This window comes from Paracoccus sp. PAR01 (assembly GCF_014851995.1).
In the GTDB taxonomy this organism is placed as follows: domain Bacteria; phylum Pseudomonadota; class Alphaproteobacteria; order Rhodobacterales; family Rhodobacteraceae; genus Paracoccus; species Paracoccus litorisediminis.
Genome location: NZ_JACVAW010000025.1, coordinates 1 through 40,986, shown reverse-complemented (window position 1 = coordinate 40,986; position 40,986 = coordinate 1). Strand labels below are relative to the sequence as shown.

Here is a 40,986-nt window from a genome sequence, read left to right as displayed (position 1 = left end):
GCCTACCTTAAGGCCACGCTCACCGCCATCGCCAACGGTCATCCGCAAAGCCGCCTCGACGACCTGCTGCCATGGAGCTTCAAGCCGTCAAGCTAAGACGACCGTGATGACCTGCGAACGCTTACGGGGGAGATCAGTTTTGGAGATACTTGCCGCGAGAAGCTCGTCCCGTTTCTTCCAGCAGAGTGTAAACTCCGTCACGGGCAAGCAGGCGTAGCGCATGGCCCATGAGCTTGTCCTGATGGGCGTTCTTGACGCGCGACCCCATTTCCTTGCTATCGGTCAACGCCCGGTGACGCCGTTCGATACGCTCCAACTCGTCGCGGATCACCCGTTCCAGCCACACGCGCGACGCATTCCGTTAAATTCTATTCGTTTGAAAATCTCTTCACGCGCATGCGTCACGATGCCCGCAAGCCTGCGGGCTGTCGAGGGGCATGACGTGCCCAGACTGACCTGAAGATGCACGGCATCGCATTGGATCCGCGCCGGGATCCGGCGTCGCCAAGTGTAGATCGCGCCGCGACGGAAGACGAAGTTGACGATGCCCATAGGCTGGCCCCTTCACGGTTGGGGCGTCATCACGAGATGGATAGTCATGGAGGACATAGCCTGCCACTTCTGGCCCAAAACAGTCAAACTTCGTCGGATCAACTGCTTATGCTGAGTTGGCTGGGGCGGTAGGATTCGAACCTACGGTACACGGTACCAAAAACCGTTGCCTTACCACTTGGCCACGCCCCAACTCTGTGAGCGGGTATCTAGAGAAGCGCCTGCGGAGTTGCAAGACAGAAAACGACATCAAATGCCGTTTCTGACAGCGGAATCAAACACGCGCGTCAGGGCCAGCAATTGCTGGCCTCCGGGCCTTAGCGGGGCTCGCTCCGATGGGTTGCGGCGGTCGAAAGTGCGTTCTGGCGGGCCTTTTTCTGGGCGAGGAACGAACAGATCAGCAGTTGAATCATGTGATACATCATCACCGGCAGCACGGTCGCGCCGACTGTGGCCGCTGGGAAGATCGCCGAGGCGATGGGCAGGCCGCTGGCAAGGCTTTTTGTCGAGCCGCAGAAGAACAGCACCGATTGATCGGGGTCGGGCAGGCGGAAGGTGCGGCCTGCCGCCGTCATCACGCCCATTGCCAGCGCCATGAACAGCAGCACGACCAGCAGGCTGACGACCATGGCGCTGGCCGGGATCGTGGTCCATAGCCCGGCCCGCGTTCCGGCGCTGAAGGCGGAATAGACGATCAGCAGGATCGAGCCTCGGTCGACGATCATCGTCAGCAGACGGTGGCGGGCGACGAAGCCTCCGATCAGCGGGCGCAGAAGCTGTCCGACGACGAAAGGCAGCAGGATCTGCACGCCGATCTTCTGGATGGCATCCAGGCTGACCCCGCCTCCGTCCATGTGCAGGAGTTTCGCGACCAGAAAGGGTGTCAGCACCACGCCAATGATGTTTGACAGCGAGGCCGCGCAGATTGCGGCGGGGATATTGCCTCCAGCGATTGAGGTGAAGGCGATCGAGGACTGTACCGTCGAGGGCAGCACGGCCAGAAACAGCAGGCCCAGCGTCAGTTCCGGCCCCAGGGCCGAGCCAAAGGCCCAGGCCAGCGCCACGCCCAGGATCGGGAAAAGCGCGTAGGTCGCAAGGAAGGTCAGCGTCTGCAGACGGATGTTCAGCAGCCCGGCGCGGACTGCGCGAGGATCCAGCTTGGCCCCATAAAGGAAGAACAGCAGCGACACCGCCCAGAAGGTCAACTGGCCAAGAATGTCGGCAGCAAGCCCACGGGCGGGCAGGGCGATCCCGACAAGCACCATCAGCAACAGCAAGATCATGTATCCGTCGATCCCGACGCGCTTGAGATACTTCATGACTTGCCCATTCCCTGCCTGACTGCCCACGGGTTTCTTGAACAGATTGGCGGTGGGTGCAAGGTTTGCGCCCGGCAGGACGGGCAGGGCATGGCCGATGTGACGCCCGAATGCCACGCGACCAAGCGGCCCTCCTGCGTTCGTGCCGCTCAGATCGGGGGCTGGGCACCATCCTCGACGGCGGTTTCGGCTGCAGTCTGGGTCGCGGTGGTCGCGCCGCTGGTTGCCGTTCCGCCGGCGTTCCTTTCGCGGGTTCCCTCTTTGCGGCAGGCCTGATTGGCAGCCTCATCCGTCATGCCTGCGGGCCGGGTCACGGCGCGGTCCCACAGGACCATGTCGCGACGGTAAAGCTGGCAGGTGACTTCGCCCTGCGGGGTGGTCAGGCTTACCTGATCGGTCTCGTAATCGGTCGGGTCATTCGAGCAGGCCGAAATCGAGATCAGGCCGATCGCCAAGAATCCGTATTTCATCACGGTGATTCCCTGTCTGAGTGGTGGAAGGGACAGGGTTGCAAATTGTCCAATTTGCGCAAGGAAAAATCCGCAGTTCCGATAGGTTCCCCGAAATTGCGGCCCCTGCGGCATCCTGCGGGAAAAATAAGCGGTGTTGTCAGGTGTGATGTGTATCTGATTGATTCAATTAAAAAGGACGCGCCTGCGACGACGCGTCCTTCTGGTCGATGCTCAGTTCAGGGCTGCAAGAATGCGTGCCCAGCTACGCGCCCCTTTGGCAAAGCTGGTCAGATCGTATTTCTCGTTCGGCGAGTGAATGCGGTCGTCATCGCGGCCAAAGCCGATCAGCATGGAATCCATGCCCAGCAGCTCCTTGAAATCGCCCGCGATCGGGATCGACCCACCAGCACCGATGAAGGCCGCTTCGCGGTTCCACTCATCAGACAGGGCAGATTTGGCGGCGGCGAAAGCCGGGTCTGAAATATCCATGCGGCTGGCGGGGCTGGCACCGTGGCCGTGGAATTCGACCGTGCAGTCCGCTGGCAGCGCGGCGCGGATATGGGCGCGGAATGTCTCGCGGATCGCTTCGGGGTCTTGCACGCCGGTCAGGCGGAAGCTGACCTTGGCGCTGGCCTCGGCGGGCAGGACAGTCTTGAAGCCTTCGCCGGTATAGCCGCCGGTGATGCCGTTGATCTCGAACGTGGGCTGGTTCCAAACCATTTCCAGCCCGGTGCGGCCCTGTTCGCCAATCGGGTGCTTCAATCCGACGCGCGACAGGAACTCGGCCGGGTCAAAGCCCAGATCCTCCCAATCCGAGCGCAGCTCGTTCGAAAGCTCTTCGACGCCGTCATAGAAGCCGGGCAGGGTAATGCGGCCATTGCTGTCCTTCACCGCGGACAGGGCGTTGACGAGGATCTGAATCGGATTGGCGGCCAGACCGCCGAAGCTGCCGGAATGCAAGTCGCGGTCGGCGGCGCGGACGGTGATTTCTTCACCATAAAGGCCGCGCAGTTGGGTGGTGATGGCGGGGCGGCCATCGGCATACATGCTGGTATCGCAGATCATGGCGATTCCGGCCCGCAGCTCTGCGGCATTTTCGCGCAGGAAGGGACGCAGGCTGGGCGAGCCGGATTCCTCCTCTCCCTCGAACAGCAGGACCAGATCGGTGGGCAGGCTGCCATGCACTTCCTTCCACGCGCGGAAGGCCTCGACAAAGGTCATCAGCTGCCCCTTGTCATCGGCGGCGCCACGCGCCCGGATCACCTTGCCGGTGGGCGTGTCCTGGATCTCGGGCTCAAAGGGCGGACGGTCCCACAGGGTCAACGGATCGACCGGCTGGACATCGTAATGACCATAGAAAAACAGGGCGCGGCGGTCGCCCTTGGGCGAATGCGCCACCACCATCGGGTGGCCGGGCGTGTCGCGAACCGAGGCGTCGAAGCCCAGCGAGGTCAGCTCGGCGCACAGCCATTCCGCTGCCCGCCGCACATCGCCCTTATGCGCCGGATCGGTCGAGATCGAGGGAATGCGCAGGAACTCCATCAGCCGGTCCAGAGCCTGCGGCAGCCCCTTGTCCAGCGTTGAAAGTACTTCTTCGATTCTTGCGTTGTCCTGCATGATGCGCCTTTCTTGATTGATTTTCTCAGCGGAAATCACTGGTCCGATTGTCGTAATGCGACATTTTGGCCCTATATTTCCTGTAACTTGACACGTATCAAGTTATCACCCGCGGGATCATGCATGATCCCCCAAGCGAGCAAGTTCAAGCAAGGCAAGGGACCACGATGGACTATTCGGCCGCCCTCGATCAGGCAATCGACAAGCTGCATGAAGAAGGACGGTACCGGACTTTCATCGATATCGAGCGTCGCAACGGCGCGTTCCCCCGTGCGATCTGGACCCGTCCTGACGGCTCGCAAAGCGAAATCACCGTGTGGTGCGGCAATGACTATCTGGGCATGGGTCAGCACCCTGTCGTCCTGTCCGCCATGCATGAGGCGCTGGACGCCACCGGCGCAGGTTCGGGCGGCACGCGCAACATTTCCGGCACCACGGTCTATCACAAGAAGCTTGAGGCCGAGCTTGCCGACCTGCATGGCAAGGAAGCCGCTCTGGTCTTCTCCAGCGCCTACATCGCCAATGATGCGACGCTGTCGACGCTGCGCAAGCTGTTCCCCGGCCTGATCATCTATTCCGACGCGCTGAACCATGCCTCGATGATCGAGGGCATCAAGCGTTTCGATGGCGCCAAGCGCATCTTCCGCCACAATGACGTGGCCCATCTGCGCGAGTTGCTGGCAGCGGACGATCCCGACGCGCCCAAGCTGATCGCCTTTGAATCGATCTACTCGATGGATGGCGATTTCGGCCCGATCGAGGCGATCTGCGATCTGGCCGACGAATTCAACGCCCTGACCTATCTGGATGAGGTCCATGCCGTCGGCATGTATGGCCCCCGCGGTGGCGGCGTGGCCGAGCGTGACGGTCTGGCTCATCGTATCGACATGTTCAACGGCACGCTGGGCAAGGCCTTTGGCGTCTTTGGTGGCTATATCGCGGCCTCGGCCAAGATGGTCGACGCGATCCGCTCCTATGCGCCGGGCTTTATCTTCACCACCTCGCTGCCCCCGGCAGTGGCCGCAGGGGCTGCGGCCTCGATTGCGCTGCTCAAGACCGCCGAAGGGCAAGAGCTGCGCGACAAGCAGCAACTGTATGCTCGCATCCTGAAAATGCGCCTGCGCGGCCTTGGCATGCCGATCATGGATCACGGCAGTCATATCGTGCCCGTCCATGTCGGCCATCCGGTTCACTGCAAGGCACTGTCCGACATGCTGCTGGCCGATTTCGGCATCTATGTGCAGCCTATCAACTTCCCCACCGTGCCCCGCGGGACCGAGCGCCTGCGCTTCACGCCCTCGCCTGTGCATACGACGGGCGAAATTGACGCGCTGGTGCGGGCGATGGATGCCCTCTGGTCGCAATGTAAGTTGAACCGTTCGTCCAACGTCGCCTGAGGGTTGTAAGGGGGTGATAACCTCTCGCGCCCGTGATAACCTTGCATTAATGAAGCTGTGGCAACCTTCCGATTCGGAACGGTAGTTCACATATAATAATGGGGCAGGCGGAATGATCGGGCTGAGGGGGGGTTCCCCAATGCAGCATGATGAACAGGCGGATGTTCCGCCGGGCACTGACGGGATCGAGGTGCGACTTGGCGACCTGATGCGGGGCGAACGCGCCACGTTGGGCAAGTCGCTTCTGGATGTTCAGCGCGAGTTGCGCATCCGTGCGTCCTACGTTGCCGCGATTGAGAATTGCGACATCTCGGCCTTTGATACGCCCAGCTTCATTGCCGGCTATGTGCGTTCTTATGCGCGCTATCTGGGTATGGACGCGGATTGGACCTTCCGCCGCTTCTGTCAGGAATCCGGCTTCAAGCCGACGCATGGCATGGCCGCTGCCGCTTCGGGGCCCAAGCCCCAGCGCCGCCCCTCGGACCCGGCCGAGGCGCTGGCCAATCCGCATCCGATTTTCCTGCCCAAGCCCGAAAGCATGTGGTCCTCGATCGAGCCGCGCGCGATTGGTTCGGTTCTGGTCATGGCGCTGCTGGCCTGTGGGCTGGGCTATGGCGGCTGGTCGGTCCTGCAGGAAGTGCAAAAGGTCAACCTGACCCCGGGCGAGCAATCGCCGGGCGTGATCGCGACGCTTGATCCGGTTCAGGATGCCGCCGAACCCGAAACCGTCGACTCGGCGCAGGTCAACCTGCCGCGGCCCGAAGGGATCGACCGCACCTACCGTCCGCAGGCGCTTGAGGTTCCGGTGCTGATCGCCCGCGACGGGCCGATCTCGGCCATTGATCCGGGGCTGAAATCCCCGGCGATGCAGCCCGAAACCCGCGTTGCCGCTGCCGAAACCGCGCCGCAACCCGGTATTGAGCTGCCGTACGGCCCCGAAATGCCTGCGGCAATGGCCGCCGTTCGCACCGTGGCTCCTGACGTTCCGACGGTCGAATTGCTTGCTGCGCGTCCGGCTTGGGTGCGCGTGACCTCGGCTGATGGCACCGTGCTTCTGGAAAAGACCATGGACGCGGGTGAGCGCTTCTCGCTGCCGAAACTGGAAGCACCGCCGATCCTGCGCACCGGGAATTCCGGCGCGGTCTATTTCGCGGTGAATGGCCAGACCTATGGCCCCGCAGCGCCCGGTCCCAAGATCGTCAAGAATGTCGAACTTTCCCCCGAGGCGCTGACCGCGAAATATGCGGTTGCCGACCCGACCAAAGATCCCGAACTGGCCTCGATGATCGCTGTAGCCTCGGCCGCGCCCGTCGCGCCTGCAACCGGGGTTCAGGAGTAAACCACAGGGCCGACAGGCTTGCAAAACCGACGCGCCGGGTTGTCCACCGGCGCGCATCGTCCTATGTCTGACGCAACCCGATTTCCGCGCTGCAGAAGGCTCCCGCCATGTCGCTCAATCCGATCCGTCCCTGGCGCAATATCGACCGGCGCAAGTCCCGCCAGATCATGGTGGGCCGCGTTCCGGTCGGAGGCGATGCCCCGATCAGCGTCCAGACGATGACGAATACCGATACCAGCGACGTGCGCGCGACGCTGGACCAGATCATCCGCTCGGCTGATGCCGGGGCTGACATCGTGCGCGTCTCGACCCCCGATCAGGCATCGACCCAAGCCCTACGCGAGATCTGCCGCGAAAGTCCGGTCCCGATCGTTGCCGACATCCATTTCCACTACAAGCGCGCCATCGAAGCAGCCGAGGCTGGCGCCGCCTGCCTGCGCATCAATCCGGGCAATATCGGCGATGCGGCGCGCGTGCGCGAGGTGATCAAGGCCGCCCGCGACCATGGCTGCTCAATCCGTATCGGCGTGAACGCCGGCAGCCTCGAAAAGCATCTGCTTGAGAAGTATGGCGAGCCTTGCCCGGACGCGATGGTGGAATCCGGCCTCGACCATATCAAGATCCTGCAGGACAACGATTTCCACGAGTTCAAGATCAGCGTGAAGGCCTCGGACGTCTTCCTTGCCGCCGCGGCCTACCAGCAGCTTGCGGATGCTACGGATGCCCCGATCCACCTTGGCATCACCGAGGCGGGCGGCTTTGTCGGCGGCACGGTCAAATCGGCTGTCGGCCTTGGCAACCTGCTGTGGTCGGGCATCGGCGACACGATCCGCGTCAGCCTGTCCGCCGATCCGGTCGAAGAGGTCAAAGTCGGGTTCGAGATCCTGAAATCTCTGGGCCTTCGCACCCGCGGCGTGCAGATCATCTCTTGCCCCAGCTGCGCCCGGCAGGGCTTTGATGTGATCAAGACCGTCGAGACCCTCGAAAAACGCCTGGAGCATATCAAGACGCCCATGAGCCTCTCGATCATCGGTTGCGTGGTGAACGGTCCGGGCGAGGCGCTGATGACCGATATCGGCTTCACCGGCGGCGGGGCCGGGGCTGGCATGGTCTATCTGGCTGGCAAGCAGGCCCACAAGATGACGAATGACCAGATGGTCAACCACATCGTCGAACTGGTGGAAAAGCGCGCCTCTGAAATCGACGCTGCGGAAAACGCCCAAGCCGCAGAATAACGCGAGACTGCGGTTTCACCGTTTCTCAAATACCCCAGCCGCGCCCGTCACAGGCGCGGCTGTTTCCTGTCTGGCGTCAGCCTTACGACTTTTCGGCGCGAGCACGGGCGATAGCGCCCTCCAGCCCATCGGCCGGGACGCCACGCAGCATCTCGCCTTCGATGATGAAGGTCGGCGTGCCCATGATCCGCATCTGTTCGGCCAATTGATGGTTCGAGCGCAGCACGGCCGACACTTCTTCGGTGTTCATCCGGTTCAGGACGGCGGTTCGGTCCACGCCCAGATCGTCGGCCAGCTTGCCCAGGCTCTCCAGATTGACCGGACCGCGCATTTCCATCAGCGTGTCATGCGCCTTTTTGTAGGGCTCGGCGCCGGCCTCTTGCTGGACGGCGACCGCGAAGCGCGCGGCAAGGTCGCTTTCCTGCGTCAGGATCGGGAATTCCTTCAGGATCCAGCGGATATTGCCATCGGCCGCGATCAGCTTCTCCAGCTCGGGATGGACCTTCTTGCAGACGCCGCAGCGATAATCGATGAACTCGACCAGCGTGATGTCGCCCTCGGGATTGCCGCCAATCCAGCTATAGCCGTCCTCAAAGATCGCGGCCTTGTTATTTTCGACCAGCAGTTGATCGTTCTTGGCCTCATCCGCGACGCGACGTTCTTCAAGGACGTTGATCGCCTCGACCAGGACATTCGGGTTCGCCATCAGGTAATCGCGCACCGCCTCGCCAAAAGCGGCTTTTTCGGCTTCGTTCATGCTGGCCGGGTCAAAGGCGAGGGCGGGCAGGGCAGTTGCGGCCAGCGCCGCCGCGGTCAGAATGGCTTTCATCCGGTGTCCTTTCATTTCGGCACGCAGCTTGGCCTCAAGCGGCAAGGGGCGCAAGGACCCATGCGCCACAGCCACCCGGCTTTCACGCGGGCTTGACCGCTTGCGCTTGACCGCGCCCGTCCAAGTTGTGATACCGCCCAAAACATCGAGGCCGTCATGAGAAATTCGCGCCGGGGGCAGGTCGATCCCTTTATCGTCATGGATGTGATGGAAGCTGCGCGCCGAGCCGAGGCCGCGGGCCGCCACATCATCCATATGGAGGTGGGCCAACCCTCAACTCCGGCCCCTTTGGGTGCACGCAAGGCGCTGGCGGCGGCGCTTGACCAGCCGTTGGGCTATACCGTCGCGCTTGGCCTGCCTGAGTTGCGCAAGGGGATCGCGGGGCTTTACCGTCGCTGGTATGGGCTCGACCTTGATCCGGCGCGGATCGTGGTGACGCCCGGCTCCAGCGGGGCCTTTATCCTTGCCTTTTCGGCGCTTTTCGATGCCGGTGACCGTGTTGTCTTGGGCGAGCCCGGCTATCCCAGCTATCGTCAGATCCTGCGCGCCATGTCGCTGGAGCCGGTCGGTATCCAGACCCGGATCGAGGACCGCTACCAGCCGCGCCCGCAGGATCTGCCCACGGACGCGCAGGGATTGATCCTTGCCTCGCCGGGCAATCCTTCGGGGACGGTGCTGCGCAAGGACGAACTGGCCGCGCTGACCGGGCGCGCGGCCGAGATTGGCATGGCGGTGATCTCGGATGAGATCTATCACGGGCTGGATTACGGCGCGGGCTTCCATTCCGCGCTTGAGGTCACGGATGATGTCTTTGTCATCAACAGCTTCTCGAAATATTTCAGCATGACCGGCTGGCGCGTCGGCTGGATGGTGGTTCCCGAAAGCCATATCCGGACGGTTGAGCGGCTGGCGCAGAACATGTTCATCTGCCCGCCTCATGCCAGCCAGTTCGCTGCGTTGGCCGCCCTCGATTGTGTCGAGGAAGCCGATGCAAACCTTGCTGTCTACGCGGAAAATCGTCGTTTGATGCTTGAACGCCTACCGCAGATCGGGTTTGCGCGGATCGCGCCGCCCGAGGGCGCTTTCTACATCTATGCGGACGTGTCCGACCTGACCGATGACAGCCTTGCCTTTGCCGCCGAGATTCTTGAGCGCGCCGGTGTTGCGGTGACGCCGGGGCTGGACTTCGACCCCCGTCGCGGCGCGCAGACCCTGCGTTTCAGCTATGCCGGATCCAGCGCCGACATCGCCGAAGGGCTGGACCGCCTTGCGGTCTTCATGGCGGCAAGATGAGATGGCTGGCCGCCATCCTGCTGATCTGTCTGGCGCTTCCACTTTGGGGGCAAGAGCAATCTGCGCTGGCGCGGATCGATCCTGACCGCTCGTCGCTGATTGCCGAGGGCAAGGATCGCGGCAAGCCGCGGCCGCTGGAGTTGCGGCTGGCGATCAGCCATCCGGTGCCTTACCGGGTCTATTTTCTTGACGCGCCGCCCCGACTGATCGTCGACTTCCGCGAGATCGATTTCTCCTCGACCGAGCCCGCTGCCCTTGCCGGGCATGATCTGGTTCCGGGCCTGCGCTGGGGTCGTTTTCGCCCCGGCTGGTCGCGGCTGGTGATGGAGCTTTCCGGGCCCTATGCGCTTGCGACCGCGATCCAGTCCTTGCGACAGGATGGGGCCGGGGGTGCGGACCTGACATTGCGCATCACCCCGGTCGAGCAGGCGGCATTCAAGCCGCGCGGCAACGCCATGTCGGCGCTGCGCGATCTGCCAACGCCGGCGCGGGTGGGGTCGGGGCGGACCGCCCGGGCTGCCGACCAGCCCTTGCGTATCGCCATTGATCCCGGTCATGGCGGCCATGATCCGGGGGCCGAGGTTGGCGTCATCCGCGAGGCAGCGGTGATGCTGGGCTTTGCCCGCGAACTGTCCGAAGTGCTGACGCGCGCGGGCTATGAGGTGATCCCGACCCGTCAGGACGACAGTTTCGTGCCGCTTGAACAGCGCATGACCGTGGCGCGCGGGGGGCAGGCCGACCTGCTGATCTCGCTGCATGCCGATGCCCTGCCTGCGGGCGCTGCGGCGGGCCTGTCGATCTATTTCTGGGATCAGGATTCGGATGACCGTGCCGCACGACAGCTGGCGCTGCACCACGACCGCTCGGATCTTGTGGCCGGGTTGGACCTGACCGGGACGGATGACTCGGTCGCGGATGCCCTTATGGACCTTGCCCGGCAGGAAACTCAGCCCCGATCCGAGGCTTTCGCAAGATTTCTGGTGTCGGCCCTGAACCGTTCGGGGGTGACCATGCACCGCCACCCGGTCAAGGGCGCGGCCTTCTCGGTCCTGAAGTCGCCGGATATCCCTTCTGTCTTGATAGAATTGGGTTTTCTGACCGATGAGAATGACCGGGCGAATCTTTTCGACCCCGAATGGCGACGCCATACCGCGCAGTCCATCGCCTCGGCCATTGGCGAATGGGCGAAGGACGAGGCCGTCCGCACGAGCCTTTCGCGACAGTAATGGCCGTGTTGCTTTGACGCGGCCGCCCCCCGAGATTAAGATGACAAGAAACTCCCCAGAGGCATATTCCCGTTGATCCGCTTCGTTCTCTCGTTTTTCGGTGCGATCTTCGCGTGGATCGTGACCGGGGTTCTGTTCCTCGCACTGACCATTGGCGGGGTGCTGTGGATGTATTCGCGCGATCTGCCCAGCCATGAGCAGCTGGCGCAGTACTCACCCAAGACCATCAGCCGCGTCTATTCCAGCGAAGGCATGCTGATCGACGAATTCGCCGAGGAACGCCGGATCTTCGTGCCGATCGACGAAATTCCCGATCTGGTGAAGCAGGCCTTCATCAGCGCCGAGGACAAGAACTTCTACCACCATCACGGCTTCGACCCGCGCGGCATGGCCGGGGCGATGGTGCAGGCGGTGAAGTCGCGCGGTGGCAGTGTGCGCGGTGCGTCGACCATCACCCAGCAGGTGATGAAGAACTTCCTGCTGAGTTCCGACCGCAGCATCGAGCGCAAGATCAAGGAACTGATCCTTGCCACCCGGCTTGAGCAGACCCTGTCCAAGGACCAGATCCTTGAGCTGTATCTGAACGAGATCTTCCTTGGGCAGAACAGCTTCGGTGTCGCCGCTGCCGCCCAGACCTATTTCAACAAATCGCTGGCCCACCTGACCCCAAGTGAGGCTGCGACGCTTGCCTCGATGCCGCAGGCTCCGGGCCGCTACCACCCGGTCCGGGCCAAGGAACGCGTGACCGAACGGCGCGACTATGTCCTGCGCGAGATGTGGCAGAACGGCTATATCGACGAGGCGACCTATAAATCGGAATCCGCGCTGCCGCTGAAATCGGTGCAGAACGGCGATTACCCCTCGTTCCAGAAGCAATTGCCGCCGCGCGGCTATTTCACCGACGAGATCCGCCGGCAATTGTCGCGCGAATTCGGTCAGGATGAGTTCTTTGGCGGCGGCCTTGCCATCCGCGCCACCATCGAACCGGACCTGCAAAAGATCGCCGCCCGTGCGCTGCAGCGCGCGTTGGAGCGTTTCGATCGCGGCCGTGGCGTCTGGCGCGGCACCCGCGTCACCATCCCGGCCGAGCAACTGGGCTCGGAGGAAAGCTGGCGCGAGGCGCTGGAGGCCGCGAAAGTACCCCGCGACATCGAGGACTGGTATCCCGCCGTCGTCCTGTCTCTGGGCCAAAGCGACGCCGAAATCGGCATCGAGGGCGAAGAGGGCACTGCCACCATTCCCGCCAAGGACGTGCAATGGGCGCGCAAGCGTCAGGCGAACGGTCGTCTTGGAGCCAAGGCCAAGGTCGCCTCGGACCTGCTGGACGTGGGCGACGTGGTGCTGGTCAGGCGCATGGTCGATGACAATAGCGGGGACTTCATCCGCTGGACCCTGCGCCAGATCCCCGAGATCGAAGGTGGTTTCATGGCGATGAACGTGAATAACGGCCGCGTCATGGCGATGCAGGGCGGGTTCTCGTATCAAAGCTCGGTTTTCAACCGCGCGACGCAGGCGCAGCGCCAGCCCGGCTCCAGCTTCAAGCCCTTTGTCTATGCGGCGGCGCTGGACAGCGGCTTTACCCCGGCGACGATCATCGTCGACGAACCGATCACGGTGAATACGCCCGAAGGGCTGTGGACGCCCAAGAACTCGACCGGGCGCTTTTACGGCCCGACGCCGATGCGGACCGGCATCGAGCAATCGCGAAACCTGATGACGATCCGGATCGCGCAGGATATCGGCATGAACACGGTCGCCAAATATGCCGAGAAATTCGGTGTTTATGACCGGTTGTCGCCGTTCCTTGCCAACAGCCTTGGCGCGCAGGAAACGACGCTGTTCAAGATGGTCGCGGCCTATGCGATGTTCGCCAATGGCGGCGAGCGGGTGGAGCCGACGCTGGTCGACCGGGTGCAGGACCGTCGTGGCCGCACCATCTATCGTCACGACCAGCGCGAATGCCTGACCTGCGCCCAGCCGAACCTGCCCGCCGGGGCCGCGCCCGCAATCGCGACCAACCGCGAGCGGGTGATGGACGCGATCACCGCCTATCAGTTGACCTCGATGATGGAAGGCGTGGTCAAGCGCGGCTCGGGCCGTGGCGTGGCGCTGCCGGTTCCGGTCGCCGGCAAGACCGGGACCACCAACGACGCCAAGGATGTCTGGTTCATCGGTTTCACCTCGAACATCGTGGCGGGCTGCTATCTGGGCTATGACCAGCCGCGTTCGATGGGCGACAGCGCCTATGGCGGCACGTTGTGCGTGCCGGTGTTCAACGAGTTCATGAAGGAAGTCATCAAGGAGTATGGCGGGACCGAGTTCCGCGTGCCGCCGGGTGGGCATTTCGTGAACATCGACCGCTTCTCGGGCGCGATCCTTGGCCCCGATGCCAAGGGCGACAATGTGATTGCGGAATATTTCCGCGACGGTCAGGACATCAGCGGTCTTGGCGCGGCAATCGTCGATGGCGGCTTCGAACGCGTCGATCCCAATACCCTGCCGCTATACCACGACAGCAAGTCGCGCGATCAGGGCAAGGCGGTCACCACCTCGACCGGCAAGAAGAAGGTCATTCCCAAGAAGGCCGATTTTGGCACCTTGTCCTCGGGCGGCCTATATTGACGACAGGTTTTGCGGGGGCGGGCGCTTGCGAGTGGCCCGCCCTCGCGTTATCTGTCTTGCCCGATCCGACCCTTCGAGACCCGAAAGAGAGTGCCCATGCGCGCCGAGACCCAAGCCACCATCGAAGCGATCCGCAAATCGCTGAAACTGCTCGGCCAGCGCCTGGACTGGGAAACCGCTCCGCATCGGCTTGAAGAGTTGAACGCCATGATCGAGGCGGGCGACATCTGGTCGGACCCGGCCCGTGCGCAAAAACTGATGCGCGACCGCCAGAAGCTGTCCGACGCGGTCGAGACCTATCGCCGCATCGAGACCGAGCTGACCGACAATATCGAGCTGATCGAACTGGGCGAGGCCGAGGGCGACACCGAGATCGTCACCGACGCCGAAACCGGGCTGAAAGCCCTGGCCGAGTTGGCCGCGCAGAAAGAACTGGAAGCGCTGCTGAACGGCGAGGCCGACGGCAACGACACCTTCCTTGAGATCAACGCGGGTGCGGGTGGCACGGAAAGCGCCGACTGGGCCAGCATGCTGGCGCGCATGTATGTCCGCTGGGCCGAGAAAAAGGGCTATACGGTCGAGTTGCTGTCCGAGACGCCCGGCGAGGAAGCGGGCATCCGTTCCGCCGCCTACAAGATTACTGGCCCCAATGCCTATGGCTGGCTGAAGTCGGAATCGGGCGTGCACCGGCTGGTGCGAATCTCGCCCTACGATTCGGCGGCGCGGCGGCACACGTCCTTCAGCTCGATCTGGGTTTATCCGGTGGTTGACGACAATATCGAGATCGTCATCCCGGACAACGAAATCCGCATCGATACCTATCGTTCGTCGGGTGCGGGCGGGCAGCACGTCAACACCACCGACTCGGCCGTGCGGATCACCCACTTGCCGACAAATATCGTGGTGACTTCGTCCGAGAAGTCGCAGCACCAGAACAGGGCCAACGCCATGGCCGCGCTGAAGGCGCGCCTGTACCAGATGGAACTGGACAAGCGTAACGCCGAGATCAACGCCCAGCACGCCGCCAAGGGCGATGCTGGCTGGGGCAACCAGATCCGTTCCTACGTCCTGCATCCCTACCAGATGGTGAAGGACCTGCGCACCTCGCACGAAACTTCGGACACGCAAGGCGTGCTGGATGGCGATCTGGACGCCTTCATGGCGGCGACACTGGCGCTGGACGTTGCCGGTAAGTCGCGGGCCGAAGCAAACGCCGAAGACTGAAACCTTGGCGCCCGTGGCGCGCCAAGCATGGGTATTTAAGAAACGAAGAAGCCGCTTTGTTGCGCGTTACCTGCGGGTTTCGCGCAGCATGTGCAGGGCAAGGCCCGCCAGTACCGTGCCCATCAGCCGACGCTGGACCATGCTCCAGCCCGGGTGATCGCCGAGGAAGCGGGCCGCGCGGCCCGCACTGAGGATGATCAGCGCATTCACCGTCAGGCTGATCGCGATCTGGGTTGTTCCCAAGGTCAGTGCCTGCGTCAGCACCGGGCCCTGCGCCGGGTTGATGAATTGCGGCAGCAGCGACAGGTAAAGCACCGCTGCCTTGGGGTTCAGCAGATTGGTTAGGAAGCCCATCACGAACAGCCTGCGCGGGCTGTCGGGCGGCAGTTCGCGGAACTGGAACACATTGCGGCCATTCGGGCGCAATGCCTGCCATGCGAGCCAGCCCAGATAGATCGCGCCCGCGATTCTGAGCGCGTCATAGGCATAGGGCACTGCCATGACGATCGCGGTGATCCCCAGCACCGCACAGAGCATGTAAACGACAAAACCCAGCGCGACGCCGCCCAGTGACACCAGCCCGGCACGGCTGCCTTGGCATAGCGTGCGCGAGATCAGGTAGATCATGTTCGGTCCCGGCGTCAGCACCATGCCAAGTGCCAAGGCGGAAAAGCCGATCATCGCGGTCAGTTCGGGCATCTGTCTCTCCTAATCACGCGCACATCATCCTTGTGCGAGTGCGGTCAGGCAAGGCTTTGATGCTGCGTTGCGGCAATGTATGTTGCACCTGCATAAGGCATGAGGTTTGCATGGAGCCCAAACGCATCAACCTGGCCCTTCAGGGTGGCGGCGCGCATGGCGCCTTTGCCTGGGGTGTGATCGAGCGGCTGCTGCAGGAGGAGCGGATCGAGATTGCCGGGATAAGCGGCACCTCGGCCGGGGCGCTGAATGGGGCTGCGCTGGCGGCAGGATTGGCCTGTGGTCCGGGCAAGATCGGGCGCGATGCGGCGCGCGAGAATCTGGACTATATCTGGTCCCAGATCGCGCAGGTCAGCGATAATCGCGTCGTGCGCTGGATGCATTCGCTGTTCCCGGTGCCCCGTGCGCTGCAGCGTCTGACCGAGATGATCTCGCCCTTTGCCTGGTTGGAGGGGTTCACCCGCATCTTCAGCCCCTATGATTGCGGGCCGTTCTACAGCAATCCCCTGGCCGCGATCCTGCGCGAGATGCCGCATCCCGACCTGACCCGAGGCCGGGGGCCGCGCCTGTTCGTCAGCGCGACGAATGTGCGGACGGGACGTATCCGGGTCTTTGGCGGGGCCGAGGTGACGGTGGACGCGATTCTTGCTTCGGCCTGCCTGCCGACGCTGTTTCGGGCCGTGGAAATTCCCGATCCGGCAACCGGGCGGCGCGAGGCCTATTGGGACGGGGGATTTTCGGGCAATCCGGCGCTGTTCCCGCTATTCGCGCCGGATCTGCCGCGCGATGTGGTGATCGTGACGATCAACCCGATGCTGCGCGACATGGTCCCGCATAGCCCGATGGAGATTCAGGACCGGATCAATGAGATCAGCTTCAACGCCTCGTTGCTGCGGGAATTGCGGGCGATCAACTTCGTCAAGCGCCTGCATGACGAGGACCGACTGACCGGTCGCCCGATGAAAAACGTGCTGATCCACATGGTCATGGATGATTTCATGATGGGTTCACTGAGCGCGACGACCAAGGTCGTGCCCAAGCCCGGCATGGTCGCCGAGCTGCGGGAAGCGGGCCGCGCGGCGGCCGAACGCTTCCTGCAGTATCACGGGCAGAACCTTGGCCAGCGCGATTCGGTGAACCTGCCCGCGCTGTTCGCTTAGGCCATCGCAGTGGCGATGCGCGCAGCAAGGCGCGCATTGTTCAGCACCAGCGCGATATTGGCGTCGAGCGAGCGGCCGTCCGTCAGCTCAAAAATCCGCTGCAGCAGGAAGGGCGTCACCGATTTCGCGGCAATGCCCTGTTCGGCGGCCTCGGCCAGCGCCTGTTCGACCACCGGAATCATGACGGAGCGCGGGATTTCGTCGGTTTCGGGGATTGGGTTCACGACCAGTTGGCCGCCATCCAGCCCCAGCGCTGCGCGCATCCGGGCCGAGGCCGCGATCTGGGCCGGATCGTCCATGCGCAAGGGCGCGGCAAGGCCCGATTCCCGCGACCAGAAGGCCGGAAGCTGGTCCTGACCGACGGCAATAACCGGAACGCCCAGCGTTTCCAGAACTTCCAGCGTCTTGGGCAGGTCGAGAATCGCCTTGGCGCCGGCAGCAACCACGGTGACCGGGGTGCGTGCCAGTTCGTGCAGATCGGCGGAGACGTCGAAGCTGAGTTCGGCCCCGCGATGCACGCCACCGATGCCGCCGGTGGCAAAGACATGGATGCCCGCCAGTTCGGCACAGATCATCGTTGCTGCAACCGTGGTGGCCCCTGTCCGACCAAGCGCAAGGCAGGCCGCCAGATCGGCGCGCGACAGCTTCATCACCTCGGACCCCGGCGTCGCCGCAAGGGATTCCAGCGTTTCGTCATCCAGCCCGATATGGATCTTGCCTGCGATGATGGCGATGGTGGCGGGAACCGCCCCGGCCTCGCGCACGGTGGTTTCGACTTTCCGCGCGACCTCAAGGTTTTGCGGATAAGGCATGCCGTGGGTGATGATCGTCGATTCCAGCGCGACGACGGGTGCGCCGGTGGCCAGTGCATTGGCGACTTCGGGGGCGAAGACCAGAAGATCCTTCATGCGTGATCCTTTCCTGTGACGGGATGCGCGGTGATATGGGCCGAAGCCGCAAGGATGGCGCGTTCCAGCGCGCCCGCCCGTGGCAGCCCCGCAAGTTCCGCGGCCAGATGGGCAGCAAGGAACGCATCCCCCGCGCCGGTGACATGCCGCGCCGTGACGGGCGGCGGTTCATGGGTGATGGTGCTAAGCCTCTGGGCGGCGTCGGCCGCAAGCCGGGGGCCGTCGGTCACGATGACGCGCGCCGCACCGATGGCGACGATCGCCTCGGCCGCGGATGCAGCGCAATTGTATTGCTGCCCGGAGATGGCCTCGGCCTCGGCGCGGTTGATGTGGAAAATGGCGTTGGGATGATCCAGCAGCGGGGTCAGACGCGTCGCCTTGTCCGGGCTGGCCGGGACGATGCGCAGGCTGGCGCGGGCAAGAAAGGGCGAGGCGGCGATCATAGCCAGTGTCTGCCGCGTCAGGTTGCCGTCAATGACCAGCGTGCCCTGCCAAGGCGCGTCATCGCTGCCAAGGCGTCCGTCCTGCATCGCGGCCAGAATATCGGTACCGGCGGCCTCCAGCCCGTGCGCATCGGCGATGGCGGCAAACAGGCCGTCGGGGGTCTCGACCGCCATATACAGATCGGTGGGAAGGGGACCGTCGCGCCACAGCCAATCGGTCGCGACGCCCAGCCGCTCGGTCTCGGCGATCAGCGCCTCGCCGGGGGCGTCACGGCCGACTGCCGACAGAATCGCGGGATGCAGGCCGTTGCGGGCCAGGGCCACGGCGACGTTCAGCGCCACGCCGCCGGGGCGTTGGTGGATGCGGCCTGCGACATCATCGCCCGGTCGCAGGCTGACGGGACTATGCCCGATCACGTCCCAAAGCATCGCGCCGAGGCAAAGGATCTGCGGCGTGTCGGGCATGGGATGCGCTCGTTCTGGCTGGGGCCGGGCTGGCTTGGGTCAGGCGCGCCGATGCCGCAAAAGGGGCATGGCGAAAATCTGGGTGAGAGGCTGGACAACGACCCAAGCGGGGCTCGTTACGGCTGCTTCCTTCCGGACCTGACCGGGTTGGCGAGGCGCTCGCCCGCGCCAACCTCTCGTCGCCTAGATAGGCGGATGGCGCGCGGGATGCAAGCGCTTCTGAACAACTAAAGATGTGGCTGCCGGGCAATAAATCCATCCCGGTCAAGGCGCATGTTCCTGATCTGTCAACACAGGCCAAGATTGCTGCGGTCTGGCACGAAATTGCGCGCCCATCTGTCGCTGAGATGCGCTTTTAGGCGGTCGATACAGCTTTGGGTTGTTATTTGCCGATTCTTGCCCGGACGCGCCCGGTAGCCTTGCATTGGGCCAAGGCATTGCGTTTAACAAAAGGCGTTCTCAATTCCGACCTGGTGCAAGATGAAATTTTCGACCCGCGAAGACACTGACATTTCCGCCGACGAACTTTTCGCGGCGGTCAGCGATTTTCCGAAAATTGAGCGGCTTTTGCTGCGCAAGGGAGCGATGGTCCGGCGCACCGGCACGAATGGGACGAATGCGTGGACCATCGGCTTCGACTGGCGCGGCAAGCAGCGCGATGTGGATTTGGCGGTGCAATCGATTACTCCGCCCGAACGGATCGAACTGGCCGGGAAATCCGATATGTTCGAGCTAGGCGTCGTGATGACGGTGGTGGCGCTGACGCCCACCAAATCGCGGCTGATCTTTGAGGCTGACGTCCGCCCGCGCGGGATGAAAGCGCGCCTGCTGCTGCAAACGGCCAAGCTGAGCCGCGCCCAGATCGACCGCAAGTTTGCGCAACGGATCGGCGATTTCGTCGGACGCGCGGCGACCGGCCAGCTGAGCTGACCGGTCACGGGGTCGGGCTCAGGCCGTCAAGGCCTGCTGTTCGGCGCGCAGCGGATCGGCGGGATAGACGCCCAGAATCTCCATGCTGGAGGTGAAGTAGCGCAACTCCTCCAGCGCGCGGGCGACGGCCGGGTCCTCGGGATGACCCTCGATATCCGCGTAAAACTGCGTCGCGGTAAAGATGCCGTCGACCATGTAGCTTTCCAGCTTGGTCATGTTGATGCCGTTGGTGGCAAAGCCGCCCATCGCCTTGTAAAGCGCCGCCGGGATGTTGCGGACGCGGAAGACGAATGTCGTCATCATGGTTTCCCCGCCCAGAGCATTGGTGCGGCGCGAGCAATCGGGCTCTCGCGACATGATCAGGAAGCGGGTGGTGTTGTTCTGGCGGTCCTCGATGCCCTCAGCCAGCACGTCCAGCCCGTAGATGTCGCCCGCCAGCGGCGCAGCCAACGCGGCCAGCGATTTCTGCCCGCGACGCGCGACTTCCAGTGCCGAACCGGCAGTATCCGCGCCAACGATGCTGCGGATGTCATGCTGGCGCAGGAATCCACGGCACTGGCCCAGCAGAACCGGGTGGCTCATGGCCTCGGAAATGTCCTCGATCCGCGCGCCGGGCGTGCCCAGCAGCGCGATGCGGACGCGCACGAATCCCTCGTCGATGATGTGCAGCCCGCTTTCGGGCAGCAGGTGATGGATGTCGGCAACCCGGCCATAGGTCGAGTTCTCGACCGGCAGCATGGCCAGTTCCGCACGGCCCTGACGGACGGCTTCGATGGTGTCCTCGAACGTGCGGCAGGGCAGGGCCTCCATCTGCGGCCGATAAAATCGGCAGGCCTGATGGCTGTAGGCGCCGGGTTCACCCTGGAATGCGATCACGTTCTTGGTCATGTAGATGCCTCAAATCCGGGCCGTGGCGGGCAGTGCACACCTGACGGCCTGTTCCATGCGAGGGCACAACTATACCTTGATCGGACAGAACAAAAGCGCCTAGATACCCCTGTTTCCACGGAAAGACCGCAACAGGGATCCGCAGATATGTTCGACACCATGACCGTCACCAAGGCAGCCGGAGCTTTAATCGGTGCGCTTCTGTTCCTTCTGCTGATGCAATGGGCAGCGTCGGGCATCTTCCATGTCGGCCCTGCGGGTCACGGTGCCGAGGGCGAGGAACATGCCCAGGCTTATACCATCCCGGTCGAAGCTGCCGAAGGCGGCGCCGAGGGTGAGGCCAAGGATGCAGGCCCGGATTTCGCCACTGTCATGGCCTCGGCCGATGCCGCTGCAGGCGAGAAGGTTTTTGGCAAATGCAAGGCTTGCCACAAGATCGACGGTTCGGACGGCACTGGCCCGCATCTGAACGGCGTTGTCGGCCGCCCGGTCGCCAGCATCGGCGGTTTCGGTTACTCGGACGGGATGAAGGCGCATGGCGGCGACTGGACCCCCGAAGCGCTGCAAGAGTTCCTGACCAGCCCGAAATCCATCGTCAAAGGCACCAAGATGGCCTTCGCCGGTCTGCCCAAGGTCGAGGATCGCGCCAACCTGATCGCCTATCTGCAAGGCCTGCAATAAGCCGCGATCGGGCTTGACTGACAGGGCGTCCGATTTGGGCGCCCTTTTTGCATTCACCGGAAATTGCCCCATGCATCACGCATTTGCTTGTTGAACGGACGGGTTCGGCTGATAGCCTGTCGGGCAAGCCGGCCCCGGCCGGAGCAGACTAGCCCAAAGGATCACCAATTCCCGATGACGATGCACATGCTGCGACATGCCCCGATGGTTGCGCTTCTGGCGCTGGTCCCCGGCTTCGCCCTGGCGCAGGAACAGCAGCCATCGCCAACGCCCGCAGCCGCAGCCCAGCCCGCGCAGGCGAAAACCATTATCTCGCACGGGATTTCGACCTTTGGCGCACCCGAACTGCCCGAGGATTACAAGCATCTGCGCTATGTGAATCCGGACGCGCCCAAGGGCGGCGAAATTTCGGAATGGGCGATGGGCGGCTTTGACAGCTACAACCCCTTTACCCATCGTGGCCGGGCGGGCTCGCTGTCGGTCATCATGCTGGAACGGCTGATGGAGGACGCGCTGGATGAGCGCGGCTCGTCCTATTGCCTGATCTGCGAGACCATCGAATATCCCGAAAGCCGCGACTGGGTGATCTTCCATCTGCGCCCCGATGCGAAGTTCTCGGACGGGACACCGCTGACCGCGCATGACGTGCTGTTCTCGTTCGAGCTGCTGCGTGACAAGGGGCTGTCGTCTTATCGCACCGGCATTGCCAAGATGGTCGCCAAGGCCGAGGTGATCGACCCGCAGACGATCAAGTTCATCTTCCAGCAGGGCTATCCGCGCCGAGATGTGATCCAGCAGGTCGGCAGCCAGATCGTCTTCTCGCGCGAGGATTTCCTCAAGAACAAGCGCGACATCGAACAATCCACCGACAAGCCCTATCTGGGCTCGGGTCCCTATGTCTTTGATTCGGCCGAGATGGGCCGCTCGATGACGGTGAAGCGCAACCCGGATTATTGGGGCAAGGATCTGCCGATCAATGTCGGGCGGCACAATTTCGACAAGATCCGGCTGGAATATTTCGGCGATTACGACAGCGCTTTTGAGGCTTTCAAGGCGGGCGTCTATACCTTCCGCAACGAGGTGTCGTCGATCCACTGGGCCACGCGCTATGATTTCCCGGCGCTCAAGAATGGCACTGTCAAGCAAGAGGTCCTGCCGCGCGGCGACATCGCCACCGGGCAGGCCTGGGTATTCAACCTGCGCCGGCCCAAGTTTCAGGACGTCCGCGTGCGTGAGGCCATCGGGTTGGTCTTCAACTTCGAATGGTCGAACGAGACGCTGTTCTATGGGCTGAACACGCGGGTCAACTCCTTCTGGGACAACAGCGATCTGGCCGCGACCGGCAAGCCCTCCGAGGCCGAACTGGCGCTGCTTCAGCCCTTGGCCAAGGACCTGCCGCCCAGCGTGCTGACCGATGACGCGGTGATGCAGCCGGTCTCGGGCAAGATCCAGCTGGATCGGGGCAATCTGCGCAAGGCATCGAAACTGCTGGACGATGCGGGCTGGAAGGTCGGTGCCGACGGGCTGCGCCGCAACTCGAAAAATGAGATCCTGAAGCTGGAAATCCTGAACGATAACCAAAGCTTCGACCGCATCATCAACCCGTTCGTCCAGAACCTGCGCGCGCTTGGCATTGATGCCGTCAATGCCCGCGTCGACGATGCCGAGATGACGAACCGCACCCGCAGCCATGATTTCGACATGGTGACCGACAGCCTTGGCCAAAGCTTCTATATCAGCGGCGGGACCGAGCAGGTCTTTGGTTCGGAAAACACCAGCGACGTGTTCAACCCGATGGGGCTGGCGAACCCGGCCATCGACGCGCTGATCAAGAAGGGCATCGAGGCCACCACGCAGGAAGAGATGGACACCACCATCCACGCGCTGGACCGCTCGCTTCGGGCGCTGCGCTTCTGGGTGCCACAATGGTACAAGGCGACCTATACGCTGGCCTATTACGACATCTTCGGCCATCCCCAGAACATGCCCGCCTATGCGCTGGGTGAACTTGATTTCTGGTGGTATGACGCGGATAAGGCTGAAAAGCTGAAACAATCCGGCGCACTGCGCTGAGCCTGAAAATCAGGCTGGAAAACAAGACGGGGCAGGATGGCAGCCTATATTCTGCGGCGGTTGCTGCTGATCATACCAACGCTGATCGGCATCATGCTGGTCAACTTCACGCTGACGCAATTCGTCCCCGGTGGCCCGATCGAGCAGGTCATCGCCCGCGTTCAGGGCGAGGGCGACGCGTTTCGCAATATCGCGGGCGCCGGGGGTGACACCCAGCAGGCGCAGACCAATGAATATGCGGGCGCTCGCGGCATTCCGCCCGAGCTTCTGGACCAGCTTGAAGTGCAGATGGGCTTTGCCAAGATCGTCTGCACCCCGGCCCATCAGGGCGAGCCTGACCTGAAATCGCGCGATTGCAGCAAGGAAAAGATCGGCGCGGCACAGCGCTTCATGATCATGCTGGGCAATTACCTGCGCTTCGATTTCGGGGTCAGCTTCTTCCGCTCGATCTCGGTGATCGATCTGGTGCTGGAAAAGATGCCGGTCTCGATCACGCTGGGTCTGTGGTCGACGCTGATCGCCTATTGCATCTCGATCCCGCTGGGCATCCGTAAGGCGGTCAAGAATGGCACGCCCTTTGACACCTGGACCTCTGGTGCGATCATCATCGGCTATGCCATCCCGGCCTTCCTGTTCGCGGTGCTGCTGATGGTGGTGTTCGCGGGTGGCAGCTATTGGCAGATATTCCCGCTAAGGGGTTTGACCAGCGACAATTTTTCGGAACTGAGCCTGTTCGGCAAGGCCAAGGACTACCTGTGGCACATCACCCTGCCGGTGATCGCCACGACGATTTCCAGCTTTGCCACGCTGACCTTGCTGACCAAGAACAGCTTCCTTGACGAGATCAACAAGCAATATGTGATGACCGCCCGCGCCAAGGGCCTGACCGAGGGCCGCGTGCTTTACGGCCATGTCTTCCGCAACGCGATGCTGATCGTGATTGCGGGCTTCCCGGCGATGTTCCTGGGCGTGTTCTTCGGCTCGAGCATCCTGATCGAGACGATCTTCTCGCTGGACGGCCTTGGCCGCTTGGGCTTCGAGGCCGCCGTGCAGCGCGACTATCCAGTGATTTTCGGCACGCTGTACGTCTTTGGCCTGCTGGGGCTGTTGGTCGGAATCCTGTCGGACCTGATGTATGTCTTTGTCGATCCCCGCATTGATTTTGAGCGGAGGGCCGGCTGATGGCGATGACCGAACTCAACCGCCGCCGGTTGCGGAACTTCCGCCGCAACAAGCGCGCCTTCTGGTCGCTGGTGGTGTTCACCGTACTGTTCGTGGCCTCGCTTTTTGCCGAACTCATCGCGAATGACCGGCCGATCGTCGTCAACTTCAAGGGCAGCTATTACTTCCCGGTCTATCGCTTCTACCCCGAGACCACCTTTGGCGGCGATTTCGGGACCGAGGCGATCTATACCGATCCCGGCGTGCAATGCCTGATCCGCACCGGCGGTCGCGAGGAATGCTGGGACGACCCCGAGGCGGTGGAAAAGGAAGCGCACGAGACCGGCATGGTCGCGGGCGAGGCCGTCCAGAAGGGCTGGATGATCTGGCCGCCGATCCCCTTCCACTACCGCACCATCAACAATGTCGGCACTGCCCCCAGCGCGCCGGACGGCACGCATCTGCTGGGCACGGACGACACCTCGCGCGATGTGCTGGCGCGGGTGATCTATGGCTTCCGGCTGTCGATCCTGTTCACGCTGATCGTGACCGTGGTCAGTTCGGTCATCGGGATTTCGGCCGGTGCCGTGCAGGGCTATTTCGGCGGGCGCACCGATCTGGTGTTCCAGCGAATGCTGGAGATATGGGGTTCAACTCCTTCTCTTTATGTCATTATCATCCTGTTTGCGATCCTTGGACGCAGCTTCTGGCTGCTGGTCTTCGTCTCGATCCTGTTCGGTTGGCCCGCCTTGGTCGGGGTGGTCCGGGCTGAATTCCTGCGGGCGCGGAACTTTGAATACGTCCGCGCGGCCCGCGCTTTGGGCGTCAGTGACCGCAAGATCATGTTCCGCCATATCCTGCCCAACGCGATGGTGGCGACGCTGACCATGCTGCCCTTTGTCGTCACCGGTACGATCTCGTCCTTGGCGGCGCTGGATTATCTGGGCTACGGGCTGCCCACATCTGCCCCCTCGCTGGGGGAACTGGCCTTGCAGGCCAAGCAGAACCTGCAGGCGCCGTGGCTGGGCTTCACCGCCTTCTTCGCATTCGCCATCATGCTGTCGCTTCTGGTCTTCATCTTCGAGGGCATCCGTGACGCGTTCGACCCAAGAAAGACCTTCCGATGACGCCGGTTCTTGAAGTCTCAGACCTGCGGATCGGGTTCCGGCAGGACGGGCAGATCGTGCCCGCGGTCAAGGGCGTCAGTTTCACCGTCGGCAAGGGTGAGACGGTGGCGCTGGTCGGCGAATCCGGCTCGGGGAAATCGGTCACGGCTTTGTCTACCGTGGGTTTGCTGGGCGATTCCGCGCAGCTTGCCGGTTCCGTTCGCTACGAGGGGCGCGAGCTGGTCGGCGCGTCCGAGGCCGATCTGCGCCGGGTGCGCGGCAACGATATCAGCTTCATCTTCCAAGAGCCGATGACCTCGCTGAACCCGCTGCACACGCTGGAACAGCAGTTGGGCGAAAGCTTGACCCTGCATCAGGACCTGCATGGCGATGCGGTGCGGGCGCGGATCATTGAACTGCTGAATCGCGTTGGCATCCGTGACCCGGAAACCCGGCTGGCCGATTACCCGCACCAGCTGTCGGGCGGGCAACGCCAGCGGGTGATGATCGCCATGGCGCTGGCCAACGGCCCCGAATTGCTGATCGCGGACGAGCCGACGACGGCCTTGGACGTGACCATTCAGGCCCAGATCATGGAGCTTCTGGCGGAACTGAAAGCCGCCGAGGGCCTGTCGATGCTGTTCATCAGCCACGACCTTGGTCTTGTGCGCCGCATCGCCGACCGGGTCTGCGTGATGAAGGGCGGCGAGATCGTCGAGCAAGGCCCGGCTGAACAGATCTTTGCCGATCCGCAGCACGAATATACCCGGATGCTCTTGGCCGCAGAACCGAAGGGTCTTGCGGATCCAATCCCATCCGATGCGACCGAGATGATCGCGACCCGCGACCTGCGCATCTGGTTCCCGATCAAGCGCGGTTTTCTGCGCCGCACTGTCGGCCATGTGAAAGCCGTAAATGGCGCGACGCTGTCCGTCCGCTCGGGCGAGACTTTGGGCATCGTCGGCGAATCTGGCAGCGGCAAGACCACGCTGGCGCTGGCGATCATGCGTCTGATCGAAAGCGAAGGGCCGATCCTGTATATGGGTCGCGACATTGCGAAACTCTCGGGGCGCGAGTTGCGCGGCCTGCGGCGGGACATGCAGATCGTCTTTCAGGACCCATTCGGCAGCCTTTCGCCGCGTATGACAGTCGAGCAGATCATCTCGGAAGGGCTTGGCGTTCACGGTGTCGAACCCGGCCGCAACCGCCGTGAGATGGTCGATGAGATCATGCGCGAGGTCGGCCTCGATCCGGCGACGATGCACCGCTATCCGCATGAGTTCAGTGGCGGCCAGCGCCAGCGCATCGCCATCGCCCGCGCCATGATCTTGAAGCCGAAACTGGTGGTGCTGGATGAACCGACCAGCGCCTTGGACATGACCGTGCAGGTGCAGATCGTGGAACTTCTACGCCGCCTGCAACGCAAGCACGGGTTGGCCTTCCTGTTCATCAGCCACGATCTGCGCGTGGTCCGTGCCATGTCGCATCAGATCATGGTCATGCGCGCGGGCGAGGTAGTGGAACAAGGCAGTACCGAGCAGGTCTTTGCCGCCCCGCAAAGCGACTATACCCAGCGCCTGATCAAGGCGGCTTTCCTGAGCAAGGCCTGATGCGGATCCTGTTCGTCCACCAGAACTTTCCGGGCCAGTTCCTGCATCTGGCCCCGGCTCTGGCCGCGCGGGGACATGAGGTGATGGCGCTGACCGATGAGGGCAACCAGCGTCCTTCCCCGATCCGCACGGTGCGCTATAAATCCCCACCCGAGGAAAACCCGGTGCGCGGTCTGGCCCGGACCTATGCCGGTTATGCCGAGCGCGGCTGGCTGGCGGCGCGCGGTTGCCGGGCGCTGCGGGACCGGCATGGCTATACGCCCGACCTGATCTTTGGTCACAGCGGCTGGGGCGAGACGTTGTTTCTGCGCGAAATCTGGCCCGAGGCCAAGCTGCTGGTCTATGCCGAACTTCTGTATCGCACCCGCGGTCACGATGTCGGCTTCGACCCCGAAGTGACCCCCGACAGCGACGAAAGCCGCGTGACCACGCTGGCGCGCTCGGCGCATCTGATCCAGGGACTGGTTCAGGCCGATGCCGGGATCGCGCCGACCCGCTATCAGGCGGATTCCTTTCCGCCCGAACTGCGCCAGAAGCTGACCGTGATCCATGACGGCATCGACACCGGCAAGGTACGGCCCGACCCGAATGCACGATTGGAACTGCCCGGCGGGCGGGTGCTGACGGCGCAAGACGAGGTGCTGAGCTATGTCTCGCGCTCGCTGGAACCCTATCGCGGTTTTCATCGCTTCATGCGCGCCTTGCCCCAGGTGATGCGTGCCCGTCCCAATGCGCAGGTGGTCCTGATCGGTGGCGATGGTGCCAGCTACGGCACGGTGCCGCGCGATGCCGAAAGCTGGAAGGCGAAACTGCTGGTCGAGCTTGACGGCCAACTGGACCTGAGCCGCATCCACTTTCTGGGTCGCGTGCCTTATCCGCAATATCTGTCACTGCTGCAGATTGCGCGGGTGCATTGCTACCTGACCTATCCTTTCGTCCTCAGCTGGTCGCTGACCGAGGCGATGGCGGCGGGCTGCCATATCGTCGCCTCGGATACCGAGCCGGTGCGCGAACTGATCCGCGACGGAGAGAATGGGCGGCTGGTGCCGTTCTTCGACCAAGGCGCGCTGAAACAGGCGCTGATCCGCGCCCTCGCGGGCGACCCCGAGGATGCGCAGCTGCGTGCTGCCGCCCGACAGACCATCGTGGACGGCTACGACCTGCAAAGTCACAGCCTGCCGCGCCTGATCGACTGGGTCGAAAGCTTCGGGGCCTAAAGCTCGATTTCGTTGGTGGCGTCTGGATCGGGCAAGGGTTCGGGCTGATCCGGCGAGGGTGTGGCCTCGGGGGCGGGCGGCAAGCTGTCTGCCGGAGGCTGTTGGTTCGGGGCCAGAAAATCGCGCAGGGTATTCCCGATCGGTGGCGGAGGCGGCGCATCGGCACGGCGGCGGATCAGGATGTCGCCGTTTTCCAGCCGCTCGGGCGTCTGGTAATTGCCGACATCGTCCATCATTCCCTTCAGCTCATCCAACACCGGAGCAAAGCTGTTCACGGTGTCGTTCAGGTCCCGGCCAAGCTGGTCCAGATGCGGCTGCACATCCTTCAGCAGCTTTTCCATGAAGCCCTGAAGGCCGTGCTCGATATCGCTTTCCAGATCGCCAGGCTGTTCCTGATCGGCGGGCGGTGGCTCAAACGGTGTCTGGGCCATTGCCGGTCCGGTCACCATCGCGGAAGCAAGAATGATTGCGGCGAGCCTTTGCATCGCAGTCTCCTAGATCGGGTGATCAGGAAACTGCGGCCGCCCGGTCAGGGTTCCCCGGTGCGGCCCCAGGTCGCGGCTGGTCTAGATCGGGCGAAGCTGGTGCATGTTGCGGAATGCCTCCCATGCCTCGTTCAGGGCGCGGGTGCGGGCCTCGGCCAGCCGGATCGCTTCCGGGGGCAGGCCACGGGCAATGGCGCGGTCGGGATGGGATTCAAACACCAGATCGCGCCAGCGCTTGCGCGCCTCGGGCAGGGGCGTGTCGGGCGGAATTCCCAGCACGTCGCAGGGCGGGCAACCGTTGCTGCGGTCATGGCGGGCGCGGATCGTCGCGACCTGCGCCGGGCTGAGGCCAAAGATGCGCCCGACCTCATCAATGAAGATGATCTCGGCCTCATGCAGGTCGCCATCGGCAACGGCAATGATGAACAGCCCCTCGATCACGTCGGACAGGACCGGATCGCCCGGCGGGAACATCGCGGCGATGCGGCCCGCCCAGGCGTCGAAACCGGCAACATCCTGGCGGGCAAGGTCAAAGACGCGGGCTGCGTTTTTCTCCTCGGCGCGGGGAATGATGAAGACCCGGCGGAATGCCGCGACCTCGGACCGGGCGACAGCGCCATCGGCCTTGGCCAGCTTCGCGCCAAGCGCGATTACGGCGATGGTGAAAGCCACGGATTTTTCCGGCGGGGTCGCCGCACGGCTTGATCCGACGATCGCGGCAAGGCGATCAGCGATGCGCTGCCAGAAGCTGCGTGGCTTTGGCAGTTCGGGGCAGTCCTGTGGCCTGTCCTTCAGAATGGTGTCCATGTCCGTCAGCCTAGGCGGGGAAGGGGTTCAAGTCCACTGACATTCCCGCGGGTTCCGGCCGATCACCTGCGGCTTTCCAGCGCCGCCTTGACCACCAGAACCACCAGCGCGATCACCGTAAGCGTCGAGGCCGCGGCGAATGCCCCCGTGGTATTCAGGTCGTTGAACATCAATTCGATCTGCAAGGGCAGGGTGTTGGTCTGCCCGCGGATCGAGCCTGACACCACCGAGACCCCGCCGAATTCGCCCACCGCGCGTGCCGTCGCCAGCACCGCGCCGTAAAGCAGCGCCCAGCGGATATTGGGCAAAGTCACCCGCGAAAACACCTGCCAGCCCTTGGCACCCAAGGTCACGGCAGCCTCTTCCTGCTCGGACCCTTGCGCCTGCATCAAGGGCAGCACCTCGCGCGCGACGAAGGGGGCGGTCACGAACATGGTCACAAGGACGATGCCGGGCAACGCGAACATTACCTTCAGGTCGTGCTGGGCCAGAAACGGTCCCAGCAGCCCTTGGCGGCCGTAAAGCAGCAGGTAGCAGATCCCCGCGATGATGGGCGAGATCGAGAAGGGTATCTCGATCATGGTCATCAGCAGTTTGCGGCCCGGAAAGCGGAACCGAGCGATAGCCCATGCGGCGGCGATGCCGAAGGCGATGTTGACCGGCACGACGATCACCGCGACCAAGGTGGTCAGCCCGATGGCGTGCAGCGTCATCGGGTCGGTGATATTCGCGACGTAAGCGCCCCAACCCTCGGCCAGCGCGCGCCAGAAGATGAAGGCCAAGGGCGCCACGACGAATATCGCCGTCAGCACAAATGCCAGCGCGATCAGCAGGCGCGGCACGCTTCGGCTTTGGCCCGGAGCATGGGTCAGATCGGTCGCGCTCATCCCTTGGACTCCAGATGGCGGGCGGCGCGGAATTGCAGCCAGTTCGACAGGATCAGCAGCACCAGCGCGAAGGCCAGCAGCACCAGCGCGATGGCGGCAGCGCCCTGATAATCGTATTCCTCAAGCCGGATATAGGCCAGAAGCGCCGCGATCTCGGTCTTGAAGGGCAGGTTGCCAGCGATGAAGACCACCGCGCCGAATTCGCCCAAGGACCGGGCAAAGGCCACGGTCGATCCGGCCAGCCATGCGGGAAAAATCGCGGGCAGGACCACGCGGCGAAAAATCTGCCAAGGGCTTGCCCCCAGCGTCATCGCCGCCTGCTCCAGCGCCGGGTCAAGGTCTTCAAGAACCGGTTGGATCGCACGCACCACGAATGGGATCGAGGTGAAGGCCATCGCAATGGTGACGCCAGCCAGCGTATAGACCAGCTGAATGCCCGCACTCGCCAAGGGCGCGCCAAACCAGCCATTCGCGGAATAAAGCGCGGTCAGCGAAATTCCTGCCACCGCTGTCGGCAGTGCAAAAGGCACGTCCATCAGCGCGTCAAGGATACGCTTGCCGGGGAAATCATAGCGGGTCAGCACCCAAGCCATCAGCAGCCCGTAAAAGGCGTTGAAGACCGTGGCGATGGCCGCCGCCGTCACCGTCACCCGCAGCGCCGACAGCGTCCGCGGCGAAGTGACGATGGCCCAGAACTGCGCCGGCCCGATCTGCGCGCCCTTCAGGATAAGCGCAATGACCGGGATCAGGATGACCAGTGCCACGTAAAGCAGCGTGGTGCCGAGGCTCAGTGAGAACCCCGGCAAAACGCGTTTCGGCTTGATGGCCGTTGCCGTCATTTGTTGACGAAGACCTTGTCGAGGATGCCGCCATCGGCCAGATGCTCGGACTGGATCTTGTCCCAGCCGCCAAAGACGTCCTCAACGGTCAGCAGCTTGACCTCGGGGAATTCGGCGGCGTGCTTCGCGGCCACATCCTTGTCGGTCGTGCGGTAGTGGTTCTCGGCCAGGGTGTCCTGCGCTTCGGGCGTGTAGAGCCATTTCAGATATTCGGTCGAAACCTCAAGCGAGCCGTTCTTTTCGGCATTCTCGGTCACGACGGCGACCGGGAAGGCGGCAAACAGGCTGGTCGCGGGGGTCACGGATTCAAAACCCTGATCGGCATATTGCTTGGCGATGCCCTGCGTCTCGGCCTCAAAGGTGATCAGCACGTCGCCCATGTTGCGCTCGGCGAAGGTCTGGGTCGCAGCGCGCCCACCAGTGTCGAAGACCGGGACATTGGCAAAGATCTTGGCGACGAATTCCTGCGCCTTGGCCTGATCGCCGCCATTCTGCTGCAGCGCATAGGCATAGGCGGCCAGATAGGTGTAGCGCCCGTTGCCGCTGGTTTTGGGGTTGGGCAGGATCGACTGCACATCGTCGCGGGCCAGATCCGACCAGTCCTTGATGCCCTTGGGGTTGCCCTTGCGGACAAGGAAAGCCGGTAGCGAATAATAGGGCGAGGCGCCGTTCGGCAGGGCTTCGCGCCAGTTTTCGGCAACCAGACCGTTCTTGGCCAGAACGTCCACGTCGGTTTCCTGATTGAAGGTCACGACATCGGCCGGAAGCCCTTCAAGGATCGCACGCGCCTGTTTCGACGAGCCGCCATGGCTTTGGTCGATGGTCACGTCCTTACCAGACTTGGCTTTCCAATAAGCCTGGAATTCCGGGTTCAGCGCCTCGAACAATTCACGGGCGACGTCATAGCTGACGTTCAGGATCTTGTCCTGAGCCAGTGCCGGGGTCGAACCCAGCAGCAAGGCCAGCGCGGCAAGGCGCAATTTCGAAGTCATCATTGGGCTTTCTCCTTGCGGGGCAATTCGGTGGCGGCGGACGCGGCCTGACTGGGGCGCGGGCCGGGGAAAATGGCGGCGGTTTCGGGACGCAGGATGACCCGCGCGCCACGCTCAAGCCCCTTCGCCTCGAGGGCGCGGCGGGGCAGGTCGACGGGAATGGTCTGCGCGCCGTCCGTCAACTCCAGCCGCAGGATCGCGCCATTGCTTGTGCAGCGGCTGACCCGCCAGCGGCCCGAAGGATCGGCCACGGGGGTAATGTCGGCGGGGCGCAGGAACAGCGTCGCCGGACCGTCGGCCAAGGCGCGGCGGGGCAGGCGCCCGGCATCAAGGCCCGGCGCTTCGGCGCGGCCTGCGCTCAGCACCACCGGCAGCTCGATCGTCGCGCCCATGAAGCGGGCGACAAAGGGGCTGGCGGGGTGGTCGTGGATCTGGTCGGCATTGCCGATCTGCTCGATCCGGCCCTCGCCCATGACGACGACGCGGTCGGCCAGTTCAAAGGCCTCTTCCTGATCGTGGGTGACAAAGATCGTGGTCGAGCCGGTTTCCTCATGCACGCGGCGCAACCAGGCGCGCAGATCGCGGCGGACGGCGGCATCCAGCGCGCCGAAGGGTTCATCCAACAGCAGCACCGTGGGTTGGATCGCCAGCGCCCGGCCAAGCGCGACCCGCTGCCGTTGCCCGCCCGAAAGCTGCGCCGGATAGCGGTCGCCCAGATGCGCGATCTGCAGGAAATGCAGCAGTTCCTCGACCTTGGCGGCAATGACCGACTTGCCCGGACGCTCGGCGCGGGGGCGCACGGTCAGGCCGAAGGCAATATTGTCGCGCACTGACATATGCGGGAACAGCGCGTAATGCTGAAAGACAAAGCCGATGCGGCGGTCCTGCGCGGCCAGACCCAGCCAGTCCTGACCGTTCACGTTCAACCCGCCGGAATTCGGCCATTCCAGCCCGGCGACGATCTTCAGCAGCGTCGTCTTGCCCGAGCCTGACGGCCCCAGCAACGCCACCAGCTCGCCGCCTTCGACGGTCAGATCGATCCCGCGCAACACCGCGGTGCTGCCAAAGCTTTTGGTCATGTTCTCGATGGTGATCGACATGCACATCTCCGCGTTCCGGCCAGAGGTATCGCCGCGTTGCTGAACCGGCAAGTTCAGGTTCTGCCTGATGCGCCGGGCTGTGGCGAAGGATTTCCCGCTGCCATCCGCAGGGCGGACCGCTTTTCCATCCCGGCACAAGCGGCGGGGATATTCTTCGGGCAGCGGGGCGGCTATCGCGGCAGTTATCCTTATTTTTCTGCACCATGGCCGCGCCATACGCCAATTGGGCTTTAGTCGCGATTTTGCCTCTGCTATGGCAGCGACGCAAAGACTGGGGAGTTGCGATGACCATGCAGGATGAGCTGATTCTGGCGCTGGAAAGCCCGTTGACCGAGGATCTGGAGCTGCTGTTCCAACGTCACACGCAGGACATGCATGCCGAGACGCCGCCTGAATCCATCCACATGATGCCGCGCGAGACTCTTGTGCATCCGGATATCGATTTCTTCGTGTTGCGCGATGGTGGTCGCCCCGTCGGCATGGGTGCGATCAAGCGCATCGAGGACGGCCATGGTGAGGTCAAGTCGATGCACGTATTGACCGAGGAACGCGGCCGCGGTCTGGCCCGTCTGCTGGTCGATCGCATGATCGACAGCGCCCAAGCCCGCGGCTATGCGCGCCTCAGCCTTGAGACCGGCACGCAGGAGATGTTCCTGCCCGCCCGCAAGCTGTATGAGCGCGCTGGTTTTGTCGAATGTGGCCCCTTTGCGGATTACCGCCTTGATCCCTACAGTGTCTTCATGACGCTGGATCTGACAAAAGCAGATTGAGCGGTTGAAAAGGGCGCGAAGCTTTGCGATGAAAGCGCCCGATGCGGACCCGTAGCTCAACTGGATAGAGCAGGGACCTTCTAAGTCCAAGGTTGGGGGTTCGAGCCCTCCCGGGTCCGCCAATTAAATCAATCAATTAGCCTGTGTTTTGGTCTTGTCTTTCTGGTTCGATGAACCAAACGCGGTCCACTGAACTCAAGCGAACCTGCTGCGCCACGCAGGTACGAGGGGCTGAATTGAGCATAGACAGAGCATGTAATGTTCGGGTTCATATGCACGAGGAACTGGGTTTCCCTCATCGGCGTCCCGGCTTTGACCATGAACCGCTCGGCAGTGCGGCGCAGGTCGTGCCGCGTGCTATTCCGGCCCGCGTCACAGCAGCATTGAATCCCGTGCTGATGCTCTCCATCCGTCGCCCGGTGCGTTCGGTAGTAAAAGGCGACAGCGCCACTTCTTTCACCTGCAACAGAGCGACTCGTGCGGTGTGGTTTATCGGCACGGTGGCGCGGCCCTTCTTCGGCCCTATGGACGGGCTGGAAGGCTGGGCACCGGATCAAGACCGCTGAGGCATGCGCAATGCCGAGATCGCGAAAGCTGCTTTCGCCGCACCGATGGAAGCCGCAAGCCACGCATGAACGACGAGAGCCGCAGGGCGATCCTCGCTCAGCACGTTAGAGAAGCCAAGATCGATCAAAGCAGGGTCCGAATTGTCTAGTGGGAAGTCCGACCAACCGGCATCATGGCTCTATGTCGCTCCTGTATGTCCCCGCGCAGGTAGGCGTATTCGAGCAAAGAGCTAACTTCTGGCTCCCGCTGCGATGCGCCCTTCGGGTTCCGTTAATATTTATCTTATCGGCCCAGGTCAGCCACTTCATTAGCATTTCATTTAAATAAAAAGCCTAGATGTTTTTCCGGATATTTCAGTACAATTATCCACAATAACATTCCAGCCGATCTAGTTACCAAGAATTATACGTAATATATGTTAGATGATACGATCATATTATCGTAACAACTTATAATTTAATCATAACCCATTTGGTGCTGCAATGCAGATCTCGTCCGCTGGTATTGCGCTTACGCTATTGAGGAACGACGGACCCACGGCTGGCAGCCTGACCTCGCGCGCGACCTCGAACGTGGTGGGTCTGACTGCAGTGGAGAGGGTTTCCGCAATAACCACGCTGCAGAAGCAGTCATCTGACACCTATCATGAACTCGACGATCCTGAGTTCAGAATGATGCTGGCGTTGGGCGACAGGAGATCCGAGGCCATCAGCACGCTTCTATCAGGCGAGGTTAGTCCATTCGATAATGAAATTGTTCAGACCATAGGCGGCAATGTCCATTTTCAACAACGGAGCGATACTCGGCTGGAGTTCAAGGGAAGCTTCGTGCCCGCATACGAAGCGGCGATGGGTATGACCGCGCCGCAGCGTGATGCGAATTTCCCGGCGCGGTCGGATGCCATCGCTTATGCGTATCATTTCGGGAAAGCGCTTTTTGAAACGATAAGCAGGGTAGTTAACGCAAAGCTCGAAATTGAGGCGAGTAGCGACACCATGCTAGACGCTTCGGGCCAACTCTAGGCATTACACGAAGCGGTAGACTGCTTGGCAGTTGGGATGCGATGGAGGCTGCAGATGCTCACGGCACAAGTGCCATTGTGGGCGACATGCTATACATGGAGAGAAACGCCGCCTCTCTTGCCAATCTGTTCAGCTTCGATTCAGCCAGCGTGACCAAACCGGCCTATGAGTTCGCGTTCACGGGTTTCAGCATTAGCCACGGCACGTTGGGCAATCGCGGCGGACGGATCGATTACCCTCTATGGTGTGGACGGCAAGGCATACGATGCTGCAGATTACAGCGCGCGCAACATCAACGGCGGTATACCTGAGCTTCGCAATGATCTGATCCGGCAGGCGGACAGAAGTCCGATAAATACATAACGCTGCCCCTGCTAAGTTCGGAAGACTTATAGCGCCCGGAGGAAACCCCTCGCGGGCGCTTCTCATTTCACGCGCTTGCACTCGGACGTCAGATCGACGTGCCAGTCACCAACCCGAAGCCGGATGCCCTCGCGGCCTTTCAGCGCTTTCACGTTGTTCGCTTGCGATGCCGGGTCGGCGGTGTATTCAGCGTTCTTCTCGCGGACGCGGTCATCCATGTTGCGCGGCATCCGCGTCAGGGCTGCTCCGTGTGGTGATCTGTTTCATGGCTAGATGTGTAGTCAAAGGTACATAGCCGAACTACTGCATGATCCGGCGACCCTTCCGTTCCCATCCACTCGATCCTCCCCAAGCGGGAAGTTTGGCCCCGGTCCCCTCCGTGCCGTCTGAACCAGGTTGGAACGGATCGTGATCATCGCGCCCTTGTGTTCGAGGGCTTTGGCCACCATTTCCTATCAATGATAGAAATAAGCTGGGGCAAACCCCTGACACTCGTCGTCACTGAGAGCGGTGACACACAGAAGATCTCGACCATCGAACAGGCGAAATACTGGCTGCGGAAGCGCTGGCCGGTTGTAGATGATGCCCGCCAGCGCGCTCTCGCGGCGGTCGAAAGCGCCATGGAATGCATGCTGCCGGTGCAGGTCGCTCGGAAGGCCTTCGAAAACGCGGCACGGTCCGCTGGTTTCCGGACGGCCGACCAGGCCTGACGTCCACGGGCAAGGCAGAGGCCTTGTGCGATTGGGAAGGTGCACATGACGAGGAGGGCGGATATTCCGTCCTCCTACTTGTTTTCGGCACTCACTTCGCCAAGCAAGGCCTGCGCGTGTTCCTGACCGCCCATCTCTGAACAACGCCTTGGTCCGAGCAAGGGCCGGCGGCATTCATAGCCCGGCAAGACGATCGACAGTCTGGCGGGTGATTTGCCTTGCCGGTCGCATCAATGATGCTGTCCCACGGCTTGCTGTCATCACGCCCTTACCAAATTCGAGACGCTGGCCTCGCTGCACGCGATATGAGCGGATGTTTCGGAACGCGGCGCAACACGGCCATGGCTCGACCATTTCGAAGAAACAGGCATTTGCTGCGCAAGGTATAAGTACCCGCAATGGTTCGCAACCATGGCCCACCCGTGTCGGCCGCCCTTGTCGATGGCACGGGCCGCTTGATCAGCGACGATCTATGGCCGCCACCCAGCCCCCCAAGAGAAACCTTCGGAACTGCAATTCCGCGTCGGCGCAGCATACCCTCAATGTCTTGATCGTAGGCAGAGTTGCTCACCTTTGATCAAGCCGGAATTTCTGCTGAGTTAAGCCGCGAACACTGCCGCCGCGTCAATCTGTTCGTCAGCATGAGCGTGTGACAACGCATTCGTGGTTGAAAACCCCACTTCTGCAAGCTAACCGCAAAGGGCCTGAACAAACCGCTGCCTCGATGGCTTTTGCCGAGGTTGCGGAACTCTCTGGCATTTTGTCGGAAGAGGATGAACAGGCACAGATGACAGATCAGACCGGCCAGCCCGATTCGGCGCCCTCCCGCAACGCGCGCGCCTGGCTCAGCGTTCTGGCGCGGTATCGCGAACCGACGACGGCGCGCAGCCTTTTTGAGCTGGCAGTAACCCTGGTGCCGTTTTTCGCGCTCTGGACGCTGGCATGGCTTTTGCTGTCAGTGAACGCTTGGCTGGCACTTGCCGTGGCGCTGTTCAACGGGACATTCCTCGTCAGGATTTTTATCATCCAGCATGATTGCGGACATGGCTCGTTTCTTGCCAACAGAACCGCGCAGGACTGGATCGGTCGCAGCCTCGGGGTTCTGACACTGACGCCCTATGCGGTCTGGAAGCGGACGCATTCCATCCATCACGCGCATCATGGCGACCTCGATCAGCGGGGGATCGGCGACGTGCTGACGCTGACGATCAATGAGTACCGGGCACGCTCGATCTTCGGTCGCTTCATGTACCGGCTTTATCGCCATCCGCTGGTCCTGTTCGTGCTGGGACCAAGCTATCTGTTCATCCTTCAGAACCGGTTGCCGATCGGGCTGATGAAATCCGGCTGGCGCTACTGGGCCTCTGCTATGGGCACCAATGCGATGATCGGGATTGCGCTTGGGCTGATCGCCTGGTTCGGCGGGCTGATGCCGGTTCTGCTGGTCTTCCTGCCCACCTCGATCGTTGCGGCGACGATCGGCGTGTGGCTGTTCTATGTCCAGCACCAGTTCGAAGAGACCCATTGGTCGCGGGGCGAAAACTGGCAGCTCCATCACGCGGCGCTGGAAGGCAGCTCACATTATGTCCTGCCGCAGCCGTTGCGCTGGCTTTCCGGAAATATCGGCATCCACCATGTGCATCACCTGTATTCCCGGATCCCGTTCTACCGGCTGCCCGAAGTGCTCAGGGATCATCGCGAACTGGCAGAGGCGCAACGCCTGACCATCGGAGAAAGCTTGACGACCGCGCGGCTGCATCTGTGGGATGAAATCGAGGGTAAACTGGTCTCCTTCACAGAGGCGCGCGCGAGATATGGTCGGGTTTGATGCTGGTCACCGGGTTTCGGCTTGGGCAAGCGTTGAGCGTCCCGAAAGCCGCGTGATGATCAGCAGGATCGTATAGATAGCGACGCCCCTGACGACGGAATCCATTTTTCGCCTATGGTAGAGATAGGATGCGAGCGCTTCCATTTTCGCCATCAAGGCTCTCGTCCAGCCGAAATGCATCGGTCGGGTCGAGATGCGGACCTTGCTCGGGTTCGCGGCTTGTGCGGTAAATCTCATCACATGCGTCGGGTAGCCTAGGCTTCTTTTCTCGGGGTCCGGCTGAATGCGGTCAATTGCGAAGCCTGTGTTTCTCCCCTTGCCGAATGTGATCCGGGTCTCGTCCCATTCGCTCCCAGCGCGCGACACGGGGTATTTCGGCCGCGGTCCCGGACAAGCGCATCTCCTGCATATTTAACGCCGCCGCTGCCAGTCAGTCCAAGAAGCGCAAAGGGCAAGGCCATAGCCAAGCCAGACTCTGGGCACGCCAATAACGTCCCTAAAAATCGCGGTGTTCCTCAAATTGCAGCCCATTCGCGATTGCAGGAATCTGAAGGTTTTCGGTGATGGTCGCAACCTCCTCACAGCGGAAAATCAGCCGTAAAGCCCCGCTGAAAACCGCTGAACGAGGGGGTTGTTCCGGCATCGCGAAGATTCGGCACCATGGAACCCCGATCCCCTGAGGGGGTTGTGGCCCGACCCAGGGCGCACCTGCCTTACGGTTTCTTCGGCGGGATCGACCCTTTCTGACAGCGATGGGAAGGAAAGTGCGATGGCGAATGAGCAGCAGACTTTCTGGAAGCGTCTGGACGGTATCAATGCCGGAATGCTTGGAACGCGCGAGCGGATGAAGCTGGTCCCGATGTCACATTATGCCGATCCCGGCGAGCAAGCCCTGTGGTTCATCACCGCGGAAGGCACGGATCTGGTCAGCGAACTCGAAGATGGCTCCAAGCCCGCGATTCATGTCATCGGCGATGCGGCAGGCAAGCTTTGGGCCCAGATCGAAGGACAGCTTGAACTCTCGCCCGATCGCGCGAAGCTTGACGAAATCTGGAACAAAGTCGCCGCGGCCTGGTTCGAGGGAGGTAAGGAAGATCCCGACCTGCGCCTCCTCAGATTCAGTCTGTCAGAAGCCGATATCTGGTCCACGACGGGCGGGATCGGCTTCCTCTATCAGATCGCCAAGGCGAACCTGACCGGGGACGAGCCCGATATCGGCGACCATTTCCACCTGAAATTCTAAGCGGGCAGGCCAGAACGGATGGGCACGTCAGCCATGGCGCGCCCCTTACCCACCCACATCGGAAGGCAAGGAAGATGGCAAAATCCTATGATCAAACCACTGGCACAGGCGGCGAGACCCAGCAGATCGGCACTGGAAAAACCCCGATACTGACCACCAACCACGGCATGCCGATTTCCGACAATCAGAACAGCCTGCGGATTGGCGCGCGCGGCCCGACGCTGCTGGAAGATTTCATCCTGCGCGAGAAGATCTTCCATTTCGACCATGAGCGCATCCCCGAGCGCATCGTCCATGCCCGCGGCTCGGTCGCGCATGGCTATTTCGAATGCACTGATCCGATCCCCGACCTTACCTGCGCCAGTCTGTTTGCCGAGAAAGGCAAGCGGACCGAGGTGATCGTGCGCTTTTCGACCGTGGCTGGCGGCGCAGGCTCGGTCGACACGCCACGCGACGTACGTGGCTTTGCAACCAAATTCTATACCGACCAAGGCAATTGGGATCTGGTCGGCAACAATATCCCGGTCTTCTTCATTCAGGACGCCCTGAAATTCCCGGACCTCGTGCATTCGGTCAAGATGGAGGCTGATCGCGGCTTTCCGCAGGCGGCCTCGGCCCATGACACGTTCTGGGATTTTGTCTCGCTGATGCCCGAGACGCTGCATACCGTCATCTGGGCCATGTCCGATCGCGGCATCCCGCGCAGCTATCGGATGATGCAGGGCTTTGGCGTCCACACCTTCAAGCTGGTCACTGCCGAAGGGGCTGAAAGCTTCGTCAAATTCCATTGGCGACCGAAACTGGGCATCCAGTCGCTGGTCTGGGACGAGAGCGCCAAGATTCAGGGCGCGGATAATGACTATCACCGCCGCGACCTGTGGGAGGCGATCGCCTCGGGTGATTTCCCGGAATACGAGTTGGCGATCC

The 40,986-nt window shown here is 62.4% G+C and carries 41 protein-coding genes, 2 tRNA genes and 1 other RNA gene; 24 read left to right on the top strand and 20 right to left on the bottom strand.

What is annotated here, in order from left to right:
- Positions 1–96, top strand: a 96-nt coding sequence (locus IB235_RS25960) for a transposase domain-containing protein (protein ID WP_192337168.1), incomplete at its 5' end; no start/stop codon positions are given.
- Between the two features lie 37 nt (positions 97–133).
- Here IB235_RS25960 and IB235_RS21960 read toward each other — a convergent pair.
- The 6 genes from IB235_RS21960 to IB235_RS21935 form a co-directional block, all read right to left on the bottom strand.
- Positions 134–331, bottom strand: coding sequence for a hypothetical protein (locus IB235_RS21960; RefSeq protein WP_192338534.1), 198 nt, complete (start codon positions 329–331; stop codon positions 134–136).
- On the bottom strand, positions 328–552 hold the full coding sequence (locus IB235_RS21955) for a DUF6538 domain-containing protein (protein WP_192338533.1): 225 nt from the start codon (positions 550–552) through the stop codon (positions 328–330). The genes IB235_RS21960 and IB235_RS21955 overlap by 4 nt, the downstream gene beginning before the upstream one ends.
- Before the next feature lie 117 nt (positions 553–669).
- Positions 670–744: transfer RNA gene (locus IB235_RS21950), tRNA-Gln, on the bottom strand.
- A gap of 125 nt (positions 745–869) precedes the next feature.
- Entirely contained in the window at positions 870–1,871 is a 1,002-nt protein-coding gene (locus IB235_RS21945) for a bile acid:sodium symporter family protein (protein WP_192338537.1), read from the bottom strand.
- 149 nt (positions 1,872–2,020) lie between these two features.
- Positions 2,021–2,341 (bottom strand): hypothetical protein, encoded by a 321-nt coding sequence (locus IB235_RS21940; protein WP_192338532.1) that lies wholly within the window; start codon positions 2,339–2,341, stop codon positions 2,021–2,023.
- A 213-nt stretch (positions 2,342–2,554) separates the two neighbouring features.
- Positions 2,555–3,940: a dipeptidase gene (locus IB235_RS21935; RefSeq protein ID WP_192338531.1), complete on the bottom strand. Its 1,386-nt coding sequence runs from the start codon at positions 3,938–3,940 to the stop codon at positions 2,555–2,557.
- Between the two features lie 167 nt (positions 3,941–4,107).
- Between IB235_RS21935 and hemA the strand changes: the two genes are divergently transcribed.
- The 3 genes from hemA (at position 4,108) to ispG (ending at position 7,911) form a co-directional block, all read left to right on the top strand.
- Positions 4,108–5,337, top strand: coding sequence for a 5-aminolevulinate synthase (gene hemA, locus IB235_RS21930; RefSeq protein WP_155042230.1), 1,230 nt, complete (start codon positions 4,108–4,110; stop codon positions 5,335–5,337).
- A 112-nt stretch (positions 5,338–5,449) separates the two neighbouring features.
- On the top strand, positions 5,450–6,676 hold the full coding sequence (locus tag IB235_RS21925; RefSeq protein WP_155042231.1) for a helix-turn-helix domain-containing protein: 1,227 nt from the start codon (positions 5,450–5,452) through the stop codon (positions 6,674–6,676).
- Positions 6,677–6,783: 107 nt separating this feature from the next.
- Entirely contained in the window at positions 6,784–7,911 is a 1,128-nt protein-coding gene (gene ispG, locus IB235_RS21920) for a flavodoxin-dependent (E)-4-hydroxy-3-methylbut-2-enyl-diphosphate synthase (RefSeq protein ID WP_192338530.1), read from the top strand.
- A gap of 82 nt (positions 7,912–7,993) precedes the next feature.
- Here ispG and IB235_RS21915 read toward each other — a convergent pair whose 3' ends face one another.
- Positions 7,994–8,740, bottom strand: coding sequence for a DsbA family protein (locus tag IB235_RS21915; protein ID WP_155042233.1), 747 nt, complete (start codon positions 8,738–8,740; stop codon positions 7,994–7,996).
- A 156-nt stretch (positions 8,741–8,896) separates the two neighbouring features.
- Between IB235_RS21915 and IB235_RS21910 the strand changes: the two genes are divergently transcribed.
- From IB235_RS21910 to prfB, 4 genes are all read left to right on the top strand, one after another.
- Positions 8,897–10,033, top strand: coding sequence for a pyridoxal phosphate-dependent aminotransferase (locus tag IB235_RS21910; RefSeq protein ID WP_192338529.1), 1,137 nt, complete (start codon positions 8,897–8,899; stop codon positions 10,031–10,033).
- Complete coding sequence (locus tag IB235_RS21905) at positions 10,030–11,259, top strand: N-acetylmuramoyl-L-alanine amidase (protein ID WP_192338528.1); 1,230 nt, start codon at positions 10,030–10,032, stop codon at positions 11,257–11,259. The genes IB235_RS21910 and IB235_RS21905 overlap by 4 nt, the downstream gene beginning before the upstream one ends.
- 72 nt (positions 11,260–11,331) lie before the next feature.
- Positions 11,332–13,881, top strand: coding sequence for a penicillin-binding protein 1A (locus IB235_RS21900; RefSeq protein WP_155042236.1), 2,550 nt, complete (start codon positions 11,332–11,334; stop codon positions 13,879–13,881).
- 96 nt (positions 13,882–13,977) lie between these two features.
- The gene (prfB, locus tag IB235_RS21895; RefSeq protein WP_155042237.1) at positions 13,978–15,105 is read left to right on the top strand and encodes a peptide chain release factor 2; all 1,128 of its coding nucleotides are present in this window, start codon (positions 13,978–13,980) and stop codon (positions 15,103–15,105) included.
- A 66-nt stretch (positions 15,106–15,171) separates the two neighbouring features.
- On the opposite strand, the gene IB235_RS21890 is transcribed toward prfB, so the two are convergent.
- Positions 15,172–15,804 (bottom strand): LysE family translocator, encoded by a 633-nt coding sequence (locus IB235_RS21890; RefSeq protein WP_155042238.1) that lies wholly within the window; start codon positions 15,802–15,804, stop codon positions 15,172–15,174.
- 110 nt (positions 15,805–15,914) lie between these two features.
- Here IB235_RS21890 and IB235_RS21885 point away from each other — a divergent pair, with 110 nt between their 5' ends.
- Complete coding sequence (locus IB235_RS21885; RefSeq protein WP_155042239.1) at positions 15,915–16,964, top strand: patatin-like phospholipase family protein; 1,050 nt, start codon at positions 15,915–15,917, stop codon at positions 16,962–16,964.
- On the opposite strand, the gene IB235_RS21880 is transcribed toward IB235_RS21885, so the two are convergent.
- From IB235_RS21880 to ffs, 3 genes are all read right to left on the bottom strand, one after another.
- Positions 16,961–17,872 (bottom strand): pseudouridine-5'-phosphate glycosidase, encoded by a 912-nt coding sequence (locus IB235_RS21880; RefSeq protein ID WP_155042240.1) that lies wholly within the window; start codon positions 17,870–17,872, stop codon positions 16,961–16,963. The two genes, IB235_RS21885 and IB235_RS21880, sit on opposite strands and share 4 nt — an antisense overlap.
- On the bottom strand, positions 17,869–18,780 hold the full coding sequence (locus tag IB235_RS21875) for a PfkB family carbohydrate kinase (protein ID WP_192338527.1): 912 nt from the start codon (positions 18,778–18,780) through the stop codon (positions 17,869–17,871). Before IB235_RS21875 ends, IB235_RS21880 begins: the two co-directional genes overlap by 4 nt.
- An 80-nt stretch (positions 18,781–18,860) precedes the next feature.
- An RNA gene (ffs, locus tag IB235_RS21870) (signal recognition particle sRNA small type) lies at positions 18,861–18,959 on the bottom strand.
- A 301-nt stretch (positions 18,960–19,260) separates the two neighbouring features.
- Here ffs and IB235_RS21865 point away from each other — a divergent pair.
- On the top strand, positions 19,261–19,710 hold the full coding sequence (locus IB235_RS21865; RefSeq protein WP_155042242.1) for a hypothetical protein: 450 nt from the start codon (positions 19,261–19,263) through the stop codon (positions 19,708–19,710).
- A gap of 18 nt (positions 19,711–19,728) precedes the next feature.
- Here IB235_RS21865 and IB235_RS21860 read toward each other — a convergent pair whose 3' ends face one another.
- Positions 19,729–20,598: a prephenate dehydratase gene (locus IB235_RS21860; protein WP_192338526.1), complete on the bottom strand. Its 870-nt coding sequence runs from the start codon at positions 20,596–20,598 to the stop codon at positions 19,729–19,731.
- A 147-nt stretch (positions 20,599–20,745) separates the two neighbouring features.
- Between IB235_RS21860 and IB235_RS21855 the strand changes: the two genes are divergently transcribed.
- The 6 genes from IB235_RS21855 to IB235_RS21830 all read left to right on the top strand — a co-directional run bounded on the left by IB235_RS21855 (position 20,746) and on the right by IB235_RS21830 (position 28,446).
- Positions 20,746–21,279, top strand: a complete 534-nt coding sequence (locus IB235_RS21855; protein ID WP_155042244.1) for a cytochrome c family protein — start codon at positions 20,746–20,748, stop codon at positions 21,277–21,279.
- Between the two features lie 174 nt (positions 21,280–21,453).
- A complete protein-coding gene (locus tag IB235_RS21850) occupies positions 21,454–23,352 on the top strand; it encodes an extracellular solute-binding protein (RefSeq protein ID WP_192338525.1) in 1,899 nt (632 codons plus the stop codon).
- Between the two features lie 36 nt (positions 23,353–23,388).
- Positions 23,389–24,534, top strand: a complete 1,146-nt coding sequence (locus IB235_RS21845) for a microcin C ABC transporter permease YejB (protein WP_192338524.1) — start codon at positions 23,389–23,391, stop codon at positions 24,532–24,534.
- Entirely contained in the window at positions 24,534–25,640 is a 1,107-nt protein-coding gene (locus IB235_RS21840; protein ID WP_192338523.1) for an ABC transporter permease, read from the top strand. The genes IB235_RS21845 and IB235_RS21840 overlap by 1 nt, the downstream gene beginning before the upstream one ends.
- Positions 25,637–27,229 (top strand): ABC transporter ATP-binding protein, encoded by a 1,593-nt coding sequence (locus tag IB235_RS21835; RefSeq protein WP_192338522.1) that lies wholly within the window; start codon positions 25,637–25,639, stop codon positions 27,227–27,229. Before IB235_RS21840 ends, IB235_RS21835 begins: the two co-directional genes overlap by 4 nt.
- The gene (locus tag IB235_RS21830; RefSeq protein ID WP_192338521.1) at positions 27,229–28,446 is read left to right on the top strand and encodes a glycosyltransferase; all 1,218 of its coding nucleotides are present in this window, start codon (positions 27,229–27,231) and stop codon (positions 28,444–28,446) included. Before IB235_RS21835 ends, IB235_RS21830 begins: the two co-directional genes overlap by 1 nt.
- Here the strand turns inward: IB235_RS21830 and IB235_RS21825 are convergent.
- The 6 genes from IB235_RS21825 to IB235_RS21800 all read right to left on the bottom strand — a co-directional run bounded on the left by IB235_RS21825 (position 28,443) and on the right by IB235_RS21800 (position 33,556).
- On the bottom strand, positions 28,443–28,931 hold the full coding sequence (locus IB235_RS21825) for a hypothetical protein (protein ID WP_192338520.1): 489 nt from the start codon (positions 28,929–28,931) through the stop codon (positions 28,443–28,445). The genes IB235_RS21830 and IB235_RS21825 overlap by 4 nt on opposite strands.
- A gap of 81 nt (positions 28,932–29,012) precedes the next feature.
- Positions 29,013–29,738, bottom strand: a complete 726-nt coding sequence (locus IB235_RS21820; RefSeq protein WP_155042251.1) for a molecular chaperone DjiA — start codon at positions 29,736–29,738, stop codon at positions 29,013–29,015.
- A gap of 62 nt (positions 29,739–29,800) precedes the next feature.
- Positions 29,801–30,625, bottom strand: coding sequence for a sulfate ABC transporter permease subunit CysW (cysW, locus tag IB235_RS21815; protein ID WP_192338519.1), 825 nt, complete (start codon positions 30,623–30,625; stop codon positions 29,801–29,803).
- Positions 30,622–31,464, bottom strand: a complete 843-nt coding sequence (gene cysT, locus IB235_RS21810; protein ID WP_155042253.1) for a sulfate ABC transporter permease subunit CysT — start codon at positions 31,462–31,464, stop codon at positions 30,622–30,624. The genes cysW and cysT overlap by 4 nt, the downstream gene beginning before the upstream one ends.
- Entirely contained in the window at positions 31,461–32,459 is a 999-nt protein-coding gene (locus IB235_RS21805; protein WP_370576966.1) for a sulfate ABC transporter substrate-binding protein, read from the bottom strand. Before IB235_RS21805 ends, cysT begins: the two co-directional genes overlap by 4 nt.
- Entirely contained in the window at positions 32,456–33,556 is a 1,101-nt protein-coding gene (locus IB235_RS21800; RefSeq protein WP_192338518.1) for a sulfate/molybdate ABC transporter ATP-binding protein, read from the bottom strand. The genes IB235_RS21805 and IB235_RS21800 overlap by 4 nt, the downstream gene beginning before the upstream one ends.
- Before the next feature lie 284 nt (positions 33,557–33,840).
- On the opposite strand from IB235_RS21800, the gene IB235_RS21795 reads away from it, so the two are divergent.
- The 4 genes from IB235_RS21795 to IB235_RS21780 all read left to right on the top strand — a co-directional run bounded on the left by IB235_RS21795 (position 33,841) and on the right by IB235_RS21780 (position 35,915).
- Positions 33,841–34,326 carry a GNAT family N-acetyltransferase gene (locus IB235_RS21795; RefSeq protein ID WP_192338517.1) on the top strand — a complete coding sequence of 162 codons (486 nt, stop codon included), beginning with the start codon at positions 33,841–33,843 and terminating at the stop codon, positions 34,324–34,326.
- Between the two features lie 45 nt (positions 34,327–34,371).
- A tRNA-Arg gene (locus IB235_RS21790) sits at positions 34,372–34,448 on the top strand.
- Positions 34,449–34,598: 150 nt separating this feature from the next.
- Positions 34,599–34,892 (top strand): hypothetical protein, encoded by a 294-nt coding sequence (locus IB235_RS21785; RefSeq protein WP_192338516.1) that lies wholly within the window; start codon positions 34,599–34,601, stop codon positions 34,890–34,892.
- Between the two features lie 483 nt (positions 34,893–35,375).
- The gene (locus IB235_RS21780; RefSeq protein ID WP_192338515.1) at positions 35,376–35,915 is read left to right on the top strand and encodes a hypothetical protein; all 540 of its coding nucleotides are present in this window, start codon (positions 35,376–35,378) and stop codon (positions 35,913–35,915) included.
- Between the two features lie 425 nt (positions 35,916–36,340).
- On the opposite strand, the gene IB235_RS21775 is transcribed toward IB235_RS21780, so the two are convergent.
- Positions 36,341–36,496, bottom strand: a complete 156-nt coding sequence (locus tag IB235_RS21775; RefSeq protein ID WP_225612526.1) for a hypothetical protein — start codon at positions 36,494–36,496, stop codon at positions 36,341–36,343.
- A 240-nt stretch (positions 36,497–36,736) separates the two neighbouring features.
- Here IB235_RS21775 and IB235_RS21770 point away from each other — a divergent pair, with 240 nt between their 5' ends.
- Complete coding sequence (locus tag IB235_RS21770) at positions 36,737–36,988, top strand: DUF982 domain-containing protein (protein ID WP_192338535.1); 252 nt, start codon at positions 36,737–36,739, stop codon at positions 36,986–36,988.
- A 787-nt stretch (positions 36,989–37,775) separates the two neighbouring features.
- Positions 37,776–38,816 carry a fatty acid desaturase gene (locus IB235_RS21765; protein ID WP_192338513.1) on the top strand — a complete coding sequence of 347 codons (1,041 nt, stop codon included), beginning with the start codon at positions 37,776–37,778 and terminating at the stop codon, positions 38,814–38,816.
- Between the two features lie 6 nt (positions 38,817–38,822).
- Here the strand turns inward: IB235_RS21765 and IB235_RS21760 are convergent, their stop codons facing one another.
- Positions 38,823–39,182 (bottom strand): hypothetical protein, encoded by a 360-nt coding sequence (locus tag IB235_RS21760; RefSeq protein WP_192338538.1) that lies wholly within the window; start codon positions 39,180–39,182, stop codon positions 38,823–38,825.
- A gap of 403 nt (positions 39,183–39,585) precedes the next feature.
- On the opposite strand from IB235_RS21760, the gene IB235_RS21755 reads away from it, so the two are divergent.
- Entirely contained in the window at positions 39,586–40,059 is a 474-nt protein-coding gene (locus tag IB235_RS21755) for a pyridoxamine 5'-phosphate oxidase family protein (protein WP_192338512.1), read from the top strand.
- Positions 40,060–40,133: 74 nt separating this feature from the next.
- Positions 40,134–40,986: catalase (locus IB235_RS21750; protein ID WP_192338511.1), on the top strand; the 853-nt coding region annotated here is incomplete at its 3' end.

Coding starts and splice junctions, on each gene's coding strand:
- cysT (WP_155042253.1), bottom strand. CDS start 31,464: ATGACGGCAACGGCCATCAAGCCGAAACGCGTTTTGCCGGGGTTCTCA.
- IB235_RS21755 (WP_192338512.1), top strand. CDS start 39,586: ATGGCGAATGAGCAGCAGACTTTCTGGAAGCGTCTGGACGGTATCAAT.
- IB235_RS21865 (WP_155042242.1), top strand. CDS start 19,261: ATGAAATTTTCGACCCGCGAAGACACTGACATTTCCGCCGACGAACTT.
- IB235_RS21765 (WP_192338513.1), top strand. CDS start 37,776: ATGACAGATCAGACCGGCCAGCCCGATTCGGCGCCCTCCCGCAACGCG.
- IB235_RS21910 (WP_192338529.1), top strand. CDS start 8,897: ATGAGAAATTCGCGCCGGGGGCAGGTCGATCCCTTTATCGTCATGGAT.
- IB235_RS21845 (WP_192338524.1), top strand. CDS start 23,389: ATGGCAGCCTATATTCTGCGGCGGTTGCTGCTGATCATACCAACGCTG.
- IB235_RS21850 (WP_192338525.1), top strand. CDS start 21,454: ATGACGATGCACATGCTGCGACATGCCCCGATGGTTGCGCTTCTGGCG.
- IB235_RS21940 (WP_192338532.1), bottom strand. CDS start 2,341: ATGAAATACGGATTCTTGGCGATCGGCCTGATCTCGATTTCGGCCTGC.
- IB235_RS21855 (WP_155042244.1), top strand. CDS start 20,746: ATGTTCGACACCATGACCGTCACCAAGGCAGCCGGAGCTTTAATCGGT.
- IB235_RS21840 (WP_192338523.1), top strand. CDS start 24,534: ATGGCGATGACCGAACTCAACCGCCGCCGGTTGCGGAACTTCCGCCGC.
- IB235_RS21830 (WP_192338521.1), top strand. CDS start 27,229: ATGCGGATCCTGTTCGTCCACCAGAACTTTCCGGGCCAGTTCCTGCAT.
- IB235_RS21785 (WP_192338516.1), top strand. CDS start 34,599: ATGCACGAGGAACTGGGTTTCCCTCATCGGCGTCCCGGCTTTGACCAT.
- IB235_RS21780 (WP_192338515.1), top strand. CDS start 35,376: ATGCAGATCTCGTCCGCTGGTATTGCGCTTACGCTATTGAGGAACGAC.
- IB235_RS21935 (WP_192338531.1), bottom strand. CDS start 3,940: ATGCAGGACAACGCAAGAATCGAAGAAGTACTTTCAACGCTGGACAAG.
- IB235_RS21890 (WP_155042238.1), bottom strand. CDS start 15,804: ATGCCCGAACTGACCGCGATGATCGGCTTTTCCGCCTTGGCACTTGGC.
- prfB (WP_155042237.1), top strand. CDS start 13,978: ATGCGCGCCGAGACCCAAGCCACCATCGAAGCGATCCGCAAATCGCTG.
- IB235_RS21800 (WP_192338518.1), bottom strand. CDS start 33,556: ATGTCGATCACCATCGAGAACATGACCAAAAGCTTTGGCAGCACCGCG.
- IB235_RS21945 (WP_192338537.1), bottom strand. CDS start 1,871: ATGAAGTATCTCAAGCGCGTCGGGATCGACGGATACATGATCTTGCTG.
- IB235_RS21905 (WP_192338528.1), top strand. CDS start 10,030: ATGAGATGGCTGGCCGCCATCCTGCTGATCTGTCTGGCGCTTCCACTT.
- ispG (WP_192338530.1), top strand. CDS start 6,784: ATGTCGCTCAATCCGATCCGTCCCTGGCGCAATATCGACCGGCGCAAG.
- IB235_RS21805 (WP_370576966.1), bottom strand. CDS start 32,459: ATGATGACTTCGAAATTGCGCCTTGCCGCGCTGGCCTTGCTGCTGGGT.
- IB235_RS21795 (WP_192338517.1), top strand. CDS start 33,841: ATGACCATGCAGGATGAGCTGATTCTGGCGCTGGAAAGCCCGTTGACC.
- IB235_RS21820 (WP_155042251.1), bottom strand. CDS start 29,738: ATGGACACCATTCTGAAGGACAGGCCACAGGACTGCCCCGAACTGCCA.
- IB235_RS21835 (WP_192338522.1), top strand. CDS start 25,637: ATGACGCCGGTTCTTGAAGTCTCAGACCTGCGGATCGGGTTCCGGCAG.
- IB235_RS21775 (WP_225612526.1), bottom strand. CDS start 36,496: ATGGATGACCGCGTCCGCGAGAAGAACGCTGAATACACCGCCGACCCG.
- IB235_RS21825 (WP_192338520.1), bottom strand. CDS start 28,931: ATGCAAAGGCTCGCCGCAATCATTCTTGCTTCCGCGATGGTGACCGGA.
- IB235_RS21885 (WP_155042239.1), top strand. CDS start 15,915: ATGGAGCCCAAACGCATCAACCTGGCCCTTCAGGGTGGCGGCGCGCAT.
- cysW (WP_192338519.1), bottom strand. CDS start 30,625: ATGAGCGCGACCGATCTGACCCATGCTCCGGGCCAAAGCCGAAGCGTG.
- IB235_RS21925 (WP_155042231.1), top strand. CDS start 5,450: ATGATCGGGCTGAGGGGGGGTTCCCCAATGCAGCATGATGAACAGGCG.
- IB235_RS21860 (WP_192338526.1), bottom strand. CDS start 20,598: ATGACCAAGAACGTGATCGCATTCCAGGGTGAACCCGGCGCCTACAGC.
- IB235_RS21875 (WP_192338527.1), bottom strand. CDS start 18,780: ATGCCCGACACGCCGCAGATCCTTTGCCTCGGCGCGATGCTTTGGGAC.
- IB235_RS21880 (WP_155042240.1), bottom strand. CDS start 17,872: ATGAAGGATCTTCTGGTCTTCGCCCCCGAAGTCGCCAATGCACTGGCC.
- hemA (WP_155042230.1), top strand. CDS start 4,108: ATGGACTATTCGGCCGCCCTCGATCAGGCAATCGACAAGCTGCATGAA.
- IB235_RS21770 (WP_192338535.1), top strand. CDS start 36,737: ATGATAGAAATAAGCTGGGGCAAACCCCTGACACTCGTCGTCACTGAG.
- IB235_RS21915 (WP_155042233.1), bottom strand. CDS start 8,740: ATGAAAGCCATTCTGACCGCGGCGGCGCTGGCCGCAACTGCCCTGCCC.
- IB235_RS21955 (WP_192338533.1), bottom strand. CDS start 552: ATGGGCATCGTCAACTTCGTCTTCCGTCGCGGCGCGATCTACACTTGG.